Source organism: Paracoccus sulfuroxidans, assembly GCF_007830335.1.
Taxonomy (GTDB): domain Bacteria; phylum Pseudomonadota; class Alphaproteobacteria; order Rhodobacterales; family Rhodobacteraceae; genus Paracoccus; species Paracoccus sulfuroxidans.
On record NZ_VLKU01000007.1, the window covers coordinates 222,752 to 270,444 of the forward strand.

A 47,693-nucleotide genomic window follows, 5' to 3' on the forward strand; every position below is an offset into this window, starting at 1 on the left:
TGGCCCCGGAAACCGTGGCCGCCGTGATCGAGGCGGCGCGCGAGGCCTGGCCCTTCGCCAATGATGTCGAGATCACGCTGGAGGCGAACCCCACCAGCGTCGAGGCGGGCCGTTTCCGCGCCTATGGTCAGGCGGGCGTCAACCGCCTGTCGATGGGCGTGCAGGCCCTGAACGACGCGGACCTGAAGCGGCTGGGCCGGATGCATTCCGCCGCCGAGGCGCGCGCCGCCTTCGACATTGCCCGCGCGAGCTTTGACCGCGTCAGCTTCGATCTGATCTATGCCAGACAGGATCAGGACCGCCAGCACTGGCGGCGCGAGTTGCGCGAGGCGCTTGCCATGGCCGTCGACCACCTCTCGGCCTATCAGCTGACCATCGAGCCGGGGACCGCCTTCGGCGCGCGCCACGCGGCGGGCGGGCTGAAGGGCCTGCCGGATGATGACCTGTCGGCGGATATGTATCTTGATACGCAAGAGATCTGCGAGGCGGCGGGGATGCCGACCTATGAAATCTCGAACCACGCGCGCCCCGGTTCGGAAAGCCGTCACAACCTGGTCTATTGGCGGCAGGGTGATTGGGCGGCGGTGGGGCCGGGCTCGCATGGCCGCCTGACGCTGCCTCAGGGGCGTCTGGCGACCGAGGCCCATCGCGCCCCCGGTGCGTGGCTGGAGGCGGTCGAGCAGCGCGGCAATGGCGACAGCCTGCGCGCCCCCCTGGCGCTGCCGGACCGGGCGCTGGAATATCTGCTGATGTCGATGCGGCTGGTCGAGGGGATGGAGATCCCCCGCTATGAGGCGCTGTCGGGCACCCGGCTGCCCCAGACCGCGCTGGATGACCTTCAGCGCCTCGGACTGGTCCGCCTGCAGGGCGACCGTCTGACGGCCACCTCGGAGGGGCGGCCCGTGCTGAACGCCATCCTGCGCGAGCTGGCGGCCTGAGATGCGGTATCTGTGCCTGACGCTTGGCTGGGTCTCGCTTGCGCTGGGCTTCATCGGTGCCGTGCTTCCGGTCATGCCGACCGTGCCCTTTCTGATCGTTGCGGTCTGGGCCTTCTCACGTTCGTCCCACCGGCTGCGCGACCGCATCCTGCATCACCCGCAATTCGGCCCGCCGATCCGCGCCTGGCAAGAGCGCGGCGTCATCACCCGCATGACCAAGGTCTGGGCCACGCTGGCCATGGCCTGTGGCGTGGGCTGGGGGCTCTGGCTGGGACTCGACCTGCGGCTGGTGGCCGCACAGGCGACGATCTGCACGCTGATCGCCGCCTATCTGATCACCCGGCCCGAGACCTGATCGCGCCTTCCCGCTGAATTCGCGACCAAAGGTTCGCGCCGCCGTCGCGTCCCATGGAACAACTTTCCCCTTGAGGGATTGGCTTCGGAATGGCTTACCTATTTGCAGGGTGGCCCTTGGCGCGCCTTGCTCTTTGCGCGGCGGATGCGCAAGTCAGGTGTCTGAAATATAGGAGATCTTCGATGAAGAAGCCGCTTTTCGCCGCACTGGCCCTGGCCTTGGCCGCAACCTCACCCGCCTTCGCCGACACCATCCGGGTTGGCATGTCGGGGGGCTATTTCCCCTTCACCTTCGTGCGCGCTGACAAGCTGCAGGGCTTCGAGGTCGATTTCCTGAACGCCATCGGGGAGGAGACCGGGCATGACATCGAATTCGTCACCATGTCGTTCTCGGGGCTGATCGGCGCACTGGAGGCCGGGCGCATCGACACTGTCGCCAACCAGATCACCGTCACGCCCGAGCGTGAGGCGAAATTCGCCTTCAGCCAGCCCTATGTCTATGACGGCGCGCAGGTCGTCGTGCAGAAGGGCAACCCCAAGGGCATCCACAGCACCGACGACCTGTCGGGCAAGACCGTGGCCGTGAACCTCGGCTCGAACTTCGAGGAACTGCTGCGCGGCCTGCCGAATGCGGCAGATATCAACATCAAGACCTATGAGACGAATTTCGAACAGGACGTCGCCCTTGGCCGCGTCGACGCGTTTGTCATGGACCGCGTCTCGACCGGGCAGGTGATCGCGAAAAGCCCGCTGCAGCTTGAGCAGGCTGGCCAGCCCTTCGATGAGATCCGCAACGCGCTGCCCTTCCGCAAGGACGAGGCGGGCGAGAAGCTGCGGACCGAGGTCGACGCCGCCATCACCAAGCTGAAGGAAAACGGCAAGCTGGCCGAAATCTCGCAGAAGTGGCTGGAGTCGGACGTGACCAAGCCGCTTGATCAGTAAGCCATGCAAGGGATCGACTGGGCCTATATGGCCGAACTGGCACCGATCATTCTGCGCTATGTTCCGCTGACGCTGACCATGGCCTCGATTGCCATGGTCTGTGCGCTGGTCCTGTCGGTCCTTCTGGCGATCATCCGGATCCAGCGCGTTCCGGTGGTCGACTGGGCGGTGGGGCTGTTCATCAGCTTCTTCCGCGGCACCCCGCTGCTGGTCCAGTTGTTCCTGTTCTACTACGGCCTGCCGCGCATCTTTGCTTCGCTGACCCAGATCGACGGCATCACCGCGGCGATCATCGGCCTGACTCTGCATTTCTCGGCCTATATGGCGGAATCGATTCGCGGCGCGATTCTGGGCGTCGACCGCAGCCAGTGGGAGGCCGCCGAGTCGCTGGGGATGACCCGCGCGCGCATGCTGCGCCGGATCATCCTACCACAGGCGGCGCGCATCGCCGCCCCAACGCTGCTGAACTATTTCATCGACATGATCAAATCGACCTCGCTGGCCTTCACGCTGGGCGTGACCGAGATGATGGGCGCGGCCCAGAAAGAGGCGGCGGGCAGTTTCCTGTATCTCGAGGCGTTTCTGGTCGTCGCGCTGATGTATTGGATCATCGTCGAGGCGCTGTCCTTCGTGCAGCGCATCCTTGAACGCCGCATGCAAAGGGCCTTTCAGCGATGAATGCGGATTGCGAAATCTCGGTCACGGGCCTCAGGAAAAGCTTCGGCCCGCTGACGGTGCTGAACGGCATCGACCTGCGCCTGAAAGCGGGAGAGCGGGTGGCGATCATCGGCCCCTCGGGGACGGGAAAGTCGACGCTTCTGCGCTGCATGAACTATCTCGACCGGCCTGAGGCAGGCGTCATCCGCATTGGCGATCTGACGGTCGATGCGGCGACGGTGACGCGCCAGCAGATTCTGGCCCTGCGGCGGCGCACCAGCTTTGTCTTTCAGCATTACGCGCTTTTCGCCAACAAGACCGCCCGGGAAAACATCACCGAGGGTCTGATCGGCGTGCGTGGCATACCTTTGGCTGAGGCGAACCGCCGGGCCGACCGGATTCTGGCCGATATCGGCCTTTCGGACAAAGCTGGCAGCTATCCCGCCGCGCTGTCCGGCGGGCAGCAGCAGCGCGTCGGCATCGGCCGGGCGATGGCAATGGAATCGGACCTGATGCTCTTTGACGAGCCGACCTCGGCGCTGGACCCGGAATGGGTGGGCGAGGTGCTGGACCTGATCCGGCGCGTCGCAGACGGGCGTCAGACCATGCTGATCGTCACGCATGAGATGCAGTTCGCGCGTGAAATCGCCGACCGGATCGTCTTCATGGAGGGCGGCCGCATCGTCGAACAGGGCCCTCCGGCGCAGATTTTCGACAATCCCCGGGACGAGCGGACCCGCGCTTTCCTGCGCCGCGTCGGCTGATCCGCCAGTTACAACCTTTGGCTAGCTTGTACCTGACCCGCCAGAGGGCAAACCTGCCGTGATTACAAGGTCTATCGGAGGAAGGACCATGGCAGATACTTCTGGGGTGAAAATCCATCCCGCAGTCGATAACGGCGTGAAGCCGGGCAATCCGGGCTTTACCGGCGGCGAACTGCACTGCAAGTGCGGCTCGAATCCGGTCAAGGTTTCGGTCAAGTCGCAGACGGCGCATAACCACGTCTGTGGCTGCACCAAGTGCTGGAAGCCGGAAGGCGCGATCTTCTCGCAGGTTGCGGTTGTCGGCCGCGATGCGGTTTCGGTGACGCAGGGCGAAGAAAAGCTCGAGATCGTCAACAAGGACGCGCCGATCCAGCGCCACAAGTGCAAGGATTGCGGCGTGCACATGTACGGCCGCATCGAGAACAAGGAACATCCGTTCTACGGTCTCGACTTCGTGCACACCGAACTTTCGGACCAGACCGGCTGGTCGGCTCCGGAATTCGCGGCATTCGTCAGCTCGGTCATCGAATCGGGTGTCGATCCCAGCCGCATGGACGGTATCCGTGCGCGTCTGCGCGAGCTTGGGCTTGAACCCTACGACGCGCTGTCGCCGCCCCTGATGGACGCCATTGCGACTCATGTCGCCAAGAAGTCCGGCGCCCTGCCGGCCTGATGGGCCTGATCCCGCCGGGATTCTACAGGGGGTCGGTTTACCGGCCCCCGACGCCATGAAATACAGCAGGCCTGCAAGGCCGACGCATTCTTAAGGAGAGCAAATTATGAGAACTCGTGCCGCCGTTGCCGTCGAGGCAGGCAAGCCGCTGGAAGTCATGGAGGTCAACCTCGAAGGCCCGAAGGCCGGTGAGGTTCTGATTGAAATCAAGGCGACCGGCATTTGCCACACGGACGAATTCACCCTTTCGGGCGCTGACCCCGAGGGCCTGTTCCCGTCGATCCTGGGCCATGAAGGCGCAGGCATCGTGGTTGAGGTTGGCCCCGGCGTGACCAGCGTGAAGCCGGGCGATCACGTGATCCCGCTTTACACCCCCGAGTGCCGCCAGTGTGCGTCCTGCCTGTCGGGCAAGACCAACATGTGCCACCAGATCCGCGCCACTCAGGGCAAGGGCCTGATGCCCGATGGCACCACCCGCTTCTCGATGCTGGATGGCACGCCGATCTATCACTACATGGGCTGCTCGACCTTCTCGAACTACACCGTGCTGCCGGAAATCGCGGTCGCCAAGGTTCGCGAAGACGCGCCCTTCGACAAGATCTGCTACATCGGCTGCGGCGTCACCACCGGCATCGGCGCGGTGATCTATACCGCCAAGGTCGAAATCGGCGCGAAAGCCGTGGTCTTCGGTCTGGGCGGCATCGGCCTGAACGTCATCCAGGGCCTGCGTCTGGCTGGCGCCGACATGATCATCGGCGTTGACCTGAACGACGGCAAGAAAGAGATGGCCGAGCGTTTCGGGATGACCCATTTCATCAACCCGAAGAACACCGACAACGTCGTGCAGGAAATCGTCAACCTGACGAAAACCCCGTTCGACCAGATCGGCGGCGCGGATTACTCGTTCGACTGCACCGGCAACATCAACGTGATGCGTCAGGCGCTGGAGTGCACCCACCGCGGTTGGGGTCAGTCGATCGTCATCGGCGTGGCACCGGCTGGCGCTGAGATCAGCACCCGTCCGTTCCAGCTGGTCACCGGCCGCGTCTGGAAGGGCTCGGCCTTCGGCGGCGCCCGTGGCCGGACCGACGTTCCGAAGATCGTCGACTGGTACATGGACGGCAAGATCGAGATCGATCCGATGATCACGCACACGCTGTCGCTGGATGAGATCAACAAGGGCTTCGATCTGATGCACGCGGGCAAATCGATCCGCGCGGTCGTCCTTTACTGATCGGAAAGCACTGCTTAGGTAAAAGGCGGCGGGGACGGGGAACCGGCTCCGCCGTCAACATGAAAGGACCGATCATGGCGAAGCACTTCATTCTGGACGACGACGATGACGACGACGATGACGAGCCCCGTCAGGACGCGCCGAAGGAAGAAGGCTTGGGCCTGCCGGAAGGCGACAAGATCGGCAAGCTCTACTTCAAATCGCGCACGGTGATCGTCGCAGGCCAGATCAACGACAAGCTGGCCCAGCGGACCGTCGCGCATCTTCTGGCGCTGGCCGAAGATGGCGACAAGCCGATCAACATGCTGATCTCCTCGCCCGGCGGGCATGTGGAATCGGGCGACATGATCCATGACGTGATCAAGTTCATCCGCCCGACCGTGCGCACCATCGGCTCAGGCTGGGTGGCATCGGCAGGCGCGCTGATCTTCGTCGCGGCGAAGAAGGAAAACCGCTACTGCCTGCCCAACACGCGCTTCCTGCTGCACCAGCCCTCGGGCGGGATCGGAGGGACGTCCTCGGACATGATGATCCAGGCCGAGCAGGTGCGTCAGATGCGCGACCGTCTGAACCAGATCTTTGCCGATGCGACCGGCCAGTCCATCGAACGGATCGAGAAGGACACGCAGCGCGACTTCTGGCTGAACACCCAGGAGGCGCTGGACTACGGCCTGCTGGGCCAGGTCATCCGCACCGTGGATGAGCTGAAATGACTTCGACCAGCGGGCAGGCTCTTGTCCGGCCCGCCACCTCTGACGACCACGACGCGATATGGTCCATCCTCGCGCCCGTCTATCGGGCCGGGGAGACCTATTGCATCCCCACCGACATCTCGCGCGAGGATGCGCTGCTGGACTGGTTCCAGACGCCCTTCACCGCCTTCGTGGCCGAGGTGGACGGGCGTATCCTTGGCACCAGCCATGTGGGCCGCAACCGCCCCGGAGCCGCCTCGCATGTGGCGAACGCCAGCTTTGCGACGCATCCCGATGCGCGCGGGCGCGGCGTGGCCAAGACGCTGGTTGCGCATGCCAAGACCTGGGCGCGCGAGCAGGGCTTCCGCGCGATGCAGTTCAATTTCGTCGTTTCGACCAATGCCGATGCCGTTCATTCGTGGCAGAAGGCCGGCTTTGATATTGTGGGCCGGCTGCCAGCCGCCTTTCTTCACCCCAAACATGGCTATGTCGACGCATTGGTCATGTTTCAGGACCTTACAGGAGGACAGCCATGACCTTGGCCTATGAGACCGTTTCCGAAAACCGCAGCTTTGGCGGCACGCAGGGCGTCTACAAGCACAAATCCCAGACCACCGGCACCGAGATGACCTTCGCCATCTACCTGCCGCCGGACGCGCAGCATCGCAAGGTTCCGGTGCTGTGGTATCTGTCGGGCCTGACCTGCACGCATGAGAATGCGATGACCAAGGCGGGCGCGCAGGAATGGGCGGCCGAGGCCGGGATCGCGGTGATCTTCCCTGACACCTCGCCGCGTGGTGAAGGCGTGGCCAATGACGACGCCTATGATCTGGGGCAGGGCGCGGGCTTCTATGTCGACGCGACCGAATCGCCCTGGTCGCCGCATTTCAAGATGTGGCACTACATCACGCATGAACTGCCCGAGCTGGTCTTCGGGAACTTCCCGCTGGACCGCGACGCGCAGGGCATCACCGGCCACTCGATGGGCGGCCATGGCGCGCTGACCATCGCGATGACCTTCCCCGAGCGGTATCGCTCGGTCTCGGCCTTCGCGCCGATCGCCAACCCCTCGAAATCGGACTGGGGCCGCAAGCAGTTCACCGCCTATCTGGGCAGCGACGAAAGCAAGTGGCAGGCGCATGATTCCACCGTTCTGATGCGCGAACGCGGCTACCCGGGCGAGATTCTGATCGATCAGGGTGCCAGCGACCAGTTCCTGGACCTGCTGAAGCCGGAAGCCCTGGCCGAGGCCATGGCGGCCCGCCGTCAGCCGGGCGTCTTCCGCATGCAGGAAGGCTATGACCACAGCTATTACTTCGTGCAGACCTTCATGGGCGACCACATCCAGTGGCACGCCGAGCGTCTGGGCTAACCTATTGAAGCACAAAGGTCGGGAAGTCTTTCCCGACCTTTTGCCTAGTTTCCCTAATACTTTAGGGCCAGAAGACTCGCAGCCGCGTTGACCGGTTGGAGAACTGCCCAAAGACTTCGCTTATGGACCGAGGTGCCCTCGTTGTTGCGCCCGTTCCACCAACGCGGAGGAATCAAATGAAATCGATGATCAAGGGCGCTGGCATCGCTCTAATGCTGTCGGGCACGGCGGCGCTTGCCAATGAAAGCGTCATGGCCGAGATCGCCAAGCCCCAACAATGGGCGATCCAGACCGGCGACTATGCGAACACCCGCTATTCCACCCTCGACCAGATCAACAAGGACAACGTGAAGGATCTGCGCGTCGCGTGGAGCTTCTCGACCGGCGTCCTGCGTGGCCATGAGGGCTCGCCCCTCGTCATCGGCGACGTGATGTATGTCCACACCCCGTTCCCGAACAATGTGTTCGCGCTGGACCTGAACAATGACGGCAAGATCCTGTGGAAATATGAGCCGCAGCAGGACCCGAACGTCATCGCCGTGATGTGCTGTGACACCGTCAGCCGCGGCCTGGCCTATGCGGACGGCATGGTCTTCCTGCCGCAGGCCGACACCACGGTCGTGGCGCTGGACGCCAAGACCGGCGAAGTGAAATGGCAGACCAAGATCGGCGATCCGGCCATCGGCGAGACGCTGACCATGGCCACCATGCCGGTCAAGGACAAGCTTATGGTCGGGATCTCGGGCGGTGAATACGGCGTCCGTGGCCGTGCCACCGCGCTGAACCTGAAAGACGGTTCGGTCGCGTGGAAAGCCTATTCGACCGGCCCCGATGACGAAATGCTGGTCGACCCGGAAAAGACCATGGTTCTGGGCAAGCCGATCGGCAAGGACAGCTCGCTCAACAGCTGGGAAGGCGATCAGTGGAAGATCGGCGGCGGCACCATCTGGGGCTGGTTCTCGTATGATCCGGACACCAACCTCGTCTATTACGGCACCGGCAACCCCTCGACCTGGAACCCCTCGCAGCGTCCGGGTGACAACAAGTGGTCGATGACCATCATGGCCCGCGATGCCGACACCGGCATGGCCAAGTGGTTCTATCAGATGACGCCCCATGACGAATGGGACTATGACGGCGTCAACGAGAACATCCTGACCAACCAGACCATGGACGGGGTCGAGCGCAAGCTGCTGACCCACTTCGACCGGAACGGCTTCGGCTATACGCTGGACCGCGAAACGGGCGAGCTGCTGGTGGCGAAGAAATTCGACCCGGCCGTCAACTGGGCGACGGAAGTCGTGATGGATCCGGCCTCGGATCAATACGGCCGTCCGCAGGTCGTGGCGGAATACTCGACCAGCCAGAACGGCGAAGACGAGAACACCACCGGCATCTGCCCGGCGGCGCTCGGCTCGAAGGACATGCAGCCTGCGGCATTCTCGCCGAAGACCAACCTGTTCTACGTGCCGACCAACCACGTCTGCATGGACTACGAACCCTTCCGCGTCGCCTACACCGCAGGCCAGCCCTATGTGGGCGCCACGCTCTCGATGTTCCCGGCACCGGAAAGCCATGGCGGCATGGGCAACTTCATCGCCTGGGACAACACCAAGGGTGAGATCAAGTGGTCGCTGCCCGAGCAGTTCTCGGTGTGGTCGGGCGCTCTGGCCACGGCGGGCGATGTCGTCTTCTACGGCACGCTTGAGGGCTATCTGAAGGCCGTCAGCGCCGACACCGGCGAAGAGCTTTACAAGTTCAAGACGCCGTCGGGCATCATCGGCAACGTCATGACCTATGAGCATGGTGGCAAGCAGTACATCGGCGTCCTGTCGGGCGTTGGCGGCTGGGCCGGCATCGGTCTGGCAGCTGGTCTGACCAACCCGAACGAAGGTCTGGGTGCGGTCGGTGGCTATGCCTCGCTGTCGCAATACACCGAACTTGGCGGTCAGCTGACCGTGTTTGAACTGCCGGGTTAATCTGTTTCCTGACAGGAAAATCCGGACCGAAAATGGTTCATACTTTGGTCCAGAAATCTGATCTGTGACTCGAATCAAGCCGCTCCAAGGGTAACCTTGGGGCGGCTACTTTACGGTAGACGCACCCAGGGAGAGAGAGACCTATGACCCACCTGACCACCGCCGGTTTGACGGCGATGTTCCTTGCGCTGGCAGGCCATGCCTATGCTCAGACCGCCGAACAGCCTGCGGAGACCCCCGCCCCGGCCGCGACCGAAGCTGCGCCTGCCGCAGGGGCCGAGGCTGCTGCCGACGCGCCAGCCGAGACCGCTGAAGCTGGTGGCACGGCCCTGGCGAATGGCATGGATCTGACCCCCGACAAGATGGAGAACGGTCGCTGGTACAACGCCGAGGGCGTGCCGGTGTTCAAGAAAGAGGCAGACGGCACCTTCGACTATGCCACCTTCTCGGGCTTCCGCCGCTATTCGGCCGAATGCCACGTCTGCCACGGCCCGGATGGCGAAGGCTCGACCTATGCACCGGCGCTGAAGAAATCGGTGCTGCGCCTCGACTATTACGACTTCCTTGAGATTGCGGCCTCCGGCAAGCAAGAGGGCAACCTTGTGATGCCCGCATTCGGCACCAACAAGAACGCCTGGTGCTATATCGACGACATCTATGTTTACCTGCTGGCACGCGGCACGGAAGAGCTGCCCCGTGGTCGCCCGGCGAAGCGCGCCGACAAGTCGGATGAGTTTACCGCGCAGGAAGATTCCTGCATGAACGGATGAGCTTTTACCGCAAACTGGTCGCTGTCCTCGTGACCTGTGCCGTGGCGGTCCCCGCCGCAGCGCAGGTTGCGGACCTGCGGTCACATACCGAACTGCGCGTCTGTGCCGACCCGGCGGCGGTGCCCATGTCCTCCGCGGACGGCTCGGGCTTCGAAAACAAGCTGGCCGAGCTTCTGGCCGCCAAGCTGGAACTGCCGCTGGCCTATACCTGGTTCCCGCAAGGGCCGGGCTTCATCCGCAAGACTCTGCGGGCGGGGCTCTGCGATGTCGTCATGGGCTATGCCCAGGGCGATGAGATGGTGCAGAACACGAACCATTACTACACCTCGGCCTATGGGATCGTGACGCGCAAGGACAGCCCGCTGGCGCAGGTCGACACGCTGACCGACCCGGCGCTGCAGGACAAGCCCATCGGCGTGGTGGCGGGGACGCCTCCGGCGACGCATCTGGCGCGGGCGGGGCTGGCCAAGAACATGCGCGGCGCGGATCTGGTGGTGGATCGCCGGATCGAGGACCCGATCGGCGACATGCTGGCGCAGGTGAAATCCGGCGATCTGGCGGCCGCCGTGCTGTGGGGGCCAATTGCGGGCCCGCTGGTCAAGCACGACCCCGATCTGCAATTCGTGCCGCTGCTGAAGGAACAGACGAACCCGCGCCTGTTCTTCCGCATCACCATGGGCGTCCGCGCCGAGGAGCAGGACTGGAAGCGCCAGCTGAACAGCCTGATCCGCCGCAACCAGGCCGAGATCGACGCCATCCTGCGTGAGGCGGGCGTGCCTCTGCTGGACGATTACGGCAAGGCGCTGAAGGAATGAGCGTGCGGGCGCTGTTGCAGGCCCTGTGCCTTGCGATGGCGCCCGTCCATCTGCCCATGGCGCTGGCTGAGGTCGCCGAACCCCCCGATTTTCGCGGAGAGCCGTATCGCGATCCCGTCCCGGCCACCCTTCAGGGCGCGCGGGTGATCGGCGGTGATGAGGCGTTGCGGCTGCACGATCAGGGCGTGGCTTTTGTCGACGTCTATCCCCGCCAGCAAAAGCCTGCGGGCCTTCCGGCGGGCATGCTGTGGCACGCCGCTCCGCATCAGACGATCCCCGGCGCGACCTGGCTTTACGACACCGGCTATCAGCAGATCTCCCCGGCCGAGGCGCAGCGCCTGAAGGACGGATTGGCCCGCGTCACGCAGGGCGATCCGGCGCGTCCGGTGGTAATCTTCTGCATGTCGGATTGCTGGATGAGCTGGAACGCCGCCAAGCGTGCGGTGGCCCTTGGCTATCGCGATGTGCTGTGGTTTCCCGAGGGCACGGATGGCTGGATCCTTGCCGGGCGCGATCTGGTTGAGGCTAGCGCTGACGACCCGTGAACAGGCCGAAGGCGCGGGGGCCGTCCGGCATCTCGATCTTGCGCGTGATCTCCAGACTGGCCGCGTCGATCAGCACCAGCGTGTTCGAATCCCAATGCGCCACCGCCACGCCCGAGCCATCGGGCAGGGTGGCGATGCCCTCGGGGTAGTCGCCCGTCTCGATCTGGCCCAGTTCGGTCAGGCTTTCGGGGTCAAACACCGTGACCGTCCCGGCATATTGGTCTGTGACGAAGCCCTTGCCGCCCGCGAAGGCGATGCCATAGGGGTGGCTGCCGGTCTTGACCTGCCCAACGGCTTTCGCCTGCGCCGGATCGATCACCGTGACGCTGTCGCCTTGCACATCCGCCGTCCAGAAGCGCCCCTCGTACCAGGTCACGCTGTAGGGGTGCAGCCCGGTCGCGACATGGGCGATCAACTGGCCGGTTGATGCGTCGAAGATCGACAGGCGGTTGTCATCGCGGTCCGCCGTGGCGACCAGCTTCCCATCCTCGCTGACCGCGACGCCCGCAGGTGCCTTGCCGGTGGGCGCAGTCCAGAGAGGCTTCAGATCGGCGTCCAGACGGATCAGCTTTTCGCCGTACCAGTCGGTCAGAAACGCCCCGCCATCCGCCGCAGCGGCGATGCCGAAGGCGCCTTCGCCCATCTCGGCCTGCCGCAGCGATGCGCCGCTTTCGTCAAGGACGCTCAGCCGCCCGGTCTCGGCCGAGATGACATAGGCGCGGCCATGCGCAGGGTCATAGGCCACGGGCGCGGGCGCGCCCTCGACCGGCACCTCGGCAAGAATGGTGCCCGAGGTCAGGTCGACCACCGACACCATATTCGCATTCTGCGAGGTCACGAATGCCAGATCGGCAGCCATGGCGGGCTGCAGCGACAGGGCCGCCGCGACCATCGCGGGGCGGATCATTCCGCCTTGCCGAACTTCTCGGCCAACGCGTCCAGACCCGTCTGATAGATCCCGGTGACGCCCGCCATCGCCGCGTCGTCGTTCTGATCGGCAGGCGGGTTGTTGTTCGGGAAGCCGCGATAGAAGCCACCCTTCCAGTTCACCAGCGCCTTGCCGCCGTCATCCTTGACGCAAAGGGTCGAGGCGTAATTCGTGACCGGCAGCACCGCCACGTCGACCTCGGTGATCATATAGGCGTAGCAGCGCTTTTCCGGCTGCCACTTGGTCAGCGTCTCGGTGATGGTCGGATCGCCCGCGTCGGCCTTCAGATGCAGGACGCGCACGGATTTGTCGGGCTGGTCGACCGAGCCGTCGCCGGTGATCTCGGTGCTTGCGACTGCCGGGTGCCAGCTCATGTCGTCGAACTTGCCGATGGCGGCCCAGACTTCATCGGGGGTCGCGTTCAGCTTCTGCTCAAGCTCAAGCTTCAGTCGCACCGGCCCGTGCGCCCAGGCGGCGCCGGTCAGGGCCATTGTTGCACAGGCGGCGGCAAGCAGTGTCTTCATGGATTATTCCTCTCGGAAGATGATGTTTTTCATAAGATAGCGATAGCCGCGGCGGAAACTGTCATCATTGTTGCCACGAATATCGACCGCCCCCGCCCGGACGTTTTTGCCCGTTTCGGCGTCGCGAACGTAAAGGTTCAGGGACAGGATCAGGTTCGACACCTTCTGCACCTCGCCCGAGATCGCATAGCGCGTGCCAAGCTCGCGCGCGATCCGGGTGTCACGGCCGTTCGAATTGACCGGGTCCTTGATCGAGGCGACTTCATCCGCAGGGGGCTCCTGCAGGGTGAACCCGCGCTCGCGCAGATCGTCGGCGATGAACTCTTCGATCATGGCGATGCGCTGGGTTTCATCCTCGCGCACGCCGTTGATCGCCCCCTCGGTCGAGGTGTCGATGAAGTGCAGCCCGAACCAGACGGCGGTGCCGGGCTCGGGTGGCGGGCCATAAACGGGGGTGATCGCTGCCGTGGCAACGGTGAACAGTGCAAGCGTCAAGATGCGCAGCAGCTTCATGGGGCCGAGGATGCGCGCGGGCGGGCCGGTCGTCCATCGGAAATTGGTATGCCTATCCTTTGGTCGCAGGGAAAATCACCCGAGTTTTTCGGGATGTTTGTCGGGTTGGCGCAGGAGATTTTCGCAGCCATGATGCAGAGGGGGGAACAAGAATGATCAATAGAATCATCATACTTTTGGCTGGATTAGCGGTTGCGACCCCGGTTTTTGCGCAAACGGCTGACCCTGCCTCCCCTCCGGCGGCAGCGCAGAAGCAGGCGCAGATGATCCGGGCCGCCGTGCTGCGTGTCGACAGGCCCGGATTGCTTCCGATCTCGCGGCTGGATCTGCCGCCGCAGGACCTGGGCTTTGCCGGTGCCCGCCTTGCAATCGATGACAACGCGACCACCGGCCGCTTCATGGGGCAGGAGTTCGAGGCACTTGAAGTGGCCGCAACACCCGAGACCGCCGAAGGCGAGATGGAGAAGCTGCTGGCGCAGGGAATTCCCTTCGTCGTGGTGCTGGCCGATGACGCGATGACGCTGCGGCTGACCGATCTGGCCAAGGATCGCGCGATCGTCCTGAACGCGGGGGCGCGCGGTGACGACCTGCGCGGCAAGGATTGCCGCTTCAATGTGCTGCACGCCGCCCCCAGCCACGCGATGCTGGCCGATGGTCTGGCGCAGTTCCTGATGTGGAAGAAATGGCCGCGCTGGTTCCTTGTGAAGGGCAGCCACCCCGAGGATGAAAACCTGGCCGAGGCCTATCGCCGCGCCGCCCGCAAATTCGGCGCCGAGATCGTCGAGGAGCGCACCTTCGAGGACACCGGCGGCGCCCGTCGCACCGACAGCGGCCATGTTCAGGTCCAACAGCAGATGCCGGTCTTTACCCAGCGGGCACCGGATTACGACGTGATGATCACCGCCGATGAGGCCGGGATCTTTGCCGCCTACATGCCCTATCAGACCTGGGACGCGCGGCTGGTAGCCGGCTCGGCCGGGCTGGTCCCGCGCTCATGGCACCCGGCGTTCGAGGCCTGGGGCGGGGTGCAGTTCCAGAACCGGTTCGAAAAGCTCGCGAACCGTTCGATGCGGGATGAGGATTACCAGACCTGGCTGGCGCTGCGCATGATCGGGGAAGCCGCGACCCGCGCCCAGACCGCCGATCCCGACAAGCTGAAAGAGTTCATGCTGTCCGACCGTTTCGAGGTCGCAGGCTTCAAGGGCCAGAAACTGACCATGCGTGACTGGGATCACCAGTTGCGCCAGCCGATCCTGCTGGCGACCGGTGCGCTGGTCGCCTCGGTCAGCCCGCAGGACCAGTATCTGCACCAAAGCTCGGCACTTGATACGCTGGGCATCGACCGTCCCGAAACCGAATGCAAGTTCTGAGGAGATCCATGAAAGCCACCCTGACTTCCTGCCTTTGCCTTGCGCTGGGCCTGACCGCGACTCCGGCCCTGGCCAACCGAGTGTTCGTTTCGAACGAAAAGGGCAATGATGTCACCGTGCTCGACAGCAATACGCTGGAGGTGATCGGGACCTATCCGGTGGGCACGCGCCCGCGCGGCATCACCATCAGCCCGGACGGGAAAGAGCTTTACGTCTGCGCCTCGGACGACGATCTGGTGCGCGTCTTCAACCCCGAGACGATGGAGGAAATGCACACGCTGCCCTCGGGTCCTGACCCTGAGCTGTTCGTGCTGCATCCCTCGGGCAACCCGCTTTACATCGCGAATGAGGATGACAACCTGGTCACCGTCGTCGATGTGAAGACCCATCAGGTGCTGGCCGAGATCCCCGTCGGGGTCGAGCCCGAGGGCATGGGCGTTAGCCCGGATGGCAAGGTGGTCATCAACACCTCGGAAACCACCAATATGGCGCATTTCATCAACTCGGAGACCTTCGAGATCTTCGCCAACGTGCTGGTCGACTCGCGCCCGCGCTTTGCCCAGTTCACTGCCGATGGCAGCAAGCTCTATGTCAGCGCCGAAATCGGCGGCACGGTCAGCGTGATCGACCCGGCGACGCAGGAAATCACCAAGAAGATCACCTTCGAGATCCCCGGCGTCCTGCCCGAAGCCATCCAGCCCGTCGGCGTGCGCACCACGCAGGACGGCAAGCGCGTCTTCGTGGCCCTTGGCCCGGCGAACCGCGTGGCGGTGATCGACGGCGAAACCGATGAGGTGCTGGAATATCTGCTGGTCGGCCAGCGGGTCTGGCAGATGGCCTTCACGCCGGACGAAAAATATCTGTTCACCACCAACGGCAACTCGAATGACGTGTCGATCATCGATGTCGCGACCCTGAAGGTCGTGAAATCGGTCCCCGTCGGGCAGCAGCCCTGGGGCGTGGTCGTGGCACCGAACTGATTAGAAAACACCCAACAGGAGAAGACTGAATGTCGATCAAGACCAGCCTGACTGCTTTTGTCGTAATGGCCGCCCTGGCGCTGCCCGCAGGCGCACAAGAAGCCGATGACGACGATGATGACGACGCCCCGGCAGCGGCGGCCGCCACGACCGAGGCTGCGGCGACCGGCGCGCAGTTCGATTACGGCCCCTCGGGCATCATGGCGCGAGCCAACCGCGCCGATCTGGCGCCGCTGACGCTGGGCTCGGGCAAGAATGTGGCTGAGGCACCCTATGACCTGAAATCGGGCGGCTATTACCGCATCAAGATCGTGTCGGACGGCTCGCAGGAGCTGGCGCTGTCGGGCGGCGACTTCTTCCGCGCCGTCTGGGTGAACGAGGTCGTGATCAACGACATCGAGATCCGCCCGATGGGCGTCCACTCGCTGGAGTTTGATGCTGCGGGCGAGGCCGAAATCAGCTTCATCGCCATCCAGCCGGGCAGCTACAGCCTGTCGATCCCCGGCTCGACCGGCGAGACGCAAAAAGCGGTGTTCAACATCCGCTGACACGGCATCGGTGGGACGGGTTTCGGCCCGTCCCGCCATCGTTTGGGCTTGATACTGCCACAGCAGTGGCGATGGTGGACCACGGGGGCCGGGCCAGAACCAGCCGGGCACCAGGGACAGGGACCATGCCGACAGACGCACTTTCCATCCAGAACGTCAGCCACAGTTTCGGCAAGTTTCAGGCGCTGAAGGATGTCTCGCTGGTGGTGCCGCGCGGCAGTTTCACCGCTTTGCTGGGGGTGAACGGCGCGGGTAAGACCACGCTTTTTTCGCTGATTACAAGGCTTTACACCAGCACCTCCGGCACCATAAAGATCGCGGGCCATGATCTGCGGCAACAGCCGGGGCAGGTGCTGGCCCGACTGGGCGTTGTGTTCCAGTCGCGCGCGCTGGATGCCGATCTGACGGTTCTGCAAAACATGATCTATCACGCCGCCTTGCACGGCATCCCCGCCCGCGAGGCCCGCATCCGCGCGGTGGAGGTGCTGGAGCAGGTCGAACTGGCCGACCGGATCGGGGCCAAGGTTTCCGCACTGTCGGGCGGTCAGCAGCGCCGGGCCGAGATTGCCCGTGCGCTGATCCATCGTCCCGACCTGCTGCTTCTGGACGAGGCGACCGTCGGCCTTGACGTCAAATCCCGCGCCGAGGTGCTGGACCTGACCCGCAAGCTGACGCAGCAGGGGGTCTCGGCGCTATGGGCCACGCATATCATGGATGAGATCCAGCCCGACGACGGGCTGGTGATCCTGCACAAGGGGCAGGTGCTGGAACAGGGCCGCGCGGGCGATATCGCGCAGGATGGCGACCTGACCGCAACCTTCCTGCGACTGACCGGAGAGCGCGCATGACCGACCGTGTGCTGACCCCGCGTATGTGGTTCACCGCCTTCTGGGGCATCGCCCGGCGCGAGACGCTGCGCTTCATCAATCAACGCGGCCGCTTTCTGGCGGCGCTGGTGCGGCCTCTGGTCTGGCTGTTTATCTTTGCCGCCGGGTTCCGCGCCGTGCTGGGTCTGTCGATCACGCCGCCCTATCAGACCTATGTGCTTTACGAGGTCTATGTGACCCCTGGCCTTTGCGCGATGATCCAGCTGTTCAACGGCATGCAATCCTCGCTTTCGATGGTCTATGACCGCGAAACTGGGGCGATGCGCACGCTTCTGGTCAGCCCGTTCCCGCGCTGGTTCCTGCTGGCATCAAAGCTGGTGGCAGGTGTCTTCGTGTCGATCCTGCAGGTCTATGCCTTCCTGGCGATCGCCTGGGCCTGGGGGATCGAGCCGCCGCTTTACGGCTATCTGACCGTGCTGCCCGCGCTGATCCTGTCGGGGATGATGCTGGGCGCGATGGGGCTGTTCCTGTCCTCGGCCATCCGCCAGCTTGAGAATTTCGCCGGGGTGATGAACTTCGTCATCTTCCCGATGTTTTTCGCCTCGACTGCGCTTTATCCGCTGTGGCGGATGCGCGAAAGCTCGACCCTTCTGCACGACATCTGTGCGGTCAACCCCTTCACCCATGCGGTGGAGTTGATCCGCTTTGCCCTTTACGGACAGTTCGATCTTCTGTCCTTTGTGGTGGTGCTGGGCTGTCTGGTGGTCTTTTTCGGCGGCGCGGTCTTCATGTACGATCCGGCCAAGGGCCTCTGGGCGCGCCGGAAGGGGGGATGATGAAATATCTTGCACTGGGTTTTCTGCTGATCGCGGGCGCCGCGCAGGCGGCGGATGGAACCGACCCCGACTGGCCCTGCGTGCAGCGCAAGCAGCCGCATCTGTCGCTGGGCCAGATGTGGACGGGACCCGAGCCTGACGACGCCATCCGCGAACTGGCCCGCTCGACCGAGGTCGTGCATCTGGCCGAGCGGCTGGAACAGCGCCGCCTGCCCATCGCCGAAGCTGAGGCCGAGATTGCCGAATACGCCAAGACCGCCGACAATGCGCATCTGACCGCGCTGATGGTCGCGATCTTCGACCGTATCGACCCGCATCGCACGGCGCTGATCTCGGGCATCGGGCGCTATGGGCACAAGCAGGTCGATCTGGCCAAGCAGATCGAGGACCGCCGCGCCAAAATGGCCGAGATGGAGAAAGCCGAGACCCCCGATTTCGACGCCATCGACGCCGAGGAAAAGGCGCTGGACTGGGACACGCGCATCTTTCAGGACCGCCAGCAGGCGCTGACCTATGTCTGTGAAACGCCGGTTCTGCTGGAGCAGCGCGCCTTTGCGCTGGGCCGAGCCATCGCGGCGGGGGTGAAGCCCTAGCGTTCGGAATCTTCGAACGCGGCGACAGTCAATGCAGGGCTGATGAAACCGGCTGACCTCGAATACGTTCATTGCACAGGAATTAACGCACTCGGGGAAATACGCAGATGACCAAAGTTCTGGTTCTTTACTACTCGGCTTACGGCCACATCGAACAAATGGCGGAAGCGGTGGCCGAAGGCGCCCGTGAAGCTGGTGCCACCGTCGACATCAAACGCGTCCCGGAACTGGTTCCGGAAGAGATCGCCCGCAAGTCCTACTACAAGATGGACCAGAAAGCTCCGATCGCGACCATTGCCGATCTGGAAAACTATGATGCCATCGTCATCGGCACCGGCACCCGTTTTGGCCGCATGACCGGCCAGATGTCGAACTTCCTTGATCAGGCAGGCGGCCTTTGGGCCCGCGGCGCGCTGAACGGCAAGGTGGGCGCGGCCTTCACCTCGACTGCGACCCAGCACGGCGGTCAGGAAACCACGCTCTTCTCGATCATCACCAACATGCTGCACTTCGGCATGACCATCGTCGGCCTCGACTATGGCTTCCAGGGCCAGATGGACAACTCGAAGATTGTCGGCGGCGCACCCTATGGCGCAACGACCATCGCCAATGGCGACGGCTCGCGTCAGCCGGGCGAGGAAGAACTGGACGGCGCCCGCTATCTGGGCCGCCGCGTGGCGAACACTGCCGCGAAGCTCTTCGCCTGATCCGCGAAAATTCGGAAAAAGGGGGTGCATGCGTCCGCATGCGCCCCTTCTTTCATGGGGCTGGCCTTTTTGTCATGCGGGCGTCACAGTTGGGTGACCGAAGCCACTGACGGAGAGCATCCTGCGCCCGACCCTGTCCCAGATCCCCGCCGTCATTCTGGCCGGAGGCCGCTCGACCCGTATGGGTGGCGGCAACAAGGCGCTTCGGCTTCTGGGCGGAGAGACGCTGCTGTCGCGGGTGATCACCCGGTTGCGTGACCAATGTGCCCCGCTGGCGCTGAACACGAACACTGACCCCGAGCTGTTCACCGATTACGATCTGCCCATCATTTCAGATACCTACCCCGGTTTTGCCGGTCCGTTGGCAGGCGTTCTGGCGGCGATGGAATGGGCGCAATCGCTGGGGATGCCTGCCGTTGTCACGGTCTCTGTCGACACGCCCTTCGTACCCTTGGATCTTGTGCACCGGCTGCGCGAGGCGGCGGGCAGGCATGGCATCGCGCTGGCCGCCAGCCCGGATGAGACGGGACGTGTGCAGGATCACCCGACCTGCGGGCTGTGGCCTGTGGCCTTGCGCGACGATCTTTACGCCGCCATCGAAAGCGGGCTTCTGCGTCCGGGCATGTATGCGGCGGCCCATGATCCGGGCCGGGCGATCTTCACCAGCCAGCCCTTTGACCCGTTCATCAACCTGAACACCCCCGCCGATCTGGTCGGGGCCGAGCGTCTGGTCTAGACCCCGTAGCGCCGCCAGACCCGGCGCAGGATGGCTGAGACCAGCCAGGCGAAGGTCACCGTCATCAGCGACAGCACCAGCAGCGAGGCGAAGACCTGATCGGTCTTCATCCGGCCATTCGCATGGATCATCAGCGCCCCAAGTCCGCGCGCGCCGCCGACCCATTCGCCGATGACCGCGCCAATGGGCGCATAGACCGCTGCCAGACGCAGGCCGGTTGCCAGTTGCGGCAGGGCGGCGGGAATGCGCAGGTGCCGCATGATCCGGCCTCGGCTGGCGCCCATGACCTGCGCCAGATCCATCGCGGCGGCGGGCGTGCGCATCAGCCCGTCCGAAAAGGCGCTGGCCACCGGGAAGAAGACGATCAGCACCGTCATCGCGATCTTGGGCAGCATGCCGAAGCCCAGCCATAGCGTCAGGATCGGGGCCAGCGCAAAGACCGGAATGGTCTGGCTGAAGGTCAGAAGCGGGCGCAAGACCCGGCTGATGCGCGGCGAATAACCCATGGCGACCGCCAGCCCCGCCCCAAGGGCCGAGCCGAGCAGGAAGCCGATCACCACCTCGGACAGGGTGAACCCCGCGTGGCGCAGAATCTCGGCGCGGTTGAGCCACAGCGCCTCGACTACGGCCTGGGGTGAGGGCAGCAGGAAGGGCGGGATCGCGGTCAGCCAGATGACGCCTTGCCAGATCAGCAGCGCCAGCAGCAGGACGGGAAGAATATGTCTCATGCCAGCATCCTGCGCATCAATTCGGCCTGCATTTGCAGGACTTCCGGCGCGTCATAGGGGCGCGCCATGCCGGGGGCGCGGGGCAGGGTGACCGGCTGCGCCTCAAGCCCGCGTTCGGTCAGCAGCAGGATTTCATCGCCCAGTCGTGCGGCCTCGGGCGGGTCATGCGTGACCAGCAGCACCGTGCGATCCGCCAGCAGGCGGGCCGCCAGATCCTGCATCCCGGCGCGGGTGCGGGCATCCAGCGCCGAGAAGGGCTCGTCCAGCAGGACCATGGCCCGATCCTCGAAGAGCGTGCGCGCCAGCGCGACCCGCTGGCGCTGCCCCCCCGACAGGCGGTCGGGCATATGGCCCGCGCGGTCGGCAAGGCCCACCGCCGCGATCAGTTCGGCGGCGCGCGCCAGATCGGGCGTCTCGCCCCGCAGCCGCGCGCCCAGTGTCACATTGCCAGTGATGTCGAGCCATGGGATCAGCCCCGGGTCCTGCGCCATCAGCGCAACCGGCAGGTCACATTCCACAAGACCTTCGAAGCGCACGCCGGTCTCAAGCCCCGCCAGCAGGCGCAGGACCGTCGACTTGCCAACGCCCGAGGGCCCAAGCAGGCAGTTCCAGTCCCCCGCCTCAAGCTGCAGGTCGATGGGGGCGAACAGCGGCTCGTCCCCCACCCAGGCCTGACCCGAAACGCGCGCAACGACGGTCATTCGCGACCAAGCCCCCAGAAACCGACCTCAAGCCGTGTTGCCATGGTGAAGCGCTTGGACAGTTCGGTCCAGCGCGGCGTGGCCTCGGGGTGATCGCCCAGCCGACGGGCGACGGCGCTGTCGAGCAGCTGCCCGACCTCGACGCAGCTGGCCTGATAGGCCTCGCCCGCATAGGTGGCGATCCATTCGGCATAGGGATTGTCGGGCGCGCTCTCTTTCGCCAGCCGCAGACCGATCTCGCCATATCCCAGCACACAGGGCGCAAGCGCCGCCAGCAGGTCAAGAAAATCGCCCGAGAGGCCCGAATCCAGCACATAGCGGGTATAGGCGACGTTCGGCACGGCCTCTTCCACCTCGGCCAAAGCCTCGGGCGTCAGCCCGGCCTTGGCGCAAACCTCGGTGTGCAGGGCGCCCAGTTCGGTCTGCAGCAGCGTGTCGACGGTGCGCGAACAGGCCTGCATTTCCTCCAGCGTGCCCGCCTTCACGACGGCGAAGGCCCAGGCGCGGCAGAAGTTGATCAGGAACATATAGTCCTGCACGAGGTAGTTCATGAAGGCGGGCTGGGGCAGGGTGCCCAGCCGGATGCCTTCGACAAACTCATGACGCGTATAGTCGTGCCATTCCTGACCGGCGGCCTCGCGCCATTCGGTGAAGCATTTGCCGTAATTCGTCATTCCGTCGCCTCCTCGGCACCCGGGTCGATGGCCAGCGCCGAGACGGGCAGGACCTTGTCGACCAAACCGGCCTCATGCAGGAAGGTCTCGAACCGGGCATAGCGGCCATGGTCCAGCGCCGCCGGGCTTTGCGAAAAGCGGGGCAGGGTGTCTTTCCAGGCCTGGGTGTTCAACTCATCCTTCAGGTCGGGCGCGGTGGCCGAGAAGACCTCCCAAGCGTCATCGGGATGGTTCACGCTGTATTGCGCGCCGCGTTCAACGGCGGACAGGAAGCGCGTGATCACATCGCGGTTCAGCTTGTCGGAATTGGCGACGAAGATCAGCTCATCATAGGTCGGCACGCCCTGTTCCTCGACGAACAGGCATTTGCCCTCGGCTCCTTCGATGCGCATCTGCGTCAGTTCGAAGTTGCGATAGCCGCCGATGGTGGCATCGACTTGCCCGGTGATCAGCGCCGGCCCCAATGAGAAGTTGACGTTGATCATCTCGACATCATCCGGCGTCAGGCCCGCCTTGTTCAGCATCGCCGTCACCAGCGCGCTTTCCACGCCCGAGACGGAATAGCCGATCTTCTTGCCCTTCAGATCCGCGACCTCTTGCACGGGGCCATCGGCGCGCACCATCAGGCAGTTCAGCGGCGTTGCGACCAGCGTGCCGACGCGGGTCAGCGGCAGGCCCTCATGCACCTGCAGATGCAGTTGCGGCTGATACGAGACCGCCAGATCGGCCTTGCCCGCCGCGACCAGTTTCGGCGGATCGGCCGGGTCGGCGGGGGCGACGATCTCGACCTCAAGCCCGGCGTCCTTGAAGAAGCCCTTTTCCTGCGCGACGATGATCGGGCCGTGATCGGGGTTCACGAACCAGTCCAGCATCAGCGTGACCTTGTCTTCCGCAAGCGCCGGTTGGGCCAGGAATGCCGCAAAGGCAGCGATGGCAAGGGGTTTCATTCGTCGTCTCCTCCAAGAGCCAAAAGGGTGATTTCGCCATTCCAGCGATGGGCCAGCCGGTCAGCCGCGCGCCATGCGCGCAGGCCCGAGCGGCAGGCCAGAACTGCCCGCTGCCCGTCATCGGGCAGGGGGCCGGTTGTTCCATATTCGGGCATGCGCAAGGCGTCCGGGGTGGCCTTGCGCGGCGCCTCGGTTTCCGGGCGCAGGTCGATGACCAGATCGCCCGCGCGCAGATCTTCGCGCGCGATGAAGCGGGGTCCGTCCGCCTCGGGGGCGGTGTCAAAGCGGAATTGCGTGAGGCGCAGCCCCGCATCCAGCCGGATGAATTGCCCCAGCGGAGAGGGCTGCAGCTCCAGCAGCACCGACAGCGCCATCTGCGCCTGCATGCAGCCCAGCATGCCGACGACCGGGCCCAGCACGCCTGCCGTGGCGCAGGTCTGGCCGCTGTCGGGCGGGTCGGGAAACAGCGCCCGCAGGCTGGGCGCACCGCCGCAAAAACCGCCGACATAGCCCTGCATCCCCAGGGCCGAGGCGGAAATCAGCGGCACATCGGCCTGAAGGCAGGCATCCGACAGCGTATAGCTGGCCGCATAGCTGTCAGCGCAATCCAGCACGATATCGGCATCCGCCACCAGCGCGGGCGCATTCGCGGGCGTCAGCCGGTCGACCAGCGCGGTGACCTGAACCTCGGGGTTGAGGCGCGCCACGGCCTGCATGGCCGCCTGCACCTTGGGCTGGCCGATGTCCTTCATGCGGTACATCGGCTGGCGGTGCAGGTTGGTTTCCTCGACCAGATCGGGGTCGATCAGGGTGATCTGGCCAATGCCCGCGCCCGCCAGATATTGCAACGCGGGCACGCCCAGACCGCCCGCGCCGACCACCAGCACCCGGGCCAGCGCCAGCCGGTTCTGCCCCTCGGGGCAGACCTCGGGCAGGATCATCTGGCGGGCATAGCGGCTCATGCGGTGACCTGCAGCCATTCGCGGATGCGCCCCTCGGGGTCGGCATTCAGCGTGATGTCGGTCACGGCCGAGGCGATGTCGGCACCTGCCGCAAAAGCCTCACGCGCGCGGTCCGGGGTGACGCCGCCAATGGCGACCAGAGGCGTCGTGCCGACCAGCTTGCGCCATTCGGTCACGCGCTCCAGCCCCTGCTGTTCCCATTTCATCTTCTTCAGGATCGTCGGCCAGACCGGGCCGAGCGCCACGTAATCGGGGGCCAGCGCCATCGCGCGGTCCAGTTCCGCATGGTCATGGGTCGAGACACCCAGCCGGATCCCGGCCTTGCGGATCGCGGGAATGTCGGCGCTGTCCAGATCCTCTTGCCCCAGATGGATGAAATCGCAGCCCAGCTCGATCGCGAGTTGCCAATAGTCGTTCACGACCAGCGTCGCGCCATGCTGACGGCAGAGGTCGCGGCTGCGGATCAGTTCTTCGCGAAGCTGCGCCTCGGGCAGGTCCTTGGCGCGGATCTGCACCAGCTTGACGCCCAAAGGCAGGGCGCGCGCGATCCAGTCGGCGCTGTCGAAGATCGGATAGAAGCGGGGCAGGGTCATCCCAGAACGGCCTTTCCAAAGACGGGGGTCGAGGGCGCGGCCATGTCGCGGGCCTCGATGGGGGTGGCGGCATAGGCGAATTGCCCGGCCTGAATGGCCATGGCCATGGCGCGGGCCATGGCGACCGGATCGCCTGCCTTCGCGACGGCGGTGTTCAGCAGCACGGCGTCGAAGCCCAGCTCCATCGCCTGCGCGGCATGGCTGGGCAGGCCGATGCCCGCATCGACGACCAGCGGCACATCCGGGAAATGCGCCCGGACCGAACGCAGCCCATAGGGGTTGTTCAGCCCCCGGCCCGAGCCGATGGGCGCGCCCCAGGGCATCAGCACCTCGCAGCCCGCGTCCAGCAGGCGACCGCAGACCGACAGATCCTCGGTGCAATAGGGGAAGACCTGAAAGCCGTCGTCCGACAGGATCTTCGCGGCCTCGACCAGTGCGATCACATCGGGGCACAGGGTGTCGTCGTCGCGGATGACCTCCAGCTTGATCCAGGGGGTGTCGAAGACCTCGCGTGCCATCTGGGCGGTGGTTACCGCCTCGCGGACCGAGTGGCAGCCTGCAGTGTTCGGCAGGACGGCGACGTTCAGGTCCTTGATGAGGCGGTGGAAATCCTGCCCCTGCCCACCTTCGCGGCGCAGCGAGACGGTGGCGATCCCCGCCTGCGAGGCGCGGAAAGCGTCCGCCATGATCGCGGGCGAGGGGTAAAGCGCCGTCCCCAGCATCAGGGCGCTGTCGATTTCGGTTCCGTAAAAGACCGGCATCGGTCAGCCCCCCTGCATCGGTGCGACGACTTCCAGCGCGTCGCCGTCTTTCAGCGCGGTCCCGGCGCGGCTGGCGGCGGGCAGGAAGTCACCATTCAGCGCGGTCGCGACGCGCGCCTCGCCCAGCCCGATCTGGGCCAGCGCGTCCTGCACAGAGGGGCCGTCCAGTTCGCGGATCTCTCCGTTAAGCGTGATTTTCATCCATGAACTCCGGTGTCTGGCCTGTTTGCAGATGGTCGGCGGCCATGCGGGCCACGGCGGGGGCCAGAAGATAGCCGTGGCGGTAAAGGCCGTTTGCGAAAAGCGTGCTGCCGCGACGGCGCAGCCGGGGCAGGTTGTCAGGGAAGGCGGGGCGGGCGTCTGCGCCCAGTTCCAGGATCTCGGCCTCGGCAAAGGCCGGGTGCAGCGCATAGGCCGAGGACAGGATCTCGACCGCCGCGCGCGCGGTCACATGGGTCCGCGCGCCGGATTCCAGCATGGTCGCGCCCAGCATATAGACGCCCTCGCCACGCGGCACGACGTAAAGCGGGATGCGCGGATGCAGCAGGCGGACGGTGCGGGTCAGGTTCACCTCGGGGCAGCGAATGACCATCATCTCACCCCGGACGCCGCGCAGATCGGTCAGCTGGTCGCGGGCCGAAAGGCCGCGCGCGTCGACGGTCAGGCCGGGGGCCTCGCCCTCGGGCAGGAATTCGACGCCACGCTCCTTCAGGCGCTGGCGCAGGGCGGCCAGCGATTTGCGCGGGTCCAGATGCGCCTCGGATTCATAGTAAAGGCCGCGCGTCATCCGGCCCGCCAGATCGGGCTCCAGCGCGCCAATCTGGTCGCCGTCCAGCAGCTGGTGATGGGTGGTCAGCCGGGCGAAACGGTCAAGCTCGGTCCGGTCGCGCGACATGGCCAGCACCAGCGTGCCGCGCCGGGTGACGGGCGCGCCATTGGCTTCCCACCAGTCGGCGGCATCAAGGCCAAGGCGGACGACGACAGGTTCGGCGCTTTCGCTTTCGCAATGCGGCGCCAGCATACCGCCCGCCCACCAGCTGCAGGCCTGCGGGCCGGGGCCAAGCGCCGGGTCGATGATGCGGACCGGCAAGCCGCGATTGGCAAGCTCGGTCGCGATGGTCAGGCCCATGACGCCTGCGCCGCGAATGGTGATGGTCTGGGTCATGCGCTGGGCCAGATTTCGTGGAAATGGTGGACGGGGCCGTGGCCCTGACCAACGCGCAGCCGGTCAGCGGCGCGGATCGCGCCCTGCAGCCATTCATGCGCGCGGGTAACGGCGTCGGGCACGGTCATGCCGCGCGCCAGCCCAGCTGCCACGGCCGAGGACATCGAGCAGCCGGTGCCATGCGTGTTCGCCGTCTGCTGGCGCGGGGCGGAAAGGGTCAGCGGCTGCGGGCCGACCAGCAGGTCGGTGCAGACCTCTCCCCGGCCATGCCCACCCTTCATCAGGACGTGGCGCGCGCCCAGCCGGATCAGCAACTCGCCCTGCCGGGCCATGTCATCGGCCCCGTCGGCCTCGGGTTCATCCAGAAGCCGTGCGGCCTCGGGCAGGTTGGGGGTCAGGACGGTCGCGAGCGGGATCAGCCGTTCCTTCAGCGCGGCGATCGCCTCGCCCGGCAGCAGGTCGTCGCCGGATTTCGCGATCATCACCGGGTCGAGGACCACCGGGATCTCGGGGCGCAGATGCAGGGCCAGCCGGTCGGCGACGGCGGCGATGGTGTCAGGGCCGCCCACCATGCCGATCTTGACCGCGCGAATGTCCAGATCATCGAAGACTGCATCGATCTGGGCCGCGACCATCTGGGGCGAGACGCCCTCGACCGCGGCAACGGTGCGGGTGTTCTGGGCGGTAATGGCCGTCAGGACGCTGGCCCCGAAGATGCCAAGCGCCGAGAATACCTTCAGATCGGCCTGAATCCCCGCGCCTCCGCCACTGTCCGAGCCGGCGATGGTCAATGCGATCGGAGCCTGCATCCTGTGCCTTTCTTGGTCCGGGGTCGGGGACGAGGAAAGGTGGCTGCGTGTGCGGAAATGGGGCTGGTGCCGGCCGCGACGCTCTACCCTTCCCTACGCCGGTATGATCCGGATCAGGTTCGATGGGTCGGTGCCTGGCACCTCTCAGCTCTGTAAAGAGCACCCCAAGTGTATGAGTTGGCGTGAACCTAGGCTTTCGGTCGTAGCGATGCAAGCCCCGGTGCGGGGCCGGTGACTTCTGTCAGCCCTGCTGGCGGTAATAGCTGCGGAACCATTCGACATAGCTTTGCACGCCGTCGCGAATGTCGGTCTGCGGCGCATAGCCGGTCAGGCGTTGCAGCAGCGTGGTATCGGCCCAGGTGGCGGGCACATCGCCGGGCTGCATCGGCAGCATCTGGCGGATCGCCTTGCGGCCGGTGGCGTCCTCGATCGCGGCGATGAAATCCAGAAGCTGCACCGGGCTGCCATTGCCGATATTGACCACGCGCCAGGGGGCGACGGGGGAGAGGCTGTCCTCGGGTCCGATCGACGCGCCTGCGGTGGGCGGCTTCGGGATCAACAGGCCAATGGCGCGGACCAGATCGCCCACATAGGTGAAATCGCGGCGCATGTCGCCGTGGTTGAAGATCTTGATGGGCTCGCCTTGCAGGATCGCATGGGTGAACAGATAGGGCGCCATGTCGGGCCGTCCCCATGGGCCATAGACGGTGAAGAAGCGGAACATCGTCACCGGCAGGCCGAAGAGATGCGCATAGGAATGCGCCATCGCCTCGGTCGATTTTTTCGAGGCGGCATAGAAGGACATCTGGCTGTCGGCCTTGTCCGTCTCGCGATAGGGCATTTCCGTGTTCGCGCCATAGACCGAGCTGGTCGAGGCCAGAAGCAGATGCTGTGGCGGAAAGGCGCGCGCCGCCTCCAGCAGTTCGAACGTGCCAAGGATGTTCGACTGCACATAGGCGCGGGGATTGTCGATGGAAAACCGCACCCCCGCCTGCGCCGCCAGATGCACGACGGCGTCGGGGCGATGGGTCTGAAACAGCTCCATCAGCACGCCCGGATCCTCGACGCGGGCGCGAACCGGCTGAAATTCTGGGAAATTCAGCAGCCTTGTTTCACGTGCAACCTTCAGCCCGGGGTCGTAATAGCTGTCATGCGCGTCAAGCCCGATGACGCGGTGACCCTGCTCCAACAGCAGCGCCGCCAGATGCGAGCCGATGAACCCGGCCGCGCCGGTGATGAGAACGGTTTTCGCTTGATCGGCCATCAGTCCACCGCAAAAAGGTCACGCGTCATCACCTTCTCGGTGACATCATCAAGGTCGCCGGACATGCGATTGGCGATGATCAGGTCGGATTGCGCCTTGAATTCGGCCAGATCGTTCACCACCCGGCTGTTGAAGAAATCGGAGCTCTCCAAAACCGGTTCATAGACGATGCACTCGATCCCCTTGGCCTTGATGCGCTTCATGATGCCCTGGATCGAGCTGTCGCGGAAATTGTCCGATCCGGCCTTCATCACCAGCCGATAGACGCCGACGCGCCGGGGTTTGCGCGCGATGATCTGGTCGGCAATGAAATCCTTGCGGGTGCGGTTCGATTCGACGATGGCCTGTATCAGGCTTTGCGGCACGTCGTTGTAATTGGCCAGCAGCTGCTTGGTGTCCTTGGGCAGGCAATAGCCGCCATAGCCGAACGAGGGGTTGTTGTAGTGATCCCCGATGCGCGGGTCGAGGCAAACACCCTCGATGATCTCGCGCGTGTTCAGGTGGCGCGCCACGGCATAACTGTCGAGTTCGTTGAAATACGCGACGCGCATTGCAAGATAGGTGTTCGAGAACAGCTTGATCGCCTCGGCCTCGGTCGGGCCGGTGAAAAGGACGGGCATGTCCTTGCGGATCGCGGCCTCGGTCAGCAGGCTGGCGAAGCGCTGCCCTTCGGGCCCCTGATCGCCGACGACGATGCGCGAGGGGTAAAGGTTGTCGTAAAGCGCGCGGCCTTCGCGCAGGAACTCGGGCGAGAAGAAGATGCCGTCATAGCCATAGGTCTCGCGCAGCTCTTCGGTGCAGCCGACCGGGATCGTCGATTTGATGACGATCTGCGCGTCGGGCGCGAACTGGCGTGCCTGCTCGACGATCTGGGCGACGCTGGAGATGTCGAAGCGGTGGGTGCGGGTGTCGTAATTCGTCGGCGTGGCGATGATGACGAAGGCAGCCCCCTCCAGCGCCTCGGCCGCCTCGGTCGTGGTCGTCAGGTCCAGCGTTCGGGTCTGAAGCCAGTCCTGCAGCTCGGCATCTTCTAGGGGAGAGGTGCGGCGGTTGATCATCTCGACCCGCGCGCGGTTGATGTCGAGGGCCATCACCCGATTGTGCTGGGACAACAGGACCGCCAGCGACAGGCCCACATAACCCAGCCCAACTACTGCTATTTTCATGGCGCGTTCGCCTTTACTTGTTGTTATGCGGATTTATGCATCACCGCAGGGGCGGAACAAGCCGCCTTGTTCCACATGCCGGAAAAGTGCAGTTTCAGGGCGCAGGAAGTATTATACTTCAAGTCGACATGGCTTAAAGCGAAGACGAGCGACAGTTGGAGAGGACCACGACATGACCTTTACCCCCCATGGCAAGCACCTGATCGCGGGTGAATGGGTCGATGGAGCGACGCATTTCCAGTCCGAGCCTGCGCATGGCCCGGCCCATCAGTTCAGTGTCGGCACCGTCGATCTGGTCGACCGCGCCTGTCAGGCGGCCGAGGAGGCGTTCTGGACCTATGGCTATACGACGCGCGAACAGCGGGCGCGTTTTCTGGAGGTCATCGCCGATGAAATCGACGCGCGGGCCGAGGCGGTCACCGAAATCGGCAGTCAGGAAACCGGCCTGCCCGAAGGTCGTCTGCAGGGGGAACGCGGTCGCACCATCGGCCAGCTTCGCCTGTTCGCCGATCACATCCGCAAGGGCGACTATCTGGATCGCCGCCACGACCCGGCGCAGCCCGACCGTCAGCCCGCGCCGCGTCCCGACATCCGCATGGTCGAGCGTCCCGTCGGCCCGGTCGTGGTCTTTGGTGCATCGAACTTTCCGCTGGCCTTCTCGACCGCGGGTGGGGACACGGCTGCCGCGCTGGCAGCAGGCTGCCCCGTCGTGGTGCGCGGCCATGCGGCGCACCCGGGGACGGGCGAGATCATTGCCGAGGCGATTTTCGCCGCCATCGGAAAGACCGGCATGCCGAAGGGCGTTTTCAGCCTGATCCAGGGCGGCGACAATCAGGTCGGCGCGGCGCTGGTCCAGCATCCGCTGATCAAGGCGGTGGGCTTCACCGGCTCGCTGGGTGGTGGTCGCGCGCTCTTTGATCTTTGCGCCCAACGCCCCGAGCCGATCCCGTTCTTTGGCGAGCTGGGCTCAGTCAACCCGATGTTCCTGCTGCCCGAGGCGATGAAGGCGCGGGCCGAGGATCTGGGCAAGGGCTGGGCCGGTTCGCTGACCATGGGCGCGGGGCAGTTCTGCACCAATCCCGGCATCTCGGTCGTGCTGGATGGCGCGGATGCCGACCGCTACACCGCCGCCGCGAAAGCCGCGCTGGAGGCTGTGGGTCCGCAGACCATGCTGACCAACGGCATCGCCAAGGCCTATCAGAACGGCAAGGCCCGCTTTGACGCGCGCAATTCGGTCAAGCCGGTCTACACGACCGAATCGACCGGGCGTCAGGCCAGCCCGAACGTCTATGAGACGACCGGTGCCAATTATCTGCAGGACCACAGCCTTGGCGAAGAGGTCTTCGGCCCGCTGGGGCTGATCGTCCGCGTCGGCTCGGTCGATGAAATGGTGGCACTGGCCAAGGGGTTCGAGGGGCAGCTGACCACGACCATCCACATGGACGAGGGCGATCTGGGCGACGCGCAGCGCCTGCTGCCGGTGCTGGAGCGCAAGGCGGGCCGGGTGCTGGTGAACGGCTTCCCGACCGGCGTCGAGGTCGTCGACGCGATGGTCCATGGCGGTCCCTATCCGGCCTCGACCAATTTCGGCGCGACCTCGGTCGGTACGCTTGCGATCCGCCGCTTCCTGCGCCCGGTCAGCTATCAGAACCTGCCGCAGGGCCTCATGCCCGAAGATCTGCGCTAGGCGCGGAGGAAAGTCTGGCGGACGCCCCCAAGCCGGGCGTCCGCTTCCCTGAACGCGGGTCGAAAGGATAAGTCATTGAAGAACATCATCTTTGATATCGGCGCCGTGCTGGTCGAATGGGACGCGCCGCTGGCTTTCGCCGGTCACTTCGTGACCCGGGATGAGGCGATTGCCTGGATGGACCGGATCGGCTTTTACGACTGGAACTATGAACAGGACGGGGGCCGCAGCTTTGCCGATGGCCTGCGCGCCGCCCATGACCAGCACGGGGACGAGGCCGCGCCGCTGGCCGATTACCTCGACACTTTCGGCATGACCATCGCCCATCCGGTGCCAGGAAGCTGGGAGTTGCTCGAGACGCTGACGGCGGCGAATGCACCGCTTTACGCGATCACCAACTGGGCGGCCGAGACATGGCCCACCGCACTTCAGATCTATCCCCGTCTGGCGACGGTGTTTCGCGACGTGGTCGTGTCGGGGCAGGTGGGGCTGTTGAAGCCGCGCCCGCAGATCTATCGCCTGCTGATGGATCGCAACGACCTGCGCCCCGAAGATTGCATCTTCATCGACGACAACAAGGCGAATGTCGAAGGCGCGCAGGCGGTGGGCATCGACGGCATCCATTTCACCGGCGCGGATCAGCTGGCGCTGGATCTGGCCGAGCGTGGCATTCTGCCGAAGACCCGGCACTAGGCCGCCGGATCAGCTGGGGTAGCGCGCCCGTGCCTGCGCCAGTCCGCGCGCCAGAATGGCGGTGTCGACGTCGACGGCGGTGAAATTCGTGCCCGCCTCGATCAATTCGGCGGTGAAGGCTTCGTCCAGCGTCAGCACGCCCGCCGCCTTGCCGCTGGCGCGGATCCGGCGCACGGCGGCCAGAATGGCCGCCTTGACCACGGGGTGGCTGGGCTGGCCGGGAAAACCCATGCTGGCCGACAGATCGGCCGGGCCGATGAAGATGCCATCGACACCATCAAGCGCGGCCATGCCCTCGATCTCGGACAGGGCCGAGGCGGTTTCGACCTGCAAGAGCAGGCAGATTTCGCTGGCCGCGTCCTGAATATAGTTGCGGATCTGACCATAGCGGGTGGCGCGCGTCATATAGGCGACGCCGCGCATGCCCTCGGGGGCATAGCGGACGGCGGCCACGGCGCGCTTTGCCTCTTCGACGGTCTGGACATAGGGGATCAGCAGCGATTGCGCACCGATGTCCAGCAGGCGCTTGATCTCGACCGGGTCGTTCCAGCCGGGGCGCACCACGGCCTGCGACGGGTAGGGGGCAATGGCCTGCAGCATGTTGTGGACGGTCGGGATATCCAGCGGCGAATGCTCGGTGTCGATCAGGATCCAGTCGAAACCGGCGCAGGCCAGAAGTTCGGCGGGACCGCCGCCTGCAATCGTGCTCCAGATCCCGATCTGCTGGCGGCCTTCGGCCAGCGCGGCCTTGAAACTGTTCTTCGGTAGCTGCATCGCGGATCCCCCTGTTTTCGTATTCCGGTCGCTCTTTATCCCAGCAATGAGGCCATGCGGCGCAGGGCCAGCTGATAGCCCTCGACCCCCAGCCCGGCGATCACGCCCTCGGCGCGCAGGCTGACATAGGAGTGGTGGCGGAACGCCTCGCGCTTGTGGATGTTCGAGATATGCACCTCGATCACGGGCCCGTCGAAGGTGTTGAGTGCATCCAGCACCGCCACCGAGGTGTGGCTGAAGGCGGCTGGATTGATGATGATGCCCTGCGCCTGCTGGCGCGCCTCGTGGATGGTGTCGACGATGACGCCTTCGTGGTTCGATTGGAAAAAGCGGGTCTGAAGGCCCAGCTCACGCCCCAGGGCGTCGCAGTCACGCTCGATATCGGCCAGGGTGACGCTGCCATAGATCTCGGGCTGGCGCTGACCCAGAAGGTTCAGGTTCGGTCCGTTCAGGATAAAGACTGTGGGCATGGGATTTCCGTCCTGTCGCATGGCCGTCGCGGCGGCGCTGATCTTGCCTGCAAGCCGCCGCAATGAAAAGCCCGCAGCCATCACGGGCTTCGCACGCGAACTTGTACCCACGGAAACGGTCTAAGCCGCTGTTTTTGCCGCTCTAGGCTGGAAACCGCCGGCGGGGTTCAGGCATTGTAGTGCAAAGAACGCGCGGTCGCCGGATGTTTTGCGCCCGGCCAGCGCTGAAAAGGTTTCGAAAGGATATCGGATGCGTCTTTGGTCCGTGGCGTTGATTGCCCTGATGGCCGCACTGCCCGCAGCGGCAGAGAACCGGGGGGTCGTCATCGACAATGGTTCCTACCGGAACGCGCCCGATGTGCCCGGAGCGGATGCCTCGCAGGCGTCTGACGCGATGAAGGGCGCGGGTTTCCGCACGGTGAAGGGCGCGAATCTGTCGGCCGAGGACATTCGCAAGGCATTGTCGGACCTGTCGCGCCCGGATGATGATCCGGGGGTGCGGATCGTCCTGCTGAACGGGCGCTTCGTCCATAACGCGACCGAGACATGGTTTCTGGGCACCGACGCCAAGGACACCTCGCTGATGCAGGCGGGCGTGCAGGGCGTCCCGCTGAGTTCGATTTTTGAGCTGATGAAGGCGGGCAAGCCCGGCTCGGTCCTGCTGCTGGGTACGGGCGGTGGCCGGATGAACCTTGGTGCGGGGGTGCAAAACGGCCTTGGCCAGATCAGGCCGCCTTCGAATGTGACGGTTCTGTCGGGACCCGCGACGGGCGTGTCGCTGGCGGCGCAGGATCTGCTGATTCCCGGCACCTCGATCGATGAGGCGCTGTCGCGGCGACCCGCCATGGGCATTCAGGGTGACGGCAATGGCCGTCTGGTCCTGATTCCCGCGCGCGGTGGCAATGGTGGCGGCAACGATGGCGGCGGGCTGGAGGCCGACCGAGCGGCATGGGCGCGCGCGGCGGATGCGAACAGCGCCAATGCCTATCGCGAATATCTGGATAAATTCCCGCGCGGCGTCTACTCCGCCGCCGCGCGTGAGCGCCTAAACCGCCTGACCGGCGAACCCGTCGTCAGCGACAATGGCGCGGATGAGCGGGACGCCTGGGCACATGCGGCGGCTGTCGACACGACCGCTGCGCTGAACGAATTCCTGAGCAAATATCCCAACGGCCGCTATGCCGATGCGGCGCGGCGACGGCTGCAAAGCCTGTCGCGACCGGCAACGGGGACAGGCGAAACCGGCTATCCCTTCGACCGGGGCCCGGGCAAGGTGACCGCGCCGGTCGTCGAATCCCCGGCTGCGGTGGTTGAGCGCAACCTTGGCCTCAGCCGTGACCAGCGTGCCGCCGTTCAGCGGCAACTCTCGCGGCTGGGCTATAGCGTGGGGCAGGCGGATGGCATCCTCGGCTCGCGCAGCCGCACCGCCATTGGCAACTGGCAGCGCGATGCGGGCCTGTCGCGGACGACGTATCTGACCGGCCCGCAGGTCAATCGCATCGCCGAGGAGGCGCGGCGGCTGGATGCCGGGAATCGCGACCGGGACTACTGGCAGCAGACCGGCGCACGCGGCGGCGAGGCCAATCTGCGCGCCTATCTGCAACGCTATCCGAACGGGGCCTATGCCGATCAGGCGCGCCGGATGTTGCGCGGCGATCCGGTGGTCGAAGGGCCGAACGGCAACGCTATGCAGGGCGTGCAGGGCGACGAAAGCACCTGGCGCTGGGCGCGGCAGCAGGGCACGGCGGGGGCCTATGACGCCTATCTGGACAAGTATCCGCGCGGCAAATACGCCCGGCAGGCCCGGCAGCTGCGCGACAATCTGAACGCCGGAAACGAGGCGGCGCGGCGCGAAGAGGCCTCGTTGGGCCTGAACCCCTCGACCCGGCTGATGGTCGAAGAGCGGCTGCAGCGCGCCGGAATGCGGCCCGGCCCGGTCGATGGCCAGTTCACCGCCCAGACGCGCGAGGCGTTGCGCCGCTATCAGATGTCGCGCAATCTGCGCGTCACCGGCTATGTCACTCAGGAAACGGCGATCAGCCTGCTGGCGGCCTCGATCCTGCGCTGACCTTTCGCCGGAGCGGATGCGTGCCGGCGGCCCGATGAGGCCGTCGACGCGTGGCGGAACCATCAGAAGAAGGGGCGGTCCATGGGTTCAGGCAGTTTGCAATTTCCGATTCTGGCGTTTGTCATGATCATCGTCGGAGGTGCCTGCATCGCGCTGCAGGCACCGGTCAACGCCGGGCTGGCGCGCGGCATCGGCAGCCCGCTGGTTGCTGCGGCGATTTCCTTCGGCGTCGGCTTCGTGATCCTGACCCTCTTCAGCATCATCCGGGGCGAGGTGCCGTCCTTTGCCGCCGCGCTGGACCAGCAATGGTGGCTGTGGATGGGCGGCGCCTTCGGCGCCTTCTATGTCTGGAGCATGGTCTGGAGCCTTCCACGTCTGGGCGTGGTGACGGCGATTGCGGTGCTGTCGCTGGGCCAGATCGTCGCGGCCATGGTGCTGGACCGAATCGGCGCCTTCGGCCTGCCGGTGCGCGAAATCTCGATCCCCCGCGTCCTGTCGGCGCTGATGGTCCTGGGGGGTGTGCTTCTGTCGCGTTACTGACGCGTCAGATCACCTCGCTGATTCGGCAAAGAAAAACGCCCGCGACGCAGAAGCGCAGCGGGCGTTTTTGCCTGACCTGACGGTCGCGATCAGCCCTGACGGGCCTTGAAGCGACGGTTGGTCTTGTTGATGACATAGATCCGGCCTTTACGGCGCACGACCTGGCAATCGCGGTGGCGGCTCTTGAGCGAGCGGAGCGAATTGCGAACCTTCATAGGTCTTCTCCTATCGCGGCGCATCGCATGGGCGCCTTGAAACTCAAATGCCCCCGGAATTGCCCGGGGGCGGCGAAATGGTGGGCGGTACTGGGATCGAACCAGTGGCCACTACGATGTCAACGTAGTGCTCTACCGCTGAGCTAACCGCCCACAACCTTGCTAGATCCTGCCGGTGGGCCGTAGCCTTCTGGCGCGAAATCGCGTCGGTGCGCGTGTCTATATAGGCGTGTCCGGCGGCTTTCAAGTCCTATTGGCGATGAAGCAAGATGGTTTATAACCTGCCTGTGGGAATTGGTAAGCGGGCGCGCATCATGACATTCGACAAGGGCGTGTATGAACTGGTCCGCCCTGACCAATGGCAGGGAGGGGTGATCTTTGCCTCGCCGCATTCCGGCCGCTGCTATCCTGAGTGGTTTCTGGCCGAAACCCAGCTTGATTCCCAGCAATTACGCTCATCCGAGGATGCTTTCGTCGACCGGCTGATCGCGCCTGCGGTGGAGCACGGAGCGGTCGTGCTGACCTCGAACGTGCCGCGCTGCATGGTCGATCTGAACCGCGACCCCGGCGAGATCGACCCGCTGGTCGTGGCCGATGCCCGGCCCGGCGTGATGACGCCGCGCATCATGGCGGGCCTGGGGGTGATTCCCCGCGTCGTGTCGCAGGGCAGGGCGATTCATCACCGACCGATTCCCCAGGCCGAGGCCGATTCGCGGATCGAGCGTCTGTGGCACCCCTATCATCAGACGCTGGCCGCCCTGATTGACGAGGCGGTTGCGCGTTTCGGTGGCGCGGTGCTGATCGACATGCATTCGATGCCGCGCGATGCGCTGGCCCATCTGCCGCGCCCGCGTCCGGATTTCGTGCTGGGCGACCGCAATGGTGTGTCGGCCTCGCCCCGGATCAGCACGGCCATCATCGATATCGTGACGAAGGCCGGATACCGAATCCGGCGCAACTCGCCCTTCTCGGGGGCTTATATCGCGGCGGCCTACGGGCGGCCGGTGAACAATGTCCATGTCGTCCAGCTGGAGCTTGACCGCTCGCTTTACATGGATGAGCGCAAGATCGAGCCGCGGCCGGACTTTGACCGGTTCGCCCAGCGATTCGCGCAAATCGTCGCGCAGCTCGCCAAGCTGCGCCCTGACCAGACCGATGCGGCCATCGCCGCTGAATGAAGTGTAAGGAATTAGTATGCCCCCTGAAATTACCGATCTGCTGACCCAGAATCTTGCCCTCATCATTCTGGCAGTGGTGGTGTTTCTGGCCGTCCGCTCGGCTGTCCGTATCGTCCCGCAATCCGAGAAATTCGTCGTCGAGCGCTTTGGCCGCCTGCGTGCGGTTCTGGGGCCGGGCATCAACCTGATCGTGCCCTTCCTTGACCGGGTGGCGCATCGCATCTCGATTCTGGAGCGCCAGCTGCCCAGCACGCGGCAGGATGCCATCACCGCCGACAACGTGCTGGTGCAAGTCGAGACCAGCGTCTTCTATCGCATCACCGAGCCGGAAAAGACTGTCTATCGCATCCGCGACATCGACGCCGCGATCGCGACCACCGTGGCGGGGATCGTACGCTCGGAAATCGGGACGATGGAGCTGGATCAGGTGCAGTCGAACCGCGCCCAACTGATTGAGCGCATCCGCGAGGCGCTGGCCAATGTCGTCGACGACTGGGGCATCGAGGTGACGCGGGCCGAGATTCTGGACGTTAATCTGGACGAGGCGACCCGTGCCGCGATGCTGCAGCAGCTGAACGCCGAACGCGCCCGCCGCGCGCAGGTGACCGAGGCCGAGGGGCGTCGCCGCGCCGTCGAACTGGCCGCCGATGGTGAGCTTTACGCCGCCGAACAGCAGGCCAAGGCCAAGCGCGTTCTGGCCGAGGCCGAGGCATTCTCGACCCAGGCCATTGCTGCGGCCATCAAGGATGGCGGGCTTGAGGCCGCGCAATATCAGGTCGCCATGCGTCAGGTCGACGTGCTGTCGGATGTCGGCAAGGGCAATGGCAAGCAGACGATCATCGTGCCCGCCGCTGCGCTTGAGGCGTTCGGGGATGCCTTCGGTCTGCTGAAAGGCCGGATGAAATGATCTGGATGAACGGCTGGGTCTGGATGATCGCGGCGCTGGTTCTGGCGGCGCTGGAGCTGATCTTGCCGGGCTGGTTCTTTTTGGGCTCGGCCATCGCCGCCGCCATCATGGGGGCGATGATCCTGATGGGTCTCTGGACCGGCGGGTTGCCGATGGCGCTGGTCGTCGTGGCGGTTCTGACCGGGGTCAGCTGGTTCGTGATGCGCCGCCTGATGGGCTCGCAAAAGGGTCAGGTCCGGATCTGGGATCGCGACATCAACGACAACTGATGCGCTTTATCGGCGCGAAACTGTTGCTGCAGCATGGCGATTGCCTTCTGGCCATGCTGCGCGACGATTTCGACCATATTCCTTTCCCCGCCCATTGGGATCTTCCCGGGGGCGGGGCCGAACCCGGCGAGACGCCGGTCGATTGCGCCCTGCGCGAGCTGGCCGAAGAATTCGGCCTGCGCCTGACGCCGGAGCGGCTGACGGGGCATCGTTTCCCCTCGACGCAAGCTCTGGGGCAGGATTCCTGGCTGTTTCATGGCCAGATCACCGAAGCCGAGATCGCAGCGATCCGCTTTGGCGACGAAGGGCAGGGCTGGCAGATGATGCCGGTGGCCGAATATCTGGCCCATCCCATGGCGGTCCCGCAGTTCAAGCCGCGCATCTGCCACGTGCTGGGCCTGCCTGCGCCCTAGCAGGGCTAGCGCAGTCCGGCGCGCATCCGTGTCACGACGGCCTGCACCGCGCGCCCGGCGTGGCCCTTGATCAGCCATGAATTTGCGAAGGCGACAATCGCCAGCGCCTCAAGCCAGAAGACCGGATGATAGGGCGCAAGGGCCCGGCCCAATCCGGGGATCAGCTTGAGCAGCACGATCGCAACCATCGAGGACAGGATGATGCCCCCGCAGATGCGATAGACCGCGTTCTGCCGCCGTTTCCTGGGTTTCGAGGTATCGCCGCGCACGAACAGGATCAGGCAGAAGACCGACAAAGCGCCGAAGAACAGCGCCGCACCAATCCAGTGCAGCGCCTCGGAGGTCGTGTTGCCGAAGATCTGTTGCAGCACCGTCTGCGGCCAGCCCGGCGGCGGGACGATCGGGGCCATCGCCGTCAGCGCCGCGCCGATTGCGCCGGTCCGCGCGGTGGCGCGGTCGGTGATCCGTTCGCCGGGCAGGGGCAGATAACCCTTGTAGCTCCACAGGAACACCGCGATGGCGCAGAGCGTGCCCACCATGATGCTGCCCATAGCCGTATAATAGTAGGCCGAGATGCTGTTTCGCATGCCCTGCTGGAAACCGATGCTCCAGCCGATCAGGGCGGCGGGCAGCAGAAATCCCATCAGCCCGATAGAGCGCCGCTGGCTTTCATAGGATTGCACCAGCTGGTTGGCACGTTCCTGCAGCAGATGAAGCGCGGAAGGGGTCATCAAGGGAACTCTGAAACGGGTCACTCGTTGATCAGGATTGCAGAAACACCAAAGGCTGCCAATGGCACAGATGCTGCTTTACCGCCGTCGCGGCTGGGGCTCGGCACTGATCGAGGTGCAACTGGCGTGGTACGGGATGCCCGTCGATCTGGTCGAGGTGGGCGACGTGTTCCGCGACGCGGAGGAGCGTGAGAGGCTGATCCGCATCAACCCCGCAGGTCAGGTTCCGGCGCTGGTCCTGCCGGATGGCCGGTTGATGACCGAAAGCGCGGCGATCACGCTGCATCTGGCGGATCTGGCAGGCAGCGCCGATCTGGTGCCCCAGCCCGCCGCGCCCGAGCGGGCTGATTTCCTGCGCTGGCTGATCTTCATCGTGGCGCAGATCTATCCCTGCTTCACCTTTGGCGATGCGCCCGCGCGCTATGTCACCGACCCGCAGGCGCAGGAAGAGATGCAGCAGCGCATCTTCGCGCGCGCCGAGCAGATGTGGCTGGCGTTAGGGCAGGCAGCATCCGCCGACGGGCCGTGGTTTCTGGGCGAAAGGTTTTCCGCGCTGGATCTGTATCTGGGCGTGATGGGGCATTGGGAACCGGGGCTTGAGTGGTTCCGCACGCATCTGCCCCGCGTGGATGCCATCCGGCAGGCGGTCCAGGGCGAACCCCGGCTTGCACCGGCGTTCGCAGCCAATTTCGACGACTAGCGCTCAGGCGCGGGCGGGAAGCTCGGCCAGAATGGCGCGCGCGGCAGCGGCCGGGTCGGCGGCCTGCCAGATCGGGCGGCCGACGACGATGTGATCGGCCCCGGCAGAGATTGCGGTGGCGGGGGTCTCGATCCGCTTCTGGTCGCCCGCGTCGCTACCTGCTGGACGCACGCCCGGGGTCACGATCAGCCGACCACTGGATTCGGGCAGGGCGCGGATCATCGCGGCCTCACGCGGGCTGGCGATGACGCCATCGGCCCCGGCCTCGAAGGCGCGGGCGGCGCGGGTGGCGGTGATCTCGGCCAGATCGCCCGGCACGATCAGCCCGGCGTCCAGATCGGCGCGGTCCAGCGAGGTCAGGATGGTCACGGCGAGGATCTTCAGATCCTTGCCCTTCGCGCCCTCTTTCGCGGCGCGCACCACATGGGGGTCGCCATGGACGGTCAGGAAGTCCAGATCGAACTGGGCGAGACCGCGCACGGCGGCCTCGACCGTCGCGCCGATGTCGAACAGCTTCATGTCCAGAAAGATGCGTTTGCCATGTTCCTGCTTCAGCTCATTGGCCAGCGCCAGCCCGCCACCGGTCAGCATGCCAAGGCCGATCTTGTAGAAACTGACGGCCTCACCCAGCTGCTCGGCCAGTTGAAGGCCGGCAAGTGCATTCGGCACGTCCAGCGCCACGATCAGACGGTCGTCCATTTCCACCTCGGGGCCATGTTTGAAACGGGCCGCTTATAGGACGGAACCCTATGCCTTGAAACCCCGTTTTCCCCTGCCCATCTGTCATGCAGGACCCCACCCGGACCGTGCCGACATCGGGCGATTCACTCGGGGTTGCCAGGAAAGGAATTCTTCATGGATATGGAAAAATTCACTGAACGGTCTCGTGGATTCATTCAGGCTGCGCAGACCATTGCTATTCGAGAAGAAAATCAGCGCGTGGTGCCCGAGCACCTGCTGAAGGCGCTGATGGATGACGATCAGGGCTTTGCCTCGAACCTGATTGCCAAGGCGGGCGGGGATGCCCGTGCGGTCAAGCAGTCCGCAGATCAGGCCGTGGCGAAACTGCCGAAAGTCTCGGGCGGCAGCGGGCAGGTCTATATCGACCCGTCGCTGGTGCGCGTGCTGGATGAGGCGGAAAGCCTGGCCAAGAAGGCGGGCGACAGCTTCGTCCCGGCCGAGCGAGTGCTGACCGCGCTGGCCGTCGTCAATACCAATGCCCGCGACTCGCTGTCGGCGGGGGGCGTTGACGCGAAAAAGCTGAACGCCGCGATCAATGACATCCGCAAGGGCCGCACGGCCGACAGCGCCAGCGCCGAAGACACGTTCGAGGCGCTTTCGAAATATGCCCGCGACCTGACGGCTGCGGCCGAGGAAGGCAAGATCGACCCGATCATCGGTCGCGACGAGGAAATTCGCCGCGCCATGCAGGTTCTGTCGCGCCGGACCAAGAACAACCCTGTGCTGATTGGTGAGCCGGGCGTCGGTAAAACGGCGATTGCCGAGGGCCTGGCCCTGCGCATCGTCGATGGTGACGTGCCCGAATCGCTGCGCAACAAAAAGCTGATGGCGCTGGACATGGGCGCGCTGATCGCCGGTGCGAAATATCGCGGCGAGTTTGAAGAGCGTCTGAAGGCGATCCTGAAAGAGATCGAGGCCGCCGCGGGCGAGATCATCCTGTTCATCGACGAGCTTCACGTGCTGGTCGGTGCGGGCAAGACCGATGGCGCCATGGACGCCGCCAACCTGATCAAGCCTGCGCTTGCCCGGGGTGAGCTGCATTGCGTCGGTGCCACCACGCTGGACGAATACCGCAAGTATATCGAGAAGGACGCGGCTTTGGCCCGTCGCTTCCAGCCGGTCATGATCCTTGAGCCGACGGTCGAGGACACGATCTCGATCCTGCGCGGAATCAAAGAGAAGTATGAGCTGCACCACGGCGTGCGCATCAGCGACGCGGCCTTGGTCGCGGCGGCCACGCTGTCGCATCGCTACATCACCGACCGCTTCCTGCCCGACAAGGCCATCGACCTTGTGGACGAGGCCGCCTCGCGCCTGCGGATGGAGGTCGACAGCAAGCCCGAGGAACTCGATGCGCTGGATCGCCAGATCCTGCAGATGCAGATCGAGGCCGAGGCGCTGAAGAAGGAAGATGACGCGGCCTCGAAGGACCGGCTGGAGAAGCTGGAAAAGCAGCTGTCCGAACTGACCGAGAAGTCGTCAACGATGACGGCCAAATGGCAGGCGGAGCGTGACAAGCTGGAAGGCTCGCGGAACCTGAAAGAGCAGCTCGACAAGGCTCGTGCCGAACTGGATCAGGCCAAGCGTGAGGGGAACCTGGCGAAAGCCGGTGAGCTTTCCTATGGCATCATTCCGGGGCTGGAGAAGAAGCTGGCCGAGGCCGAGGGCAATGACGAAGGCCCGATGGTCGCCGAAGCCGTCCGCCCCGAGCAGATCGCCGAGGTGGTCGAGCGCTGGACCGGCATTCCCACCAGCAAGATGCTGGAGGGTGAGCGCGAGAAGCTGCTGAAGATGGAAGAGGTGCTGGGCAAGCGCGTCATCGGCCAGTCCGAAGCCGTGACCGCCATCTCGCATGCCGTGCGCCGTGCGCGGGCGGGCCTCAACGATCCGAAGCGTCCTCTGGGCAGCTTCCTGTTCCTGGGCCCGACCGGCGTCGGCAAGACCGAGCTGACCAAGGCCATCGCCGAATACATGTTCGACGATGACAATGCGATGGTCCGCATCGACATGTCCGAATTCATGGAGAAACATTCGGTTGCCCGCCTGATCGGCGCGCCTCCGGGCTATGTCGGCTATGATGAGGGCGGCGTTCTGACCGAGGCCGTGCGGCGGCGTCCCTATCAGGTGATCCTGTTCGACGAGGTAGAAAAGGCGCACCCCGACGTCTTCAACGTGCTGTTGCAGGTGCTGGACGACGGTCAGCTGACCGACGGTCAGGGCCGGACGGTGGACTTCAAGCAGACGCTGATCATCCTGACCTCGAACCTTGGGGCGCAGGCGCTGAGCCAGCTTCCCGAAGGCGCCGACAGTTCGGAAGCGCGGGTGCATGTCATGGACGCGGTGCGGGCGCATTTCCGCCCCGAGTTCCTGAACCGTCTGGACGAGATCATCATTTTCCACCGGCTGACCCGGGACAATATGGATGGCATCGTGAAGATCCAGCTGTGGGGGCTTGAGCAGCGCCTGGCGCAGCGCAACATCCATCTGGATCTGGACGAGGCGGCGATGAAATGGCTGGCGGATGAAGGCTATGATCCGGTCTTCGGGGCGCGCCCCCTGAAGCGCGTGATCCAGCGCAGCCTGCAAAACCCGCTGGCCGAGATGATGCTGTCGGGCGAGGTGCTGGACGGGCAGACCGTCAAGGTGACCGCCGGTCCCGACGGGCTGATCGTCGGCAACCACATCACCAGCACCAAGCTGGGTGCGGAAGGTGAAAAGGGTCCGCGCGCACCGCTGCACTGATCGCGGTCAATCGGCAAGAAACGGGCAGGTGGGCAACCACCTGCCCTTTTTCATGCGCAATTTGATGCGCCGCCAGATGACGGATGGCAGGCGCGATGAAACCATGCTTGATCTAGGGTGTTTTCAAGGCTGCATATCAGAAAGCCCAACATGACCCAGTTCCAGACCGTCCCGACCCAGCCAATCGAGGGCCAGAAGCCCGGCACCTCGGGGCTTCGCAAGAAAACCCGCGTTTTCATGCAGCCGCATTATCTTGAGAATTTTACCCAGGCCATCTTCGACGCAATCGAGGGCGTCGCGGGCAAGGTGCTGATCCTGGGCGGCGACGGGCGTTACTTCAATGACCGGGCGATTCAGGTGATCCTGCGCATGGCCGCCGCCAATGGCGCGGCGCGGGTCATCGTGGGGCAGGGGGGGCTGTTGTCGACGCCCGCGGCCTCGAACCTGATCCGCCAGCGCAAGGCCGATGGCGGCATCATCCTGTCGGCCAGCCACAACCCCGGCGGCATCGACGAGGACTTCGGCATGAAGTTCAACGGTCCGAACGGCGGCCCGGCGACGGAATCGCTGACCGACCGCATCTTCGCGCGCGCGGGCGAGCTGACCGAATACCGCATCCTCGAGGCGCATGACATCGACCTGTCGCGTCCGGGCACGTCAACGCTGGGCGAGATGCTGGTCGAAATTGTCGACCCGGTCGAGGATTACGCCGCGCTGATGCAGAAACTGTTCGATTTCGACGCGATCCGGGCGCTGTTTGCTGGTGGGTTCCGCCTGCATTTCGACGCGATGCATGCCGTAACCGGCCCCTATGCCCGCCGGATCCTGCAGGAGATTCTGGGCGCGCCCGCAGGCAGCGTCGTGAACGATCAGCCTTTGCCCGACTTCGGCGGCGGCCATCCCGACCCGAACCCGATCTGGGCCGCCGATCTGATGGCGCGCATGTTCGCCCCGGATGCCCCCGATTTCGGCGCCGCCTCGGATGGCGACGGGGATCGCAACATGATCGTCGGGCGAGGTATCTATGTGACGCCTTCGGACAGTCTGGCGGTGCTGGCGGCGAATGCCACGCATGCGCCCGCCTATGCAGGCGGGCTGGCGGGTGTCGCGCGCTCGATGCCGACCAGCCGCGCGGCCGATCTGGTCGCCGAAAAGCTGGGCATCGGCATCTATGAGACGCCGACCGGCTGGAAATTCTTCGGCAATCTTCTGGATGCAGGCCGCGTGACCCTGTGCGGAGAAGAAAGCGCCGGCACCGGCTCGGACCATGTGCGCGAAAAGGACGGGCTTTGGGCCGTGCTTCTGTGGCTGAACATTCTGGCGGCGCGGGGCCAGTCGGTCGACCAGATCATGCGGGCGCATTGGGCGGAATACGGGCGCAACTATTACTCGCGTCACGACTATGAGGCCGTGCCCAGTGACCGAGCGAATGCGCTGATCGACCGGCTTCGGGGCCTGCTGTCCGACCTGCCGGGGCAGGAGTTCGCCGGGCTCAGCGTGGCCGAGGCGGATGATTTTGCCTATCTCGACCCGGTCGACGGCTCGCAATCGGCGCGGCAGGGCATCCGGATTCTGTTCGCGGAAGGCTCTCGCGTGGTGATGCGCCTGTCGGGCACCGGCACCGAGGGCGCGACCCTGCGCGTCTATCTGGAGCGGTATCAGCCCGCTTCGGCCCGCCACGACCTGCCGGTTGAGGAGGCTTTGGCCCCGGTGATAGCTGCGGCTGAACAGATCGCCCAGATTGAAGGGCACACCGGGCGTTCGCGTCCCGATGTGACGACCTGATCGCTCACGCGAAATTGGCTCGGCTGTGAGGCCGGGCGGTGTCATCATGGGACGACTGCCAAAACAGCGGTCGTCCAAGGCAGAAGGGATCGCCCGATGAAGCTGACATGGTCCCAGGTGACACCGGAAGCCACCTATCTGAGCCGCCGCAGCTTCATTGCCGCGGGGGCGGCGGTGATTGCCTCGCCCGCGTTTGGCCTGTCCGGCAAGCCCTCGGCCTTTTCGACCGAGGAACAGCAGAACACGCTGGATGAGATCACCAACTATAACAACTTCTATGAATTCGGCACCGGCAAGACCGATCCGGCACGGAACGCGGGGGCGCTGAAGACCTCGCCATGGTCGATCGAGATCGGCGGCATGGTCGACCGCCCCGGCAGCTATGGGGTCGAGGATCTGGCCCCCGATTCCGCTTTGGAAGAGCGGATCTATCGCCTGCGCTGCGTCGAGGCCTGGTCGATGGTCATTCCCTGGCTGGGGGTGACGCTGGCCAGCGTGCTGGAAAAGGCGGGTGTGCAGTCGGGTGCGAAATATGTCTCGTTCCAGACGGCCGTGCGTCCTGATGAGATGCCGGGACTTCGCGGCGGCTATATCGAATGGCCCTATCGTGAGGGGCTGCGCCTTGATGAGGCGATGCATCCGCTGACGATTCTGGCGACCGGCCTCTATGGCAAGGTGCTGCCCAACCAGAACGGCGCGCCGATCCGGCTGGTGGTGCCGTGGAAGTATGGGTTCAAGTCGATCAAGTCGATTGTCGCGATCACCCTGACTGATCAACAGCCCCAGACCAGCTGGCAGATGCTGCAGCCCAGCGAATACGGCTTCTATGCCAATGTGAATCCCACGGTCGACCATCCGCGCTGGTCGCAGGCCACCGAACGCCGCATCGGCGCGGGCCTGTTCGGCGGCCGGGAAGAGACGCTGATGTTCAACGGCTATGCTGAGCAGGTGGCCAGTCTCTATTCCGGAATGGATCTGGCCAAGAACTATTAGATGGTCAGCACCCTGAACTCCTGGTTGCGGCGTGTGCCGATCTGGCTGGTCTGGGTGCTGGGGCTGATTCCGCTGGCCCTGCTGATCTGGGACACCTTCACCGGCAATCTGGGAATCGAGCCGGTTCGCGACATCGAGCATCGGCTGGGCCGCACCGCCATCTATTTCCTGATCGCGACGCTGGCGGTGACGCCGCTGCTGCGACTCGCGCGGCTGAACCTGATGCGGTTCCGGCGCGCGCTTGGGCTGATCTGCTTTACCTATGTGATCTGCCATCTGCTGGCCTGGGTGGTCTTCGACATGTCCTTCCTTTGGGCGCAGATGCTGAAAGACGTGACAAAGCGGCCCTATCTGATCTTCGGGATGCTGGCCTTTCTTATGCTGCTGGCTTTGGCGGTGACGTCGAACAACCTCTCGGTCCGCCGGATGGGCCGCAAATGGCGAGAGCTGCACCGGCTGACCTATCCGGCGGCGATTCTGGCAGCGATGCATTGGCTCTGGGCGCTGAAAGTCTGGGAATCATGGCCGCTGACGATTCTTTTCACGGTCGTCCTGCTGCTTTCCCTACGAATCCCGGTCGTTCAGCGCGTGTTTTCCGGGTCTCGGGGCGGTTCGGCGGGTGTGAGGAATCGTGATTTGTCATGAATTTGGGATATTTGTGTGTGATGATTCTGGAGTTGGGTTGTTGTTGTGGGAATTTGCGGCGGGGAGCCGCCTGAA

The 47,693-nt window shown here is 64.8% G+C and carries 55 protein-coding genes, 1 tRNA gene and 1 riboswitch (1 of these 57 cut by a window edge); of the genes, 35 read left to right on the plus strand and 21 right to left on the minus strand.

Annotated elements, in window-relative coordinates:
• The 14 genes from hemW to IQ24_RS12770 all read left to right on the plus strand — a co-directional run.
• Nucleotides 1-938, plus strand: the 3' portion of a protein-coding gene (hemW, locus tag IQ24_RS12705; protein ID WP_242008154.1) for a radical SAM family heme chaperone HemW. 268 nt of this gene lie to the left of the window's left edge; the window shows 938 of its 1,206 coding nt (coding positions 269-1,206); the start codon falls outside the window, past its left edge; its stop codon occupies nt 936-938.
• Between the two features lies 1 nt (nt 939).
• Nucleotides 940-1,293, plus strand: a complete 354-nt coding sequence (locus IQ24_RS12710) for a YbaN family protein (protein WP_145398378.1) — start codon at nt 940-942, stop codon at nt 1,291-1,293.
• Nucleotides 1,294-1,475: 182 nt separating this feature from the next.
• Nucleotides 1,476-2,234, plus strand: coding sequence for an amino acid ABC transporter substrate-binding protein (locus IQ24_RS12715; RefSeq protein WP_145398380.1), 759 nt, complete (start codon nt 1,476-1,478; stop codon nt 2,232-2,234).
• A gap of 3 nt (nt 2,235-2,237) precedes the next feature.
• Nucleotides 2,238-2,912, plus strand: coding sequence for an amino acid ABC transporter permease (locus IQ24_RS12720; protein ID WP_145398382.1), 675 nt, complete (start codon nt 2,238-2,240; stop codon nt 2,910-2,912).
• A complete protein-coding gene (locus IQ24_RS12725; protein WP_145398384.1) occupies nt 2,909-3,655 on the plus strand; it encodes an amino acid ABC transporter ATP-binding protein in 747 nt (248 codons plus the stop codon). Before IQ24_RS12720 ends, IQ24_RS12725 begins: the two co-directional genes overlap by 4 nt.
• A gap of 88 nt (nt 3,656-3,743) precedes the next feature.
• Nucleotides 3,744-4,328 carry an S-(hydroxymethyl)glutathione synthase gene (gfa, locus tag IQ24_RS12730; protein ID WP_145398386.1) on the plus strand — a complete coding sequence of 195 codons (585 nt, stop codon included), beginning with the start codon at nt 3,744-3,746 and terminating at the stop codon, nt 4,326-4,328.
• Between the two features lie 106 nt (nt 4,329-4,434).
• On the plus strand, nt 4,435-5,562 hold the full coding sequence (locus tag IQ24_RS12735) for an S-(hydroxymethyl)glutathione dehydrogenase/class III alcohol dehydrogenase (protein WP_145398388.1): 1,128 nt from the start codon (nt 4,435-4,437) through the stop codon (nt 5,560-5,562).
• A gap of 74 nt (nt 5,563-5,636) precedes the next feature.
• Nucleotides 5,637-6,275, plus strand: coding sequence for an ATP-dependent Clp protease proteolytic subunit (locus IQ24_RS12740; protein WP_145398390.1), 639 nt, complete (start codon nt 5,637-5,639; stop codon nt 6,273-6,275).
• The gene (locus IQ24_RS12745; protein WP_145398392.1) at nt 6,272-6,790 is read left to right on the plus strand and encodes a GNAT family N-acetyltransferase; all 519 of its coding nucleotides are present in this window, start codon (nt 6,272-6,274) and stop codon (nt 6,788-6,790) included. Before IQ24_RS12740 ends, IQ24_RS12745 begins: the two co-directional genes overlap by 4 nt.
• Complete coding sequence (gene fghA, locus IQ24_RS12750) at nt 6,787-7,626, plus strand: S-formylglutathione hydrolase (protein WP_145398394.1); 840 nt, start codon at nt 6,787-6,789, stop codon at nt 7,624-7,626. The genes IQ24_RS12745 and fghA overlap by 4 nt, the downstream gene beginning before the upstream one ends.
• A gap of 176 nt (nt 7,627-7,802) precedes the next feature.
• A complete protein-coding gene (locus IQ24_RS12755; RefSeq protein WP_145398396.1) occupies nt 7,803-9,605 on the plus strand; it encodes a methanol/ethanol family PQQ-dependent dehydrogenase in 1,803 nt (600 codons plus the stop codon).
• 143 nt (nt 9,606-9,748) lie between these two features.
• On the plus strand, nt 9,749-10,375 hold the full coding sequence (locus IQ24_RS12760; RefSeq protein ID WP_145398398.1) for a c-type cytochrome, methanol metabolism-related: 627 nt from the start codon (nt 9,749-9,751) through the stop codon (nt 10,373-10,375).
• A complete protein-coding gene (locus IQ24_RS12765; RefSeq protein WP_145398400.1) occupies nt 10,372-11,190 on the plus strand; it encodes a substrate-binding domain-containing protein in 819 nt (272 codons plus the stop codon). Before IQ24_RS12760 ends, IQ24_RS12765 begins: the two co-directional genes overlap by 4 nt.
• The gene (locus IQ24_RS12770) at nt 11,187-11,735 is read left to right on the plus strand and encodes a PQQ-dependent catabolism-associated CXXCW motif protein (protein WP_145398402.1); all 549 of its coding nucleotides are present in this window, start codon (nt 11,187-11,189) and stop codon (nt 11,733-11,735) included. Before IQ24_RS12765 ends, IQ24_RS12770 begins: the two co-directional genes overlap by 4 nt.
• On the opposite strand, the gene IQ24_RS12775 is transcribed toward IQ24_RS12770, so the two are convergent.
• The 3 genes from IQ24_RS12775 to IQ24_RS12785 are packed head-to-tail and all read right to left on the minus strand — an operon-like array spanning nt 11,716 to nt 13,682.
• Nucleotides 11,716-12,642, minus strand: coding sequence for a YncE family protein (locus IQ24_RS12775; RefSeq protein WP_145398404.1), 927 nt, complete (start codon nt 12,640-12,642; stop codon nt 11,716-11,718). The two genes, IQ24_RS12770 and IQ24_RS12775, sit on opposite strands and share 20 nt — an antisense overlap.
• The gene (locus IQ24_RS12780; RefSeq protein ID WP_145398405.1) at nt 12,639-13,187 is read right to left on the minus strand and encodes an SRPBCC family protein; all 549 of its coding nucleotides are present in this window, start codon (nt 13,185-13,187) and stop codon (nt 12,639-12,641) included. Before IQ24_RS12780 ends, IQ24_RS12775 begins: the two co-directional genes overlap by 4 nt.
• Nucleotides 13,188-13,190: 3 nt before the next feature.
• Complete coding sequence (locus tag IQ24_RS12785) at nt 13,191-13,682, minus strand: DUF3280 domain-containing protein (RefSeq protein WP_242008156.1); 492 nt, start codon at nt 13,680-13,682, stop codon at nt 13,191-13,193.
• Nucleotides 13,683-13,963: 281 nt separating this feature from the next.
• Between IQ24_RS12785 and IQ24_RS12790 the strand changes: the two genes are divergently transcribed.
• From IQ24_RS12790 to mobA, 8 genes are all read left to right on the plus strand, one after another.
• Nucleotides 13,964-15,070: an ABC transporter substrate-binding protein gene (locus IQ24_RS12790; protein ID WP_242008157.1), complete on the plus strand. Its 1,107-nt coding sequence runs from the start codon at nt 13,964-13,966 to the stop codon at nt 15,068-15,070.
• An 8-nt stretch (nt 15,071-15,078) separates the two neighbouring features.
• Nucleotides 15,079-16,050, plus strand: coding sequence for a YVTN family beta-propeller repeat protein (locus IQ24_RS12795; protein WP_199756563.1), 972 nt, complete (start codon nt 15,079-15,081; stop codon nt 16,048-16,050).
• Nucleotides 16,051-16,115: 65 nt separating this feature from the next.
• Complete coding sequence (locus IQ24_RS12800) at nt 16,116-16,598, plus strand: cupredoxin domain-containing protein (protein ID WP_422386276.1); 483 nt, start codon at nt 16,116-16,118, stop codon at nt 16,596-16,598.
• Nucleotides 16,599-16,723: 125 nt separating this feature from the next.
• A complete protein-coding gene (locus IQ24_RS12805; RefSeq protein ID WP_145398413.1) occupies nt 16,724-17,446 on the plus strand; it encodes an ABC transporter ATP-binding protein in 723 nt (240 codons plus the stop codon).
• A complete protein-coding gene (locus tag IQ24_RS12810) occupies nt 17,443-18,261 on the plus strand; it encodes an ABC transporter permease (protein WP_145398414.1) in 819 nt (272 codons plus the stop codon). The genes IQ24_RS12805 and IQ24_RS12810 overlap by 4 nt, the downstream gene beginning before the upstream one ends.
• Nucleotides 18,261-18,854: a hypothetical protein gene (locus IQ24_RS12815; protein WP_145398416.1), complete on the plus strand. Its 594-nt coding sequence runs from the start codon at nt 18,261-18,263 to the stop codon at nt 18,852-18,854. Before IQ24_RS12810 ends, IQ24_RS12815 begins: the two co-directional genes overlap by 1 nt.
• A gap of 107 nt (nt 18,855-18,961) precedes the next feature.
• Entirely contained in the window at nt 18,962-19,561 is a 600-nt protein-coding gene (gene wrbA / locus IQ24_RS12820) for an NAD(P)H:quinone oxidoreductase (RefSeq protein WP_145398418.1), read from the plus strand.
• 154 nt (nt 19,562-19,715) lie between these two features.
• Nucleotides 19,716-20,297, plus strand: coding sequence for a molybdenum cofactor guanylyltransferase MobA (gene mobA, locus IQ24_RS12825; RefSeq protein WP_422386277.1), 582 nt, complete (start codon nt 19,716-19,718; stop codon nt 20,295-20,297).
• Here mobA and IQ24_RS12830 read toward each other — a convergent pair.
• The 12 genes from IQ24_RS12830 to IQ24_RS12885 form a co-directional block, all read right to left on the minus strand.
• Nucleotides 20,294-21,025: an ABC transporter permease gene (locus IQ24_RS12830; RefSeq protein WP_145398422.1), complete on the minus strand. Its 732-nt coding sequence runs from the start codon at nt 21,023-21,025 to the stop codon at nt 20,294-20,296. The genes mobA and IQ24_RS12830 overlap by 4 nt on opposite strands.
• Nucleotides 21,022-21,726, minus strand: coding sequence for an ABC transporter ATP-binding protein (locus IQ24_RS12835; protein ID WP_145398423.1), 705 nt, complete (start codon nt 21,724-21,726; stop codon nt 21,022-21,024). Before IQ24_RS12835 ends, IQ24_RS12830 begins: the two co-directional genes overlap by 4 nt.
• Nucleotides 21,723-22,400, minus strand: coding sequence for a TenA family protein (locus IQ24_RS12840; protein WP_145398425.1), 678 nt, complete (start codon nt 22,398-22,400; stop codon nt 21,723-21,725). Before IQ24_RS12840 ends, IQ24_RS12835 begins: the two co-directional genes overlap by 4 nt.
• Complete coding sequence (locus tag IQ24_RS12845; RefSeq protein ID WP_145398427.1) at nt 22,397-23,347, minus strand: ABC transporter substrate-binding protein; 951 nt, start codon at nt 23,345-23,347, stop codon at nt 22,397-22,399. The genes IQ24_RS12840 and IQ24_RS12845 overlap by 4 nt, the downstream gene beginning before the upstream one ends.
• Nucleotides 23,344-24,309: a HesA/MoeB/ThiF family protein gene (locus tag IQ24_RS12850; protein WP_242008161.1), complete on the minus strand. Its 966-nt coding sequence runs from the start codon at nt 24,307-24,309 to the stop codon at nt 23,344-23,346. Before IQ24_RS12850 ends, IQ24_RS12845 begins: the two co-directional genes overlap by 4 nt.
• Nucleotides 24,306-24,902, minus strand: a complete 597-nt coding sequence (locus tag IQ24_RS12855; RefSeq protein ID WP_145398431.1) for a thiamine phosphate synthase — start codon at nt 24,900-24,902, stop codon at nt 24,306-24,308. The genes IQ24_RS12850 and IQ24_RS12855 overlap by 4 nt, the downstream gene beginning before the upstream one ends.
• Nucleotides 24,899-25,663, minus strand: a complete 765-nt coding sequence (locus tag IQ24_RS12860; RefSeq protein ID WP_145398432.1) for a thiazole synthase — start codon at nt 25,661-25,663, stop codon at nt 24,899-24,901. Before IQ24_RS12860 ends, IQ24_RS12855 begins: the two co-directional genes overlap by 4 nt.
• A gap of 3 nt (nt 25,664-25,666) precedes the next feature.
• On the minus strand, nt 25,667-25,864 hold the full coding sequence (gene thiS, locus IQ24_RS12865; protein WP_145398434.1) for a sulfur carrier protein ThiS: 198 nt from the start codon (nt 25,862-25,864) through the stop codon (nt 25,667-25,669).
• Nucleotides 25,848-26,828, minus strand: a complete 981-nt coding sequence (locus IQ24_RS12870) for an FAD-dependent oxidoreductase (protein WP_145398436.1) — start codon at nt 26,826-26,828, stop codon at nt 25,848-25,850. The genes thiS and IQ24_RS12870 overlap by 17 nt, the downstream gene beginning before the upstream one ends.
• Complete coding sequence (gene thiD / locus IQ24_RS12875) at nt 26,825-27,637, minus strand: bifunctional hydroxymethylpyrimidine kinase/phosphomethylpyrimidine kinase (protein WP_145398437.1); 813 nt, start codon at nt 27,635-27,637, stop codon at nt 26,825-26,827. Before thiD ends, IQ24_RS12870 begins: the two co-directional genes overlap by 4 nt.
• A 73-nt stretch (nt 27,638-27,710) precedes the next feature.
• Nucleotides 27,711-27,814, minus strand: a riboswitch (TPP riboswitch).
• 64 nt (nt 27,815-27,878) lie between these two features.
• Nucleotides 27,879-28,901 carry an NAD-dependent epimerase/dehydratase family protein gene (locus tag IQ24_RS12880; protein ID WP_145398439.1) on the minus strand — a complete coding sequence of 341 codons (1,023 nt, stop codon included), beginning with the start codon at nt 28,899-28,901 and terminating at the stop codon, nt 27,879-27,881.
• Nucleotides 28,901-30,067, minus strand: a complete 1,167-nt coding sequence (locus tag IQ24_RS12885) for a nucleotide sugar dehydrogenase (protein ID WP_145398441.1) — start codon at nt 30,065-30,067, stop codon at nt 28,901-28,903. Before IQ24_RS12885 ends, IQ24_RS12880 begins: the two co-directional genes overlap by 1 nt.
• A 172-nt stretch (nt 30,068-30,239) precedes the next feature.
• Between IQ24_RS12885 and IQ24_RS12890 the strand changes: the two genes are divergently transcribed.
• Nucleotides 30,240-31,754 carry an aldehyde dehydrogenase (NADP(+)) gene (locus IQ24_RS12890; RefSeq protein WP_145398443.1) on the plus strand — a complete coding sequence of 505 codons (1,515 nt, stop codon included), beginning with the start codon at nt 30,240-30,242 and terminating at the stop codon, nt 31,752-31,754.
• Between the two features lie 75 nt (nt 31,755-31,829).
• Entirely contained in the window at nt 31,830-32,447 is a 618-nt protein-coding gene (locus tag IQ24_RS12895) for an HAD family hydrolase (RefSeq protein WP_145398445.1), read from the plus strand.
• 9 nt (nt 32,448-32,456) lie between these two features.
• Here the strand turns inward: IQ24_RS12895 and IQ24_RS12900 are convergent, their stop codons facing one another.
• Together IQ24_RS12900 and aroQ are read right to left on the minus strand one after the other, a co-directional pair.
• Complete coding sequence (locus IQ24_RS12900; protein ID WP_145398447.1) at nt 32,457-33,221, minus strand: HpcH/HpaI aldolase family protein; 765 nt, start codon at nt 33,219-33,221, stop codon at nt 32,457-32,459.
• A 35-nt stretch (nt 33,222-33,256) separates the two neighbouring features.
• Complete coding sequence (aroQ, locus tag IQ24_RS12905; RefSeq protein WP_145398449.1) at nt 33,257-33,691, minus strand: type II 3-dehydroquinate dehydratase; 435 nt, start codon at nt 33,689-33,691, stop codon at nt 33,257-33,259.
• A 250-nt stretch (nt 33,692-33,941) separates the two neighbouring features.
• On the opposite strand from aroQ, the gene IQ24_RS12910 reads away from it, so the two are divergent.
• A complete protein-coding gene (locus tag IQ24_RS12910; RefSeq protein ID WP_145398451.1) occupies nt 33,942-35,759 on the plus strand; it encodes a peptidoglycan-binding protein in 1,818 nt (605 codons plus the stop codon).
• A 123-nt stretch (nt 35,760-35,882) separates the two neighbouring features.
• Nucleotides 35,883-36,299 (plus strand): DMT family transporter, encoded by a 417-nt coding sequence (locus IQ24_RS12915; RefSeq protein ID WP_242008163.1) that lies wholly within the window; start codon nt 35,883-35,885, stop codon nt 36,297-36,299.
• 89 nt (nt 36,300-36,388) lie between these two features.
• Here the strand turns inward: IQ24_RS12915 and ykgO are convergent, their stop codons facing one another.
• Complete coding sequence (ykgO, locus tag IQ24_RS12920; protein ID WP_042245282.1) at nt 36,389-36,514, minus strand: type B 50S ribosomal protein L36; 126 nt, start codon at nt 36,512-36,514, stop codon at nt 36,389-36,391.
• Between the two features lie 78 nt (nt 36,515-36,592).
• Nucleotides 36,593-36,667 (minus strand) — tRNA-Val (locus IQ24_RS12925).
• 161 nt (nt 36,668-36,828) lie between these two features.
• On the opposite strand from IQ24_RS12925, the gene IQ24_RS12930 reads away from it, so the two are divergent.
• The 4 genes from IQ24_RS12930 to IQ24_RS12945 are packed head-to-tail and all read left to right on the plus strand — an operon-like array spanning nt 36,829 to nt 39,281.
• Complete coding sequence (locus IQ24_RS12930; RefSeq protein ID WP_145398454.1) at nt 36,829-37,692, plus strand: N-formylglutamate amidohydrolase; 864 nt, start codon at nt 36,829-36,831, stop codon at nt 37,690-37,692.
• A gap of 16 nt (nt 37,693-37,708) precedes the next feature.
• A complete protein-coding gene (locus IQ24_RS12935) occupies nt 37,709-38,599 on the plus strand; it encodes an SPFH domain-containing protein (protein WP_145398457.1) in 891 nt (296 codons plus the stop codon).
• Nucleotides 38,596-38,868, plus strand: coding sequence for a hypothetical protein (locus IQ24_RS12940; protein ID WP_145398459.1), 273 nt, complete (start codon nt 38,596-38,598; stop codon nt 38,866-38,868). The genes IQ24_RS12935 and IQ24_RS12940 overlap by 4 nt, the downstream gene beginning before the upstream one ends.
• Nucleotides 38,868-39,281, plus strand: a complete 414-nt coding sequence (locus IQ24_RS12945; RefSeq protein ID WP_145398461.1) for an NUDIX hydrolase — start codon at nt 38,868-38,870, stop codon at nt 39,279-39,281. The genes IQ24_RS12940 and IQ24_RS12945 overlap by 1 nt, the downstream gene beginning before the upstream one ends.
• Nucleotides 39,282-39,286: 5 nt before the next feature.
• On the opposite strand, the gene IQ24_RS12950 is transcribed toward IQ24_RS12945, so the two are convergent.
• Complete coding sequence (locus IQ24_RS12950) at nt 39,287-40,012, minus strand: DUF998 domain-containing protein (RefSeq protein WP_145398463.1); 726 nt, start codon at nt 40,010-40,012, stop codon at nt 39,287-39,289.
• A gap of 61 nt (nt 40,013-40,073) precedes the next feature.
• Here IQ24_RS12950 and IQ24_RS12955 point away from each other — a divergent pair, with 61 nt between their 5' ends.
• Complete coding sequence (locus IQ24_RS12955; protein WP_145398465.1) at nt 40,074-40,712, plus strand: glutathione S-transferase family protein; 639 nt, start codon at nt 40,074-40,076, stop codon at nt 40,710-40,712.
• A gap of 3 nt (nt 40,713-40,715) precedes the next feature.
• Here the strand turns inward: IQ24_RS12955 and pyrF are convergent, their stop codons facing one another.
• Nucleotides 40,716-41,411, minus strand: coding sequence for an orotidine-5'-phosphate decarboxylase (pyrF, locus tag IQ24_RS12960; RefSeq protein ID WP_145398467.1), 696 nt, complete (start codon nt 41,409-41,411; stop codon nt 40,716-40,718).
• A 156-nt stretch (nt 41,412-41,567) separates the two neighbouring features.
• On the opposite strand from pyrF, the gene clpB reads away from it, so the two are divergent.
• From clpB to msrQ, 4 genes are all read left to right on the plus strand, one after another.
• Complete coding sequence (gene clpB, locus IQ24_RS12965; protein ID WP_145398469.1) at nt 41,568-44,195, plus strand: ATP-dependent chaperone ClpB; 2,628 nt, start codon at nt 41,568-41,570, stop codon at nt 44,193-44,195.
• A gap of 150 nt (nt 44,196-44,345) precedes the next feature.
• Nucleotides 44,346-45,980: an alpha-D-glucose phosphate-specific phosphoglucomutase gene (locus IQ24_RS12970; protein ID WP_145398471.1), complete on the plus strand. Its 1,635-nt coding sequence runs from the start codon at nt 44,346-44,348 to the stop codon at nt 45,978-45,980.
• A 96-nt stretch (nt 45,981-46,076) separates the two neighbouring features.
• Nucleotides 46,077-46,973: a protein-methionine-sulfoxide reductase catalytic subunit MsrP gene (msrP, locus tag IQ24_RS12975; protein ID WP_145398472.1), complete on the plus strand. Its 897-nt coding sequence runs from the start codon at nt 46,077-46,079 to the stop codon at nt 46,971-46,973.
• The gene (gene msrQ / locus IQ24_RS12980; protein ID WP_145398474.1) at nt 46,974-47,618 is read left to right on the plus strand and encodes a protein-methionine-sulfoxide reductase heme-binding subunit MsrQ; all 645 of its coding nucleotides are present in this window, start codon (nt 46,974-46,976) and stop codon (nt 47,616-47,618) included.
• Nucleotides 47,619-47,693 lie beyond the last annotated feature (75 nt).

Coding starts and splice junctions, on each gene's coding strand:
- IQ24_RS12760 (WP_145398398.1), top strand. CDS start 9,749: ATGACCCACCTGACCACCGCCGGTTTGACGGCGATGTTCCTTGCGCTG.
- IQ24_RS12945 (WP_145398461.1), top strand. CDS start 38,868: ATGCGCTTTATCGGCGCGAAACTGTTGCTGCAGCATGGCGATTGCCTT.
- IQ24_RS12910 (WP_145398451.1), top strand. CDS start 33,942: ATGCGTCTTTGGTCCGTGGCGTTGATTGCCCTGATGGCCGCACTGCCC.
- IQ24_RS12755 (WP_145398396.1), top strand. CDS start 7,803: ATGAAATCGATGATCAAGGGCGCTGGCATCGCTCTAATGCTGTCGGGC.
- IQ24_RS12710 (WP_145398378.1), top strand. CDS start 940: ATGCGGTATCTGTGCCTGACGCTTGGCTGGGTCTCGCTTGCGCTGGGC.
- thiD (WP_145398437.1), bottom strand. CDS start 27,637: ATGCAGGCTCCGATCGCATTGACCATCGCCGGCTCGGACAGTGGCGGA.
- IQ24_RS12955 (WP_145398465.1), top strand. CDS start 40,074: ATGGCACAGATGCTGCTTTACCGCCGTCGCGGCTGGGGCTCGGCACTG.
- ykgO (WP_042245282.1), bottom strand. CDS start 36,514: ATGAAGGTTCGCAATTCGCTCCGCTCGCTCAAGAGCCGCCACCGCGAT.
- IQ24_RS12855 (WP_145398431.1), bottom strand. CDS start 24,902: ATGACCCTGCCCCGCTTCTATCCGATCTTCGACAGCGCCGACTGGATC.
- aroQ (WP_145398449.1), bottom strand. CDS start 33,691: ATGCCCACAGTCTTTATCCTGAACGGACCGAACCTGAACCTTCTGGGT.
- IQ24_RS12790 (WP_242008157.1), top strand. CDS start 13,964: ATGATCCGGGCCGCCGTGCTGCGTGTCGACAGGCCCGGATTGCTTCCG.
- IQ24_RS12845 (WP_145398427.1), bottom strand. CDS start 23,347: ATGAAACCCCTTGCCATCGCTGCCTTTGCGGCATTCCTGGCCCAACCG.
- IQ24_RS12870 (WP_145398436.1), bottom strand. CDS start 26,828: ATGACCCAGACCATCACCATTCGCGGCGCAGGCGTCATGGGCCTGACC.
- IQ24_RS12795 (WP_199756563.1), top strand. CDS start 15,079: ATGAAAGCCACCCTGACTTCCTGCCTTTGCCTTGCGCTGGGCCTGACC.
- msrQ (WP_145398474.1), top strand. CDS start 46,974: ATGGTCAGCACCCTGAACTCCTGGTTGCGGCGTGTGCCGATCTGGCTG.
- IQ24_RS12915 (WP_242008163.1), top strand. CDS start 35,883: ATGATCATCGTCGGAGGTGCCTGCATCGCGCTGCAGGCACCGGTCAAC.
- fghA (WP_145398394.1), top strand. CDS start 6,787: ATGACCTTGGCCTATGAGACCGTTTCCGAAAACCGCAGCTTTGGCGGC.
- IQ24_RS12900 (WP_145398447.1), bottom strand. CDS start 33,221: ATGCAGCTACCGAAGAACAGTTTCAAGGCCGCGCTGGCCGAAGGCCGC.
- IQ24_RS12735 (WP_145398388.1), top strand. CDS start 4,435: ATGAGAACTCGTGCCGCCGTTGCCGTCGAGGCAGGCAAGCCGCTGGAA.
- IQ24_RS12885 (WP_145398441.1), bottom strand. CDS start 30,067: ATGAAAATAGCAGTAGTTGGGCTGGGTTATGTGGGCCTGTCGCTGGCG.
- IQ24_RS12800 (WP_422386276.1), top strand. CDS start 16,116: ATGGCCGCCCTGGCGCTGCCCGCAGGCGCACAAGAAGCCGATGACGAC.
- IQ24_RS12805 (WP_145398413.1), top strand. CDS start 16,724: ATGCCGACAGACGCACTTTCCATCCAGAACGTCAGCCACAGTTTCGGC.
- IQ24_RS12880 (WP_145398439.1), bottom strand. CDS start 28,901: ATGGCCGATCAAGCGAAAACCGTTCTCATCACCGGCGCGGCCGGGTTC.
- IQ24_RS12940 (WP_145398459.1), top strand. CDS start 38,596: ATGATCTGGATGAACGGCTGGGTCTGGATGATCGCGGCGCTGGTTCTG.
- IQ24_RS12745 (WP_145398392.1), top strand. CDS start 6,272: ATGACTTCGACCAGCGGGCAGGCTCTTGTCCGGCCCGCCACCTCTGAC.
- IQ24_RS12715 (WP_145398380.1), top strand. CDS start 1,476: ATGAAGAAGCCGCTTTTCGCCGCACTGGCCCTGGCCTTGGCCGCAACC.
- IQ24_RS12720 (WP_145398382.1), top strand. CDS start 2,238: ATGCAAGGGATCGACTGGGCCTATATGGCCGAACTGGCACCGATCATT.
- msrP (WP_145398472.1), top strand. CDS start 46,077: ATGAAGCTGACATGGTCCCAGGTGACACCGGAAGCCACCTATCTGAGC.
- thiS (WP_145398434.1), bottom strand. CDS start 25,864: ATGAAAATCACGCTTAACGGAGAGATCCGCGAACTGGACGGCCCCTCT.
- IQ24_RS12740 (WP_145398390.1), top strand. CDS start 5,637: ATGGCGAAGCACTTCATTCTGGACGACGACGATGACGACGACGATGAC.
- IQ24_RS12930 (WP_145398454.1), top strand. CDS start 36,829: ATGACATTCGACAAGGGCGTGTATGAACTGGTCCGCCCTGACCAATGG.
- IQ24_RS12725 (WP_145398384.1), top strand. CDS start 2,909: ATGAATGCGGATTGCGAAATCTCGGTCACGGGCCTCAGGAAAAGCTTC.
- IQ24_RS12765 (WP_145398400.1), top strand. CDS start 10,372: ATGAGCTTTTACCGCAAACTGGTCGCTGTCCTCGTGACCTGTGCCGTG.
- IQ24_RS12950 (WP_145398463.1), bottom strand. CDS start 40,012: ATGACCCCTTCCGCGCTTCATCTGCTGCAGGAACGTGCCAACCAGCTG.
- gfa (WP_145398386.1), top strand. CDS start 3,744: ATGGCAGATACTTCTGGGGTGAAAATCCATCCCGCAGTCGATAACGGC.
- IQ24_RS12815 (WP_145398416.1), top strand. CDS start 18,261: ATGAAATATCTTGCACTGGGTTTTCTGCTGATCGCGGGCGCCGCGCAG.
- IQ24_RS12970 (WP_145398471.1), top strand. CDS start 44,346: ATGACCCAGTTCCAGACCGTCCCGACCCAGCCAATCGAGGGCCAGAAG.
- IQ24_RS12835 (WP_145398423.1), bottom strand. CDS start 21,726: ATGACCGTCGTTGCGCGCGTTTCGGGTCAGGCCTGGGTGGGGGACGAG.
- clpB (WP_145398469.1), top strand. CDS start 41,568: ATGGATATGGAAAAATTCACTGAACGGTCTCGTGGATTCATTCAGGCT.
- IQ24_RS12810 (WP_145398414.1), top strand. CDS start 17,443: ATGACCGACCGTGTGCTGACCCCGCGTATGTGGTTCACCGCCTTCTGG.
- IQ24_RS12840 (WP_145398425.1), bottom strand. CDS start 22,400: ATGACGAATTACGGCAAATGCTTCACCGAATGGCGCGAGGCCGCCGGT.
- IQ24_RS12780 (WP_145398405.1), bottom strand. CDS start 13,187: ATGAAGACACTGCTTGCCGCCGCCTGTGCAACAATGGCCCTGACCGGC.
- wrbA (WP_145398418.1), top strand. CDS start 18,962: ATGACCAAAGTTCTGGTTCTTTACTACTCGGCTTACGGCCACATCGAA.
- IQ24_RS12830 (WP_145398422.1), bottom strand. CDS start 21,025: ATGAGACATATTCTTCCCGTCCTGCTGCTGGCGCTGCTGATCTGGCAA.
- pyrF (WP_145398467.1), bottom strand. CDS start 41,411: ATGGACGACCGTCTGATCGTGGCGCTGGACGTGCCGAATGCACTTGCC.
- IQ24_RS12935 (WP_145398457.1), top strand. CDS start 37,709: ATGCCCCCTGAAATTACCGATCTGCTGACCCAGAATCTTGCCCTCATC.
- IQ24_RS12890 (WP_145398443.1), top strand. CDS start 30,240: ATGACCTTTACCCCCCATGGCAAGCACCTGATCGCGGGTGAATGGGTC.
- IQ24_RS12860 (WP_145398432.1), bottom strand. CDS start 25,663: ATGCCGGTCTTTTACGGAACCGAAATCGACAGCGCCCTGATGCTGGGG.
- IQ24_RS12775 (WP_145398404.1), bottom strand. CDS start 12,642: ATGATCCGCCCCGCGATGGTCGCGGCGGCCCTGTCGCTGCAGCCCGCC.
- IQ24_RS12850 (WP_242008161.1), bottom strand. CDS start 24,309: ATGAGCCGCTATGCCCGCCAGATGATCCTGCCCGAGGTCTGCCCCGAG.
- IQ24_RS12770 (WP_145398402.1), top strand. CDS start 11,187: ATGAGCGTGCGGGCGCTGTTGCAGGCCCTGTGCCTTGCGATGGCGCCC.